Here is a 57,671-nt window from a genome sequence, read left to right on the forward strand (position 1 = left end):
ATAAAAGTTTATCAGGCTCAGATACTATTGTTATCTAAATATCTGGCTTTATGGTTTGTTTCTTGTTTTTATAAATTAACCTACTGTTTAATTTTCAAAGTTCATTTTTCATGTTTGCCCTTTTCTTGGGGACAAGTAATACTATATCACCTTAAAAATAATTCGTCAATACTTTTTTTGTTTTTTATTTTAAAAAAGGTTATAACTCTTTGTTTTTTTTAATACTTTTAACTAAAACTAACAGATATAACCCTTGATATTACAAGTAACACATGCATATACAGTTTTTCCTATTTTGCAATTTTATTTTCGTAAGAATATGAGTTGGCTCTGACTCTATCTGCCCAAACATTTATACTCTTAACTTTATTAACCTTAGTTGTACTTTCAAATATATCCATTGCATCCTTACAAAAATATACCATAACATCAAGAACTAAAAATCCAATACAAACTAAACATAAAAAATCAATTACTTGAAACATCACACATTCCCCCAATAATTTTTTATATATAGTATTCTCAAAAATTATTCCTTTTTCCTTCCCAAAAATTACTTTAAATATTTTCATAATAAATTACTTTCAATCATATTTTCTAAATATAAAGTTCCAATCAACAAAAACTAATATCAATTTGTAACGTTTGTTGGTAATTTATAAATTAAATACATGAAAACTTCTTTAGAACATATAAAAAGCATTCTACATTGACATTTTAAATAAAATAAAGCTATTTATTGATAATTTAATAGCTCTATTTTATTTAAAACTTAGTAGAATGCTTGTATTTTTTATTTTTCTTCTTCTTCTTTATTTTGATTATTATCAATAGGTTTCATAGTAGGGAATAATAATACATCTCTTATAGATGGAGAATTAGTTAATAGCATAATAACTCTATCTATACCTATTCCTAGTCCACCTGTAGGAGGTAAACCTACTTCTAATGCTTTTAAGAAATCATCATCCATCTCAAAAGCTTCATCATCACCTAATTCTCTTTTTCTCAATTGGTCCATAAATCTTCCTTTTTGGTCAATTGGGTCATTAAGCTCAGAAAATGCATTAGCTAACTCCCATTTATTAGCAAAAGCTTCAAATCTATCAGTTCTTCTTGGGTCTTCAGTATTTCTCTTAGATAATGGAGATACTTCAACTGGATGATGTGTTATAAATGTTGGTTGGATTAATTTATCTTCTCCAAACTCTTCAAAGAAAGCATTTATTACTTCCCCTCTTCTCATTCCAGGCTTTATTTCTATTCCTTTTTCTCTAGCAACTTCTAATGCTTCTTCATCTGTATTTATTGCAGAAAAATCTACGCCAGAATATTCCTTCACACAATCTTCCATAGTCATTCTCTTCCAAGGAGGTGTAAAGTTTATTTCTGTTCCTTGATAGTTGATTATCATGCTTCCTGTAGCAACTTCAGCCATATGTGCAACAACATTTTCTGTTATCTCCATCATATCAGTGTAGTCTGCATATGCTTGATATAATTCTATAGCAGTATATTCAGGATTATGTTTTAAATCCATACCTTCATTTCTAAACATTCTTCCCATTTCATAAACTTTATCAAATCCACCAACAATAAGTCTCTTTAAGTATAATTCGTTTGCTATTCTTAAATACATTGGTATATGTAAAGTGTTATGGTTAGTTATAAAAGGTCTAGCATTCGCTCCACCAGCTATAGTATTTAATATTGGAGTCTCAACTTCTAAAAATCCTCTGTCATCTAAATACGCTCTCAATGCCTTTAATGCTTTCGTTCTAATTAAAAAAGCATTTTTTACTTCTGGGTTCACTATTAAATCAACATATCTTTGTCTATATCTTAATTCTTGATCTTTTAATCCATGATATTTTTCTGGTAAAACTTGTAAAGATTTGCATAATAATACTACACATTTAGCCTTTACAGATATTTCGCCCCTTTTAGTTCTAAATATTTCCCCTTCAATACCAACTATGTCTCCAATATCATATGTTGAAAATACACTATATTCTTCTTCCCCTATAGCATCTAATCTTACATAAGATTGAATTCTTCCTTCTTGGTCTTGAATATCTATAAAACCAGCTTTACCTTGTATTCTCTTGCTCATGATACGTCCTGCTATTTTTGTAGTTTGACCTTCAAGAGTTTCAAAGTTATCTTTTATTTCCATAGAATAATGAGTTCTATCATATCTACTTTCTTTGAAAGGGTCTCTACCTGATTCTTGTAATTTTTTTAGTTTATCTCTTCTTACTTGAAGTACTTCACTAAGGTCTTCTTGAATTTGTGCTTCTTCATTGCTTTGTTGATTATTTTTCATTTTTTTCCTCCAGATTATCTTCTTATTTCTAATATTTCAAACTTAGCAACTCCATCAGGAACTTGCACCTCTACAACCTCTTTAACAGCTCTTCCTAAAAGCGCTTTTCCTACAGGAGATTCGTTTGATATTTTGCCATCATATGGGTCTGCTTCTGTTGAACCAACTATAGTATATTCAACATCTTCATCAAATTCTAAATCTTTAACTTTAACTATTGAACCTATTGTAACAACATTAAGGTCTATTTTGCTTTCATCTATGATAACAGCTTTTCTAACCATATTTTCTAATTTTAAGATTCTTTCTTCAACCTGTGCCTGTTCCTTTTTAGCTTCATCATACTCAGCATTTTCAGATAAATCACCAAAAGATATAGCAACCTTTATTCTCTCTGCAACTTCTTTTCTCTTTACAACCTTTAAATTCTCTAATTCTTCTTCTAATTTATCGTATCCCTCTTGTGTCAATAAAAACTCTTTATTCTCTTCCATTATAAATACAACTCCTTCACAAATTTCTTAGGAATTTTCCTAATTATATTTTAAAATTTTTATAATCTTTTTTTAATTTATGCGCTATATTATAAGTCACTATTATTTTTATGTCAAGGAGTCTTCCATATAGCACTCCAATTTCGACACAACTTCTTGATAGTCTTCTATTTTATTAATTTCATCTCTTAATCTTGCAGAGTTTCTAAGACCTTTTAAATACCAAGCGATGTGTTTTCTCATTTCCCTTACAGCTACATACTCTCCATGTTCTTCTACTGCAAGCTTTAAATGTTTAATGGCAGTACTTATCTTTTCGTTAAGAGTTGGCTCTGGTAAAATCTCGCCTGTATTCATATAATGGTTTATTCTTTTAAATATCCATGGGTTACCCTGAGCACCCCTACCTATCATTATAGCATCACAACCCGTTTTGTCTAACATATTTATTGAATCTTCTATTGTAAATACATCACCATTTCCTATAACAGGTATATTTAAATTTTTCTTAATATCTGCAATTATATTCCAGTCTGCTTTACCTGTATAATATTGCTCTCTCGTTCTTCCATGTATTGCTAAAGCACTTATTCCACAAGCTTCTGCTATCTTTGCTATCTCAACAGCATTTATACTATTATCATCCCATCCTTTTCTTATTTTTAAAGTAACTGGTTTCTTTGAATTCTTCACTACTGCCTTTAATACCTGCTCTGCAAGTTTAGGATTTTTCATAAGTGCTGAACCATCCCCATTTTTAACTACTTTTGGAGCTGGACATCCCATATTTATATCAAGGATTTCATTTGGATATTCGTTCATTATTTCTGCTGCTCTTCCCATAAAATCTGGCTCAGAACCAAATATCTGAACAGCTACAGGATGTTCTTCTTTTTCTATCTTAAGCATTTTTTTAGTATTTTCATCATCATAGCAAAGTGCCTTACCATTTATCATTTCTGTATATAAAAGTCCACATTCTTGTTCTTTACAAATTAATCTAAATGGAAGGTCTGTTACCCCTGCCATAGGTGACAGAAAAACTTTATTTTTTAATTCTAAATTTCCTATTTTCATCGTTTTTCTCCTATTTTTTCCTTTGTTTTTGTGATTTTATTTCTAAATCTGCATTTCCTCATTATAATATACCACATAACACTAAAAAACTATCATAAAAAGGGAACTGGATATATAATCCAATTCCCTGTATTAATTATTCTTGGTTTTTTTCATATATTATTCTTAATCCTTCTAGCGTTAAAAAACCATCTACATAATCTATACTTTTTGTTTCTGAAGCAATTAGTTTAGCTAGCCCACCTGTAGCTATAACTTTAACATCATCACAATTTAATTCTTTTTTCATCATATTTATTATTTTATCAACTAAACCTACATATCCATAAATTATGCCAGATTGCATAGCCGATACAGTACTTTTACAAATAGTCATACCTGGTTTTGCTAATTCTACTCTAGGCAATTTAGATGCACTTTGGAATAATGCCTCACTAGATATCTTTATTCCTGGTGCTATTGTACCCCCTAGATATTCACCTTTTTCAGAAATAGCACAAAATGTAGTTGCTGTTCCAAAATCTACAAGTATACTTGGTGCCCCATATTTTTCTATGCCTGCTACAGCATTAACTATCCTGTCTGCTCCAACTTGTTTTGGATTATCATATTTTATATTTAGACCTGTTTTTATGCCTGGACCTACTATCAATGGATGCTTTTTACAGTATTTTATACAAAAATTTTCAAGAGAATGCATAACGTTTGGAACTACAGATGATATTATTACATCATCAATAGCATTTATATCCACATCATCATACTTAAATAAGCTACTTATTAGAATTCCATATTCATCAGATGTTTTTTCCTTATCTGTTTTAATTCTCCAATAATTAACTAACTTGTCACCTTTATATATACCTAAAACCATATTAGTATTTCCAACATCAAATACTAGAAGCATATGTCATTAACCTTCTTTCTATTTTTTGCTTTTCTTAAGTACAGCAGCAACGGCAGCTACTACTAAAGCTCCTACTATTGCTTCTGGTACTCCATTTGCTGCGGCAAGAGCCATTATAACCTTTCCTGCTGAACCATTTTGACCCATTGCTTGAAGATACTTGTCAGCATATAAAACATATATCATTCCTAAAACACCAGCTGTATTTAACAAAGAACCTACAGCTCCTGTAATTAATCCAGATATGTATACCTTACTTGTAGCATTGATTATTAGTTGATATACATAATAAGCCAATATACCTATCATAACTCTTGGCAATATTGAAACTAATGGATTTATAAAAACAAAAGATGTTACTGTTGGGTTTACTATAGCGTTTAAAAGACTTGATACTCCAAATATAAAGCCTATTGCTGCCCCAACTATTGGTCCTTCCATAATAGCTCCAATAATAACTGGTATATGCATTATAGTTGCTTTTGTAGGTCCAACTGGAATAAATCCCAATGGAGTCATAGATAGCATAATAGAAATAGCTGATAGTACCCCTATTATAGTCATCTTTCTTACATTTACTTTTCTTACTGATGCACTTGTGTTCATCATAAAAAATACACCTCCGTTCCAGCTCACTAACGATGCCGGACTACTTAATTTTTTGATTTTTCTTACTCTTGTTTCTTATCATTATGAGTCAGGCTACTACTTTCAGGATGCCTGCTCTAACAAGAATAATTTTATCAAGATGAGTTGTCATTGTCAACAATTTGACAAGAAAAATATGCTAATTTCATCATATTTCTCATTTTTTTACTATGTCTTTATATGCTATTATATTTTCTACACTATCAGCTTTTTTTACTGCATTTATTATACTTTTTTCCACAGCCTCTACAGCCAATGAACCTAATAACGTTATATCTGCTTCTATTTCACCTTTTGACATTGTGAATATTGTATCTCCATCATGAGGTGTATGGATAGGAAAAATAGCTTTTGCATACCCATCATGACCCATTTGAGATATTTTTTTACATTCAGCTTTAGTCAGTTTAGCATTCGTAGCTATAACTCCAATTGTAGTATTATCTATACTAAATCCACCTTTACTTGCACCTTGTTTCATCAATTTATATGTATCAATTGTTTCTGTTTTTTTATCATTTAAGGCGCCTGCTATAACCTTACCATCCTCATAAACATCTCCAAGAGCATTTACAGCAATTAATGCAGATACAATCAATCCATTATCTAGTTTTATAGAATAACTTCCTATTCCACCTTTCATAGCATATTCTTGCCCTCTTATCTTTCCAACAGTAGCTCCACATCCTGCTCCATAATTACCTTGATTTAAAACAGTTGTATTTGCCACCTCACAAGCTTTATAACCCATTTGTATATCTGGTCTACACTTAAAATCTCCTACTCCTAAATCAAATAAAACTGCTCCAACAACTATAGGAACTTTTCCAACTCCAACATCAAAACCAATTCCTCTTTCTTCTAAGTATCTACTTACTCCACAAGTAGATTCAAGACCATATGCAGAACCTCCTGCTAAAACTATAGCATGAACTTTTTGAACCATATTTACAGGGTCTAATAAATCGGTTTCTCTGGTTCCTGGAGCCGACCCTCTTACATCAACACCACAAACTGCACCTTCTTCACAAATCACTACTGTACATCCAGTCAGCCCTATTCTATCCTCAACTTGCCCAACCTTTAAACCTTCTATATCTAAAATATTATCATACATATCCATTTTCTCCTCTTATAGAAACTTCACCTGAAACAATTTCTTTTACACTTCCATCACTACCCTGAACTACTAAGTTACCATCTTCATTTATATCTAAGCATTTAACTAATTCTTTATCATTTCCTTTTAGTACATATATATTCTTATCTATAATAGCAGAATAATCTCTACATATTTTTAAAGTTTCTTCTTTTGAGTTATTTGCAATATAATCTAAATATAACTTTTCAAATTCAGCCAATACATTTCTGACAATATCTACTCTAGACAATTTGTATCCTTCTTTATACAATGAGGTAGCTTTCTCAGCTATTTCTGAATCAAAGTCCATTATTTTAACATTTATTCCAATACCAAGAACAACATAATTTGTTCTTTCAATCTCAGCAGACAATTCTGTTAGTATACCACATATTTTTTTCCCATTTAAAATAACATCATTTGGCCATTTTATCAAAGTCTTTGCCCCTAGATTATTTAAAGCTTGTGTTACACTTGCTCCTGCTATTAAAGTTATAAATGGTGCTTTAAACGGTTCCATATCTGGTTTTAGAATAATACTCATCCAAATCCCTTCATTGGGTTTGGAATCCCAAGTTCTTCCTAATCGACCTTTTCCCATATCTTGATGTTCACTTAAAATCACAGTTCCATCTATACTATTCACAGCCACTCTTTTTGCGTATTCATTGGTTGAATCTATAGTATCAAGATGCTCAATATTCTTACCAATAAACTCTGTATTTAATTTATAGTAGATATTCTGTGGACTTAATAAATCAGTTGGATTTTCTGTTAATCTATAACCTTTTTTATTTACAGATTCTATATTATATCCCTCTTCTTTTAGAGCTTTCATATGTTTCCATATAGCTGCACGTGACACACCTAATTGCTTTGACAACTCTTCACCCGAAATAAACTCAGATTTATTATTTAATATAATTTCTATTATCTTCTCTCGCATACTTCACCTCTAATATGATATGATTTCATGACTTCTTTTCTTCTAATAAGTAATTATACATTATTAATATATTTTTAATACTACTAATTTTAAAATTCCTTTTTAATATATTATCATAAGTAAACTTATATACCCATACCATTAATTCCCATAGCTTAATATTTTGCCTAATCTTTGCTAAAATCACAAAAAAAACTGAAAGTATTAATTAGATTGATATATGCAAATATACTTTGTTTATCAATTTAACATTATACTTTCAGTCTTAATATTTAATCCTTAATAGATAATACTCTTAAAATAATCAATATTTTAAAATTATTTATCTTCATCAGATTTATTTTCTTGATTTTTATTTATATCAACAACATTGTTTCTTTCTTCTCTATCTTTTTCTAGATTTATAGTTAATTGCTCTTCATTTTCTTTAGGAGAATTTTCCTCTGTAATTGCATTTTCAATATCATTTAATGGTAATTCTTTATTAAATGCTTTTATAAATTGATCTGCATCTAAAGTTTCATAGATAAGTAAGGCTTGTGCTACATACTCCAGTCTATCCATGTTTTCTTGTAATATACTTCTTGTCTTATCATATGCACCATCAACTATACGTTTTGTTTCTTGGTCTATCTCAAAAGCAACCTCTTCAGAATAGTTTCTCTTACTTGAAAAACTATTACCTAAAAATACTTCATCATCACTGTCAAATGACATTGGACCAAGTTTAGAACTCATTCCATATTTTGTTACCATACTTCTTGCAGTAGCTGTAACTCTTTCTAAGTCATTTGATGCTCCTGTAGACACATCTTTTAGCACTAACTCTTCTGCTACTCTACCTCCAAGTAAAACTACTATGTTCTCTTTCATCTCATTTTTAGTAGCATAGAACTTATCTTCAACAGGAAGCTGCATTGTAAATCCTCCTGCTCTTCCTCTTGGTACTATTGTAACTTGATGAACAGGACTTACTTCCTCAAGTATATGAGCACAAACTGCATGCCCGCCTTCATGATATGCTGTAAGTCTTCTTTCTTTTTCACTTATTACTCTCGATTTCTTAGCTACACCTGCTATAACCTTTGTTATAGCTTCTTCTATAGTTTCCATCTTAATTTTCTTTTCTCTTTTTCTAGCTGTTAGTATTGCAGCTTCATTCATTAAGTTTTCTATATCAGCAGGAGTAAATCCTGGTGTTCTTCTAGCTAATACATCCATTTTAACATCATCATTTAGCGGTTTATTTCTTGAGTGAACTTTAAATATAGCTTCTCTACCTTTTACATCTGGTGTACCAACAACTACTTGTCTGTCAAATCTTCCTGGTCTAAGTAAAGCTGGGTCAAGTATATCTGGTCTATTTGTTGCTGCCATGATTATTATACCTTGGTTTACTCCAAATCCATCCATCTCAACTAGAAGTTGATTAAGAGTTTGTTCTCTTTCATCATGACCTCCACCAAGACCTGCTCCTCTCTTTCTACCAACTGCATCGATTTCATCTATAAATATTATAGCTGGAGCGCTTTTTTTAGCTTGCTCAAATAAATCTCTTACTCTTGAAGCCCCAACCCCAACAAACATCTCAACGAAATCAGAACCACTTATACTGAAAAATGGCACTCCTGCTTCTCCAGCAACTGCTCTTGATAGATATGTTTTACCAGTTCCAGGAGGTCCTACCATAAGCATTCCTTTTGGTATCCTTGCCCCTAATTCAATATATTTCTTAGGATTCTTCAAGAAGTCTACTACTTCTTGTAAATCTTCTTTTTCTTCATCCAATCCAGCTACATCTTTAAACGTAACTCTAGTTTTTTCATCATCCTTATGAACCTTAGCCTTTGACTTACCAAAGCTCATAACCTTTCCGCCTCCACCTTGAGACTGATTCATAAATACAAACCAAAGAATTACCATAAAGAATATTAACAGTAATGTAGGTAGCATCTCAACAAACCAAGGTGTAGATGGTTTAGCTTCACCACCAAATGTTAATTTTCCAGCCTTAGCTTGATCTAACACTTCATCTGCAAGTTTATCTCCCATTATTTCTGTTGGAACATATGATTTAAACTTTGTATTTGTATCTTTTATAGTACCTTCTACAGAAGTTTGATTTACAAAGTACAATCTTGATATATTCTCATCTGTTAATTCCCTATATACTTGGGAAAATTTTAAATCTTTTATTTTTTCTGTAGGCTTACCTGAGAATTGAACTATACCTACTATAATTATAAAAACAAGTAGATAAAAACCTGCCCCTTTTAGCAACTTATTCAATATAGAAGCCCTCCTTTCATACATTGCTTTGCCCTATAATTTGTTAAAATTAATTTTTAATACTTCTTTTGTGCTTTCATCAATTTTATAATTCTCACTGATTTTATAATCTCCAACACATATTATTCCTTCACTATCTGTGATTATAGGAATTTTACATCTTTCTTCTCTTGGGATTTTTAAATCTATGAATAAATCCTTCACTTTTTTACTTCCCATAGCAAGTTTTATCTTATCACCTTGCCTTCTGCTCCTTATTACTATACCCCCTTTTACCTTATTAAAATCAAACCCTTTAGATGAATTGTCTAATTTCATACTCTTATACCTATCTATACTCATTACTTGGGTCTCAATAATTTGTTTTAATTCTTTTATTTTTATAAACCCATTACTAGGTATATTGTAATAAAATTCAATTTCCTCACTAACAATTTCCTCATTGGTTAATATTATACTGTCTTTTTTTCTATAAACAAATATATTTCTCGGAAGAGTTATCATTTTATTTACTTTTGAATCACTTTCTAAAGACATTATGTCCTCTATATGTTTTTGATCAACAAAATTAGTATCTCCTAGTATATGTTTTATAGAATTTCTAAGAACCCTAACTTTGATAGCATCATGTAAGCAAATAAAATCTTCTAAATTTATCTCTACAAAGCTCTTTTCTTTTATATTTGAAACTTCTCTAAATTTAGCTTCTGCCTCTTTCTCAATATAATCGTTGTCACTTTTTAAGCTATTGCTCATCCTCACTATAGATTCTATTACATTTGAATTAAAATTATCCTTCATATATGGTAAAAGGTCTAACCTTATTTTATTTCTAGTGTATATGTTTTCTAAATTTGTTTTATCTATTCTAGGATTTAAATTATAAGCCTTACAATATTCCTCTATATCTATTCTCTCTACATCCAAGATTGGTCTAATTATACAGTTATCTCTAATATAATCAATTCCTTTTAACCCTTTAAGACCTGTTCCTCTCATAATACGCATCATGACAGTCTCAGCTTGGTCATTGAGATTATGGCCTATAGCTATTTTGTTAGCTTTAATCTTATCCTTAATTTCATAAAACATTTCATATCTTAGCTTCCTTGCTCCTTCTTCTAATGATAACCCCTCATTTTCACAATATTTTGGTACATTAATAGACTTTACAAAGAATACAATTCCCATATCCTCACAAAGCTTAGATACATATAATGCATCTTTTTGAGCTTCTATTCCTCTTATTTGATGATTTAAATGTGCTGCATATATTTCTATATTAAAATCTTTTTTTAATCTATTTAGTACATGCAATAAACAAACTGAATCAGGTCCTCCAGAAAGACCCAAAACTATTTTATCGCCTTTTTGTATTAAATTATGTTTATTTATAGTACTTAGTACCTTATCAAATATCATATTTATCCCTCTTACACTTAGTTTTATTCACTTTTAAGTATACTTTCTATAAAAAAACGCTAAACCCTTGTATCAATTTTAAGAAATTAAAGTTTAATATAAATATAATAATACCAAATAAATTAAATAAAAGGTAGTTTTTTCACTACCTTTATAAAATTTCTGGAAAATAGCTATAGTTATTATTTAATATCTATGTATATATCTATTTTGTTTCTACCTAAAAATAAATCTTGTATCTTTATATTATAGTCTATTTTCAATTTTATGTGTTCCCCTTCTTGTATATTTATATCCAATTCTCTTGTGTCAATATCAATTAATAAGGTACCTTGTGGGGTTACATATTTTGTAGTACTGCTTTCTCCACATTTAAACATCATAGTTGAATTAATAGAACCAAACTTTTTAATACTAACTTCATTTTTAAGTATTTTTATAGTATTAGTTATTTCTATATTGTCTTCTTTTTCCTTGTAAATAACATATATTCCATCATTTTTATAAAAAATTTTACCAAAAGTAGTCATCTCTATGGTGTCCATATTACCTTTTTCATCATATTGTCTAGTATTTATGCTTATTTTTACACTCAACGATTTTTCCTCCATAGACTTCTTCATATAAACTAATATTTTTGTATCTCCACTTTTTGAATTTTATCAATTTTTTTCTTTAAAAATTCTTTCGCTATATCTGAAAATTTTTCATGTATGTCTGATACATAATATTGATAAATTCCATGAGCTTCTTTGCTATTTATAATGTTTCTTTCTTCTAAAATCTTTTTTAAATCTTTAGCTGTCTCTTTAGCTGGATTAACCAATTTTATGTGTTCTCCAACCTCTTCACCTATTGTTCTCTTTAAAATAGGATAATGAGTACATCCTAATACCAAAGAGTCTATATTCTTATCTTTTAATTCTTGTAGATATATCTTTGCTGTTAACTTAGCTACTTCTGTGTTAGCCCATCCTTCTTCAACAATTGGTACAAATAAAGGACATGCTTTATTAACAATTTCTATATTTTTATCTATTTTAGATATTTCTAAATTATATGCCTTTGAACTTATAGTTCCTTCTGTTCCAATTATACCTACAGTCTTGTTTTTAGTGGAACTTACAGCTGTCCTAGCACCGGCTTCTATAACTCCTATTATTGGTATATCATATTTTTCTTGAGCCTCTTTTAAACTTCTCGCAGTAGCAGTATTACAAGCTATAACTATAGCTTTTACATCCTTAGTTTTTAGAAAATTTATAGCTTGAAAAGTATATTTAATTATAGTCTCCTTAGATCTCGAACCATATGGTATTCTAGCAGTATCTCCAAAATATATTATATCCTCATTTGGTAATATCTTCATTATTTCTTTCAAAACCGTCAATCCGCCTAATCCCGAATCAAAAACTCCTATTGGTCTATTGCTCATTTTTATACAACACCTACTTTACATTTTTGTGTTTAACAACATCTTATTTATCGCTAAAATTTATTTTTATATTCACAGTTAATATATTATTACCTAAATGATTATTATAGTTTATTTTAAACAAAAAATAAAGGAGCTATCTCAAATTAGAAAATAATTTCTAGAAAAAGACAACTCCTCTCAGTACTCAAAAATTTAAATTTATTTTGCAAACACATGATTCCCTATTCTCAGATATGGATTTAGTCTATTTATCCATTTGCAAGTGGCTATTTCTGGATTCCAGAAATATACTGCTTTATTTGTTGGGTCAGTTCCATAAAGAGCTTCTTTAGCTGCTTTACATGCTGAATCTGTTGGTGTCTTGTTTATTGAACCATCAAGCACAACTGAGAAAGCATTCTTCTGATATATAACTTCCTCTATTGAATCTGGAAATCTAGGGTCCAATACTCTGTTTATTACTACAGCTGCTACAGCAACCTGTCCCTCATAGCTTTCTCCTCTAGCTTCACCTGCAACCAATTTAGACAGTAACATTAAATCATTATCAGATAAATTTATTACTTCCTTTTTTGCTACATTTTTTTCTTGTTTATTTACTTTCTTAGCTGTCTCTGTTGGCTTATCTGCATATACCTCTTTAATAGGCATAAATATATAGGTTAAAGCTAGTAATATAGCTATCAGTTTACTCCACCTGTCCATGATTAAAACCACTCCTTATAATTTTATTTTCTTAAAATTTTTCTTCTAAATCCTTTACTACTTCAATTACTTTAAACTTGATTTTTACTCTGCTTGTTTTCTTTGGTGTGTCTTGTTTTATTAGCTTATATTCCTTGTCAGTTAAAACTTCTTTTAACTTATCATCTGTAGATTTGTCTATAACTCCATTAGACTCATCAACAAAACATAATGGAGGAAACATAACACACCACCAGTTTTTTCCTTCACCTTTTCCAATTATAATTTTTAATGCTTTATATTCACCTGCTGGAAGAACTATATTAGAATATTGTTTTGTAGGAAAGTTACTATATTGTATACCTACCTTTACACTGTAATTATATCCATTTTCAAGAATAATATTTTTACTTATTTCTTCCAGAGTACTATATTCTTTTTTTATAATAGCTTCACTTTCCTCTATACTTTTTGAGTTTTGTAGTTTTGGTTGTAAATATTTTACTACTTCATCCCTAACTTTTAATTTAAGTTCTTGATCTTCATCTGTATTACTATTTGCTATGACATGAAATCTTATTAATTTATCTTTATAGTCTTTTGATATATTATCAATTTTTTTTACTTCACCATTTATTACTATCGTCATTATTGATATGACTGATATAAGACTTAATATTAATATTCCCAACCTAACTTTAATTTTTCTCATTGAAAAATCCCCCTCAAGATAAATTTATATCATCAATTATGTCCATTTAAATTTAATTTATTCATAATATTTTCAATATCAATAAAAAAACTACTTTGAAATGTTTATAAACATTTCAAAGTAGTTTTTTTAATTTTATAAGTCTTTATTCATCATAGCCTTATCTATCATAAATTGCTCTGCTTTTTCTATATGCTCTGTAGCATATTTCTTAGACAACTCACTATCACCTTTTATTATGGCATCAAGTAAAAATCTATGTTCTTCAACAATATTAAGCGATGAGTCGTAATCAGACATATAAGTAACTCTAAACCTATACACTTGTTCCCATAAGGAGTTTATCAATTGGATTAACTTTTTATTGTTTGTTGCTTTAAATATACATTCATGAAATTCTACATCTTGTTTCAATAGTGCATCTAAATCTGATTCCAAAATGCTTTTTTTTAACGCTTCTGATATATCCTTAAGTTTTTTTATATCATCATCACCAATTCTTTCAGCAGCAAGAGACGCTGCTAGACCTTCTAAGCTTGCTCTTACCTCTAATACATCTAGAAGATCCTTTAATGACATATTTGCTACATATGCACCTTTTCTAGGCAACATAACAACTAAACCTTCTAATTCAAGCTTTCTTATTGCCTCTCTTACTGGAGTTCTACTTACTCCTAATTGTTCTGCTAGTTGTACTTCCATCAGCCTTTGACCAGGCTTTAATTTCCCTTCTAAGATTGCCTCTCTTAAATTTTCGAAGACTACATCTCTTAATGGCTTGTAATTATCCAAGTTCAGTTTAGTTAAATTCTCCACAAATTTCAACCCCTTTTTGACTGCTGTTAACAACATATACCTGTTTATATTTTTTTAATAATTCTTTTTTTCCAATTAGAGCATCTTCTCTACTTTCAAATAATCCAAAAACTGTAGGACCACTTCCACTCATCATAGAACCTAAAGCATTATTTTTCATCATAACTTGCTTTATATTATTTATCTCTTCATATTTACTTATAGTAACATTTTCAAGAACATTTACCATATTTTCTGATACAGCTTTTATGTCTTCTGAATTTAAACACTCCATCAAATATTTATTATTAGGTCTTTTTTTAATATTATTCAAATCTAACCCTTGATAAACTTCTTTTGTAGAAACAAATAATTCTGGTTTACATATTAAAATACTTATATCACATGGTAAACCTTTAATATCTGTTAGTTTTTCTCCAACACCTTGAGCTAAAGCAGGCCTTCCTGATATACAAAATGGAACATCTGCTCCCAAGTTAAATCCGATGTCTTTTAATTCATCTTCAGATAACTCAAGTTTCCATAATTCATTTAATCCTACTAATACTGCGGCGGCATTGGAACTTCCTCCAGCCATACCTGCTGCTACAGGAATATTTTTTTCTATGAATACTTCTACGCCTTTTTTTATATTAAATCTATTCTTAAGTATTTTGGCAGCTTTATAAACAATATTATCTTCATCTAAAGGGATATCTAAACTAGTGCTTTTTATCTCTATTTCATCTTTATCTAATCCCTTTATTTTTACTATATCGTATAAATCTATCGTTTGCATTATCATTTCAACAAAATGATAACCGTCTTGCCTTTTTCCTAAGACATCAATGGATAAATTTATTTTTGCCCTGCTCTTTAGTTTTATAAAATCCATTCTATCCTCCTTGTTTAAAGAATAATGCATCACTAACAATAATATTATACTACAAAAAATAAAATAATAGGGTATTATAATACCCTATTATACTTAATTACTTTAAATTTTTTAATATTAATCTACTAATACGACTTTTTTTTCTAAAATAAGACACTTGCCAGGCTTAATTGCTTCGTCAAGTTTTATATCATTGAGTTCTGCAATTTCATTTTCTGTTGTATTGTATTTTTTTGCAATATTCCAGAAAGTATCTCCTTCTTTACATATATATACAATTATGCTTGGGGCTTTAGATAAATCATACACACCTTGATCTTCACCTTTAACAATAAAGCTTTCTGCCTTTTTATCTAATGCTTCAGTAAATCTTTTGATTTTTATAACCAAATCTATTTGGTCTCTATTCAAATCAACCTCAATTTTATCAATACATGCTGTATTAAACACTGATGCTGTATCAGTTAAGTTATCCATCTCTATATCATGCTCAAATGGAATTTCTTCACTAATTTTATAAACTAATTTTAGCCCTTCAACTGGAATAAATAAAATTTCAACTTTTATAATCCCTTGTATAATACTTTTATTTCCTTCAATGTAGCTATTTTCTATAGACATAGTTGGACAAACGCTTACAATATCTTTTATTTGTATATCATCATTATCATTTCTTATTCCTTCTCTAACCATAAATGTTTCTTCACTATTTCTTAAAGTCTTATTTAATTGAATAGGTTTATGGTCAAATTTTATTATCTTTTGAGGAGAGTATGCATCTTGTAATACCTCTCTTGTTACTTCATCTGTAACTTTTACCTTGCAACAAGCCATACAATCTATTTCTAATAGACCTGTATTACTTTCACTATTTTGTTTAAAAATATGATTAAAGTCTGACATGGACAATAATACTTCCTCTGTCATACCATCACTCACTCCAGGAACTTCTACAAACTGAGTGAACTCTATACCCACTCTATCTAACTCTACAAGTTCACCCTCATATGTACAAGCCAATGGATTTATTTCTAATACTCCACCAATAATAACCTTATTATCAGTTACTCTACTTTCTTTTACTTTAACACAAGGATTTAAGCTTATTATAGATTGAATTTCTTCTGTATTTATAGTTATAGTGTCTCTTATAGAACTTTCTGCTTTTTCTATTCCCACTATATCTTGAAAACAAATTTCCTTTCTATGCTTTTGTATGCCTTCTACTTGCGCTACATCCTTTACAATATCTAATCTCTGTTTTTCAAATAAACTTCCTCTTATATTCATAAGAGCTCCTACTTTAATCTTTCTCTCATTCATTATAGTGCAGTCCATATGCTCTACCTCTGAAAATAACATGTATTCCATATCTTGCATAACATTATCTTTTTCTATTACTTCGTTTATATCTACTTTTCCATCTACATTAGAAACAGTATTTTTATCGTCTGCGATGTAAATTACGTTGTAATTAAAACTTCCTCTACAAAGTATCTTTCCATCTGCTATCTCAATTTTTTTAAGTGATATGTAACCCTCAGTCTTTACAATCTCATATACATCTAGCTTCTTGTCTGGCACTACTGCTTCCGCCTCAATAAATGTTTGAAATTTCCCAAAGTCTATTCTATTGTCAATTTTAATTACATCTTTAATTAATTCCATAGTTTACCTCCTTAAGTATTATAAAAATATCACACTATATTTATATTTAAGGAACAAAAAAAAAATTACACCTATTTTTAATAGGTATAATTTTAACTTATTTGTAATTTATCTTGATCTCTAAAAACTTGCAACTTTACATTAGATGTTAATAAATCTGAGTAACTATAAGATACCCTAGGATATCCATTACTTTCATCATCTAATTTTATAACAAACACGCTTGGATAAACTTTTTCTAGTATACCCTCTTTTGTAATAATCTGCTTTCTTCCTTTATTAGCTTTCAACAATATTTTCTTTCCTATATGTCTTTCTAAGCTTACTCTTATCTTATCTAGAGTTTGAACAGTAGCCACAATATCACCTTCTTTAACGTTTATATGTTTACATAATATCACATATAAACATTTTTGTCAAACGTTTAAACTAATTATTTTATATATTTTTTGCAAAAATGTCAATACTATTTTTGAATATATACAGTATAATTATGTTAATTTTTGTTAGTGCAATATTGTTTTTGGCATTGCCCATCTAAATTTCCCTCTTGTTTCAGAGCCACCAATACCCTTAACACCTGTGATAGTCTGCTCTATAACCTCATCAATAGGTACTACTACATCAATTCTTGAGCATGCAATTTTTTCTACTACAAAAACAGGGTCTAAAGCATGTATCATTATTCTACCAGGGGAACTTGCATAATTCGCTCCTGCATTTATTATTTTTTCATAATTCGACTGACATGCTCCTGCAAATATTACAAGATTATCCAAATTTGGTTGCCATTTACGTGCTTCTCTAACTGTTTTCATAAAATTTAAAGAGTTTCTATAGTTATTCATATCTTCTATATCCCCTCTTTTTACTGTCATTGCATCATGTCCTGTAATTACTAGTATATCCGGATTATATTTTTCTAGTAATGCTCTTACTTCTTTATGCTGGTTTTGCTCTGAAACTGCTACTCCTACTGCAGGTATTCCAAGTTGAGCATATACATCCAAACAAATTTTTAAATACTCTTTATCTCCATCTATTTGTAATACTTTTCCAGGCATTCCATATGTGTTAGAATTTAATTGAAGTTTTGGAACTGCCCTTGTCATCTTTTTCTGTCTCTCTTTAGCCTTTCTTACTGACTTATATAATAAATTTTCTACATTTTTATCTATTAATATATCTTTTATATCAGGTGCTTTTACTAATTCAAGGTCATCAATATAAGCATCTGCTATTACTCTAAATGCAATTCCTTTTAGTATAGCTATTTTTTCATTATTTTCATCTACACCAAAAGAGACTATTTTAAATACAATATCTTTGTTATGTGACTTTCTAGCTACAATGTCTCCTACCTTCATAGTTAAACCTCCAATAAATTTTTATCTTAGTTTATACTATGTTCGATATAAAACTTTGTTTCCTAATGTCAAAAAAACATTTCTTATAACACTTCTTTTATTACTCTTAAAGCGTTTTTATAGTATATTTTTTCTATTTCATCTTCACTAAATCCTTCTTTTTTTAGAGGCTCGTATAATTTACCCATTTGAGATATATCCTCAATCTCAACTTTTGAATCTATTCCATCGAAATCTGAGCCTAGAGCTACAACATCAATTCCTCCAACATTTACAATATGTTTTATATGTTTAACCATATCTTCAAGCTTACTTTCGCTTTTATCGCCTAAAAATAAGTGGAAGAAGTTAATTCCTGTAACCCCACCTTTATTAGCCAACACTTTAATCATATCATCAGTTAGGTTTCTAGTATGATTCATCATTGCTCTTGAATTTGAATGTGTAGCTATTATTGGTTTAGAGGATATTTTTGCAATTTCATAAAATCCACCATCTGAAATATGAGAAACATCAACTAGCATACCTAGCTCATTCATCTTATGTACAACTTCTCTACCAAAATCTGTAAGACCTTTTTCTCTATACTCTATATTATTATGAGGAAAGCTTAACTCATTCACATGATTCCAACTTATTGTCATCATTCTAACGCCTAAATCATAAAACTTCTTTAAGTTTTCTATTCTACCTTCAAGCACTGCTCCTTCCTCTATAGATAAAAGTGCTGTAAGCTTATTCTCTGATTGATTTTTCATAATTTCTTCATAGTTAGTAGCTAGAGCTATTACATCACTATTTTTTTTCATTTCTTTATGAAATTTATCTGCCATACTCATACAGTAATCAAAAGGATGTTTTACTTCTTCAGTATCAACAAAAAGAGCAAATGTTTGAGCCAATGAATCCCCTTTTTTCAGCCTGTCTATATCAACAGAATATTTGTTAGTTTTAAGTTCACTTGTTTCTACATTCTCCATTAATTTTGCTATAGTATCACAATGCAAATCAATAAATTTCATATTTATACCCCCTGTATATTTTATATTTATATCTAAAAATAGAAATAGTTGTCCTTATAGACAACTATTGACAACTATTTTTTAATATTCTTTTTAATGTTACTTAATTTTATTCCTCTTTTAGGTTAGGTATTACTTTCTTAACTTCTTCAATTTGATGCCATGTTTTATCTATACTATTTTCACTAATATATTTTTTTAAATCAGTTAAAGATGTAAAATCTTTAACTGATAAATTGTCATCATCATCTGCAAATCTTAAAATAAACATAAGATTACCTTACTTTCCACAACATTTCTTATATTTTTTACCACTTCCACATGGGCATGAATCATTTCTTCCTATTTTTGCTTCTTTAACTACTGTTTTAGATTTTTTGTATGCTTTTATTATTTCTTTTCTTTGGTCTGCTGGTAATATTTCTTCCCAACCTTGTAAATTATATAGCCAATGAGCCTCGACAGTTACCATATTGTTATATAATTTTTCCCAATCTATTTTTATAGAAACTTCTTTATCAGCTTCTACATCTTCTAAAACTATATCTTCTTTTAAACTTTCACTTATTCCATCTATGAATCCCATGAAAAATTCATTAGTAGTTCCAAATTTCTCAGCTAATTCACTTACTTTACCTTCAACAACATCCATTTTATTATTTAATATTTCATTGTATATTCCAGCTTCAACTTTTAAATATTCTTCCCAGAATTTTACCTCTGTTTCTTGACTTTCGTGGTTATCACTTAAATTTCTCCATTCAGTATATAAACTCATACTTTTTTCCTCCTAAGTATATCTATATTTTTTTAGTTTTTTTATAGTATAAAATCTTTTAGTTAGATTGGAAGTTTCTTCTTTTTGATTATACCATATTCTATTTAAAGTTAACTCTTACATTATATCATAATTAAACAATTCTTTTAATACTTTTATAGCATACTCTTGGTTTATAAAGTAAGGACTTGTAGCAATTGTTACAACTTTAGCCTTTTTAATTAGATTTTTTATCTTTTCTAGTTTAAAATCAAATGGTATATAGTCCATATCCTCTGAAAATATATCTAAGTCTATGTCAAGAACAAACTCTGGCTCTATATCTAAATCAAAGCCATATGAGCTATCTATTATTATTAATTCTGAAAATATATTATGTTTTAATGCTGGTTTTATAAAACTTCCTACATTTAAAACCTCATTTGTATACCTAAATACGTCCTCCAGATTATTTATATTTACATTGTAGTTTTTAGGCTCTCTAGTATCCTTATGTTGATCTACATGTACTAGTTTACATCCTCTTGTGAATTCATTTGCCATCATAGATTTTATCCAAAAATAAAATGCATGGTTATGATTATCAAAAACATATATTCTTTTATTTCCCAGGACATATTCGACCATATTTTCCAATCCTTTTGCTTTTATCTCTTTATTTTCATCAATTTCATTAAATACGACTTTGTTTCCTAATTTCACATCATCCAATGTTCCACTTATTAGTTTTGGAACATATATACTCTTATTTTTTCTCTCTTCATATGAAAATACATTATTTCCTACTGGCTTTTCTATATAAAATCCTGTATATTTATAGTTTATCATAAGAATTAATTTCCTCCATAATTATAACCTATACACCTTAAACTCACTTATCATAAATTAGGTTATCTAGTATAAAAGATACTTGTATATAACTAGCTATTATATCTTCTCTCAATATGTATTATACAATAAGTGTAAAATATATTTATATAAAATATCCTACATTCCTATAACAAAACCATCTGCTTCAATTGGCAAGTAACTTACTCTTGTATTTAATTCCACTTTTCCAAAGAATACTACCCAGTATGGTCTAAAGATACTTTTAATTTTAACTATCTCTATCTCTGGTATACCCCCCATAAACCTGTGACTTAATCTTATAGCCATTTTATTTGCCTTTGATTTTACTCTCCTTTCATCCTTATCACTATATTGTATGATGTCATTATCTACATTTTTTACAATTTCAGACACTGGTAGTTCTTGTACTATACTGCCAGCACCCGTAGAACCATTTACTAAAATATTTAATTCATTTGTATTACCAGTTTGTTTTTTTTTCATGAAAATAGATTTATTTTGATGAATTTTAAGTGTAACGACTTTAAACTCTATATAATGAAGTCTAACTTCATGAACTTCTTTATTTTTTAATATCAGTCTACTTAGTAATGAATTATTTCCACTTTTTGCTATATCTATAGCTTCATCTTTTGTAATTTTTATAGGCAATGCTCTTATATCCATAAAATCATTCCCTTTCCTCTTTTTTTCCTGTCATTTTAAATACTCTATATAGATAATCAAAAAATATTATAACTACTGCTATCATGACTCCATATGGGATTATCTTTCCAACTATAATATCATTTCTAGTTACTATACCATAAAATATAAATCCTGTTATTAAAAAGTATAATAGTACTAAAAAACCATCTATACCAAGCCATTTTATTTCCAAATCTTTTTTTACTTTAGATACCAATTTAGACATAATAACTACTCCCTTTTTATAGATTATTTTGTGTATTTAAATTTTTACCTATTCTATTTCCTATTGTCCATGCAATAAATGAAAGAGGGATGGCTATAACAAGAGGTTCTAATTCAAAACTTTGAACTGGAAACATTTTAAAATAACCAAAAGTTACTCCGCCTACAATCATTCCCAAAATACCACCCATAGATGTTCTTCTTCCATTACCAAGAAGACCTCCTACTATAGGTACAAATGCTGAACCCATCCAAATACTTCCTACAAATATACATGCATCATATACATTTTCAAATCTAAACGCCACACTAAGTCCCATAACTGCCGCTAAACATACACCTATTCTAGTAAATTTAACTAATTGCTTTTGAGATAATTCTTTTTTAGTAATTCTTCCATATATATCATTTGCTAAGGTAGCTCCTGCTGCTAGATAATAACTATCTAGTGTTGATATTATTGAACCTAAAATTCCGATTATAAATATAACTCTTATACCTTCTGGCAATGTATTTAAAACTAAAGTTATATACCCAGCTGCTGGAGCCATTTCTGGATAAGTGGCTCTAACTATAAGACCTGTCATAGTTAATACCATGTCAAAACATATCCATAGAGAAAAACAAGTCAATAAAGCTCTTCTCCCAACTTTTGGAGAATCTGCTGCTGAAAATCTTTGGTAAAACGTTGGGTCTGAATAAGCTCCAAATGAATATACTATTAACATCAATGCTTTCATTGCTGACATACCTTTTGTAGGATGCATTAACTGAGGTGCATCTTTAAGTGCTTCTGTAAGACCTTGAAAACCACCTATTTGGTCAAATTGACCTGGCATAACCATAGTTAGACCAAATACCATGCAGAAAAACAATACCATATCTGTAATGGCAACTCCCATAAGACCACCAAGAACTGTCAATATAACTACTACCACTACCATTATAAACCCTATTAGCTGTTTATCAATTCCCCAAGCTACATTACCTATAGTTCCCATAGCTGTTATTTCTCCAAGTTGTGCACAATATATAAACATTAAAACTGCTCCAATTATAGCAACTTGCTTTCCATAAAAACTTTCTAATAAATCAGGAACTGTTATATTAGTTCTTATATGAATTCTTGGTCCAACCCACAATGCTAAAGGCATTCTTCCAATATGTGCAGCTATTGACCATACTGCCCATGCAGATATCCCATATATAGCTGCATACTCTACACTGCCAACTGTACCAACTCCACCATACCAAGAGGCAACCAAAGTACCTACTATCAAAGACCATGGTAAACTTCGATTTCCTAGGTAATAACTTTCCATATCTTTTACATTTCTAGAAAAATAATAGCCTATCCCTAACAATAGAAATGCAAATATAATTATAATTCCATTTTCCCATAATGCTAACATATCTACTCTCCATATTCTTATTATTGTCTTAATTTTCTATTTTAACATTTAAATAGTTACTGTTATTTTTTAATTAAACTTACTTTATACCACATGTTATAAATTTATTTTACAATCATGAAATCTCTAAACTAAAACTATTATTATTTTAAACATGAACAACTCTACCCATTTTAAAAAAATAGGTAGAGTTATATAAATAATTATAAGTATTTAAGCGATTTTATTATTCAAGTTTTTATTTTCTTTTTTATTTATTTTATTTAAAGCATAAGTGGCAAATATACCTATAACTGCACACACTACAGATAGAATAAATATATACGTATATCCTGTTTGTCCATATTTATCTAACCAGTTACCTGCAACTGTATAGTAAAATGCATCTGGAGAAAATCCTATAAATGAAGCGAATCCAACTACTGCTCCTGTAGTTTCTAAAGATATATTAGACTCTGAAACAGATGCAAAGTATATACCTCTAAATCCAAATAAGATTACACTTAGTATTATCATATTTATTACAGCTATCCATATAAGTGCTGCACTCTTAGGGATTACTAAGTAAGCTGCTGTACTTATTGTCATTAATATAAATCCTACAAACATTACTCTTATAGATGAACCAACTTTATCTGTTATAACACCTGCAATAGGAGATGCTCCCATTTTTATAACATAAGTTCTAATTATTGATAAAGCTGAAACTAAAGTCATTGGCATTACATAAACTTCTGATAAGTATGGGCTTAAATAAGTTAAACTTGAAAATACTAAGTAAGTTGAAAATATTATAAGACCAATCAGCCAAGCTTTTGGCATTGTAACTACTTTTAGTAATGATTTAATGCTTAATCCTTCATCTGATGCTCCAGTATCTTTCTTTTCTTCTACTAAGAAGAATAAAAGTATACCACATATTATAGATGCTGCAGAATATAACCATACTACATATTTAAATCCAATAGTTATTTCAGCAAATTTTCCAAAAAAGTAAAGACCTATAAAAGAAATTAATGTACCTGATACCCCTGATAAACCTTCATAAAATCCAAATATTCTTCCTTGCTCTGATTCACTACCTTGCATTCTAACAACCTTAACAGAAGCTGAGAAGAATGTTAATATTGTTGTAAATCCCCATAATACAAATATTAAAAGAATCATGTTGTATGATGGAAATGTTGAGAAGTAAAACCCTAATGCTCCTGAAGCAATTAAAGAAAAAGTTATCAGTTTTCTAACTGAAAATCTATCAGCAAACCATCCACCTATAAAATAAGATACCATTCCTACTAATCCATATAAACTCAATAAGTTCCCTATTTGCGTATGACTCAATGCTAATGCTTGTTGCATTGGATCATAAAATGATGACTTCATATATGGTAAACTATACATAGCTGTTGTTCCAAATGCCAATATGAATATTACCAAAAATCTCTTAACATTACTTTTGTTTTCCATGATTTTGTCTCCTTAAGATTTTATAATTTTCTAGTTTTATTTATATAACTTTATTTTAATTTTTCTATAGCTTGTTTAAAGTCATTTATTATATCATTTGCAGACTCTAATCCTACTGCTATTCTTATTAGATTTTCTCCATTCATTTGAACTAATGTATGTTCTTCTCCTAAACTTGTTGCTATTGTTGCAAGTTCTAAAGAGTTCATTAATTTTCTACTAGCTTGGTCTCTTGTTAATCCATTTATTCCGTCTTTAAGTTTAAATGAAACTACTCCTCCACCTAAACCATTCATTTGAGTTTTACAAAGTTCATACTGAGGATGAGTTTTTAGTGCTGGATATTTTACCAGTTCTACATTTTCTTCTTGCTCTAAAAACTCTGCTACTGCCAATCCATTTTCACAGTGTTTTTTCATTCTCATGTCTAACGTTTTCATACCTCTTAAAATCATCCATGCACTCATTGGTGGTAAAGATGCTCCTGTAAAACAACATAAACTTGGCCATCTAACTAAATCTATTAATTCCTTTGAACCTGCTACTGCTCCCCCTAAAGTATCTCCATGTCCATTTATAAACTTAGTAAGACTATGTATTACTAAGTCTGCACCTAAGTCTATTGGTCTTTGTATAATTGGAGTACCAAAAGTGCTGTCAACAATAGCTAAACTCTTATTTTCGTGAGCAATTTCTGCTATTGTTTTTATATCTACTAAATCTAACGATGGATTTAATGGACTTTCTATATAAACTATCTTAGTATTTGATTTCATTGCATCTTTTACATTTTGTGGGTTTACTGCATCTACAAATGTAACTTCAACGCCAAATTTGGCTAACAACTCAGACATAAATAATTTAGTATGTGAGAATATTCCATCAGAACTAACTATATGGTCTCCACTTTTTACTAATGCTAATATAGTAGATGTTATTGCTCCCATACCTGATGTACTAGAAATAGCACTTTCTGCATTTTCAAGCATAGCTAATTTAGCCTCTAGCTCTGTAAGTGTCGGATTACACTCTCTTGTATATACATACCCCCATGTCATACATAACTCTTCAAAATGCTCTACTGTCTTTGCAGCAAATGTTGCTGTTTGACATATTGGAGTAGCTAATGCACCTGTTGTTGGATCTGCACTATGTCCCCAATGTATTATTTTTGTCTCCAAATCTTGATTAATATTATTACTCATTTTAATTCCTCCTATTTTGACCTATTTATACAACGTTTTCCCTGCCAAATTTCACCAATTCAGCTTTAATTAATACAAACTTTTTAAGTATACTTTTATATTTGTTATAATTTCTAAAAATCTGACACTTATTTTGCTTTTTTATAGTTTTAATTATAAACTCTATAGTAACTATAGAGTCAATATGTTTTTGATATTTTTTTTACAATGTTTAAAAAATTTAACATAAAAAGAGATATGTCTTAAAATAAGCTTGTTTTAAGACATATCTCTTTTTATATTAAATTTGATTCAATACATAAAGCATCAATTTTTTGTTCTTTGTATAAATTCTTTTATTGTCATTTTCTCATCAAAAGTCTATAGTAATTATACATTACTATAATTTAACATCTGTAAATAAAATTAATTAGAGGCATAAATATATTCAAATAATCCAATTTATTTATACCTCTAATTTTTTATAAGTAAAATCTCATTAAATTGATTTCTTCGCACGAATAAGTGTGCTTTTAGAGATACCAGTCATCTTCACAACCTCTCTATAAGGCTTAGAATTTAATAATCCCAATGCGTATTGTATCTGCTGATTACTATATTTCTTTGGTCTACCATCCTTAAAATCTTTTTTCTTTCTAGCAAATTCTTTTCCCAACTGAGTTCGTTCTATTATCATATTTCTTTCAAGTTCTGCAACTGCAAGTAATGTAGTTAAAAAGAATTTCCCCATTGAAGTATTTTCTAGGAGACCTATATTTAAAATATGGACACTAACTTCTTTAGCAAATAAACCCTCTATCAGTTGTATCCCATCTGATGTACTTCTAGCTAGCCTATCAAGTTTAGTCGCAACAAGTAAATCTCCCTTCTTTAAAGAAGATATAATTTTTTCAAATTTAGGTCTATTTGTGGTAGTCCCTGTATAAGTTTCTTTTATTATTTTAGCATTGTTATACTTGCTTAATATCTCTTGCTGTTGTTGATACAAACTATTGTTATCTGTCTGGTTCTTTGTACTGACACGGCAATATCCATATATAATAATAATCACTTCCTAACGTAAATATTTAATGCAGGAATTTGTAGATATCTGTATCTACTTGTCTTTATACATTTTACTAAAACGAATTTTTGGTGTCAATACTGTTAACTTTTGACACCATTATAATTCCTTTATAATTTGTTTGACTATGTCAAAAATTAACAATATAATGAAGTTAATGAAATTATACAAATTGGAGGAAATAATATGAATAGTCTGTTAAATGATGCAATAGATGAGTTAAAAAACATCCATTGCGGAGAAGTTTTTTTATTAAAAGAATTGTTCAAAGGCTATGAATGGAACAGGTTGGAGATGAACATCAGGTTAAAATTAGGAAAACTTTTTTTGTATGAAGTAGTAAGTAATCCCAATTTAAAGGTAGAAGTAATCAATAAAAATTCTGCTTATCAGCAAATGTATAAAAAAAAATAACAACTTAAATATATATAATAATATAATCTTCTTGTTGAGTCAAAAGTTAAAACTTTTAATACAAATTAATTGTACTATATAAATGTTTATCAGTAGGTCTGAGTCTATATAACTAACATATACAAATAGTACTGTTTAAATTATGTTTTTAAGATAGATAAATCTTAACCCTACTCCAGCATAAATCTTGATATACTAAAATAGGGCTCAGAATTATCTATATTTTTATACCATAAAATGCTTAGTTCTTCCTCTTGATTGAACATATATGTCTGGAGAGATACAATAGAAACGTTGATTTATAAAATTTCCAAAATCAGAAAATCTTATCTTGAATTTAGGGATTCCAAAGCTTTCAGGTGCTATCTCATCTACACCAAAATAGATAACAATCCCATCATCTGTAATATAAAATGCCTGATCTTCAGGTATAACTAACTCTACATTAGAGTAATACATTTCTCTGTTTTCATTAATTTCAGCTTTTATATAATCAGTTATTATGTTTATATAGTCAACTCCATCTCTAAAAATATCACCTAGTAAAAGTTCTTTTCCATTTGTTAAGTCTATATTGTAATTATTTAATGTATTGTACTTAGGTCCAGAACTACTAGCAAATCCCATAAGATTTAATATCATACTTAGTACATAGTTTTTACTGAAAGTAACTGCATAATTAGTAGAAACCCAGTAACTTTGTTTTGGAAGTGAATTTTGAGAAGCTGCATTATTATATTCTTGTTCTTCTTCTTGCAACCCAAGCTTAAAATTATTTACAGTCATCTTTACAGCAGAATTTATGTTGTTTAAAATAGGCGGATTTACATAGGTGGATTGATTTCTAATATTGTACAGAATAGGATATTTTACATCATATGAAAAGTATTTGCTTCTGCCAAAGTCTTCGTTAAACTGCACATATAATATGTTATATGTACAAGTATTTGTAGCTTGATAATTTTCCATTAAAACTCTCCTCCTCTTATTAAAAAAATCAGATACTATATAATATGTTTAAAAGAGTAATAATGTTAACAATAAATGTAAAGAATAGAAAGTATCTAAAACAGCAAAAAATGACTGATTTTGTGGTATAATACATAGGATTGAGAGTTATTTTATAGGAGGAAAGATATGTTATTATTAGCAGATAAATGGAAAGATTATGAACTTATAGATATGGGAAATGGAGAAAAATTAGAGCGTTGGGGTAAGTATGTACTTAGAAGACCAGACCCACAGGTTGTATGGCCAATGGAGTCTGAATGGGCTCTATGGAAAAACCCTCACGGACATTATCATAGAAGTAATAAAGGTGGAGGTCAGTGGGAACACAAAAAAAGATATCCAGAACAATGGACTATAAATTACAAAAACTTAAAATTTCACATTAAACCAACTGGATTTAAACATACTGGATTATTCCCAGAACAAGCAGCCAATTGGGACTGGATGATGGATAAAATCAAAAAAGCTGACAGACCTATAAAAGTATTAAATCTTTTTGCATATACAGGAGGAGCTACAGTAGCATGTGCATCCGCTGGTGCAGAAGTATGTCATGTTGATGCTGCAAAAGGTATGGTCAACTGGGCAAAAGAAAATATAGAGTTATCAGGACTTAAAAATCAAACAGTAAGATTTATAGTAGATGATGTTGTAAAGTTTGTTGAAAGGGAAATAAGAAGAGGTAAGAAATATGATGCAATAATAATGGACCCTCCTTCTTATGGGAGAGGACCTAAAGGAGAAGTATGGCAAATAGAAGAAAAATTATATAGCTTTGTGGATTTATGTATGGGTGTTTTATCTGATAATCCTTTATTCTTTCTAATTAATTCTTATACAACAGGATTTTCTCCAATAGTTCTAGAAAATGTACTGTCTACAACAATAGGTAAAAAGGCAAACAATGGCGAAATCTATGGTGGAGAATTAGGAATACCAGCTTCTAGGGATGGTAAAATACTTCCTTGTGGTATATTTGGAAGATGGGAGAAAAAATAATGATAAAAGTCATATATGAAGATAACCATTTATTAGTTGTAGATAAACCTGTAAATGTATTATCTCAAGGAGATGATACCAATGATAAGGACATGGTAAATCTTTTAAAAGACTATATCAAAACAAAGTACAATAAACCTGGAAATGTATATATTGGTTTGGTACATAGATTGGATAGACCAGTGGGTGGAGTCATGGTTTTTGCCAAAACATCAAAAGCTGCCTCAAGATTGTCTGAACAAGTAAGAAATAAGACATTCAAAAAAACCTATATGGCAGTTGTTCATGGTAAAATGAAATCCGATTCAGACATATTAAAAGATTTTTTATATAAAAATAAAAAAACAAATATGGTGAGTGTTGTGAAAAAAAACCATAAGGATGCTAAAGAAGCTGAACTTAGTTACAAAGTTTTGGGTTTTAAAGAAAATCTAAGCTTAGTTCAAGTAAACTTAAAAACTGGTCGTTCTCATCAGATAAGAGTTCAATTTGCAACTAGAAAACACCCATTATATGGAGACCAAAGATATGGCCAAGAAGTAAATAAAATTGGACAACAGATTTCTCTTTGGTCTAATAAAATAGAAATTTGCCATCCAACAACAAAAGAAAAAATGGAATTTATATGTACTCCACCTGATAAATATCCATGGAATATATTCTAAATCTCAAATGAGGTGATTATATGAGTAAAAAGTTTTCAATAGGCGAAATGTCAAAGCTTCACAAAATAAGCATACAAACGCTAAGATACTATGACCAAATAGATTTATTTAAACCTGTTCATGTTGACCAAGAAAGCAATTACAGATATTACTCAATTGACCAATTTTCACAATTGGATATTATAAAATACTTAAAGTATCTAGGTATGCCATTAAAAGAAATCAAAGAAAAATTAGATGAAAACAATGAAGAAATTCTAAAATTATTAACCAATAAGATTAATATCGTAGATGAAAAAATTAAAGAATTAGAACTTATAAAAAAAGTATTAAGTACAAAAAAAGAAACAATGGAAAAAGGTATGAGAGTAGATGAAGTAGGTAAAATAGTAAGAAAACATATTCCAAGAAGAAGTATTTTATCCATAGAATATGAAGAAGGTTTAAGTAATGAAGAAACTATGGAGCTTTCCAGAAGACAAATAGCAAATATACTAGAAGATAATATCTCTGTGTTTTATGGTGGAGTAAGTGGTCTTGTATCTATAGATAAATTCTTAAAGGAAGATAAAGTCATCTATGAAAATAGCTTTGTAAATGTTGAAAGAGATTTATTTGATGCTAAGTCTCAAAAATATATATCTGAAATTTCAGCTGGTGATTTTATTTGTATGACATATAAAGGCTCTTACAGAGAAAATTATACTGCTTTTAAAAAGTTAGTTGATTATGTTGATTATAAAAGGATACCTATTGAAAATTATATATATGAGATACCTATAATAGACCCTCTATCTACAAACAATGAAGATGAACTTCTAACCGAAATTCAGATACAGGTTAAAAAGAGAGAAATTGATTTAAGATGTCTAGTATAATCAGGTATTATAAAAAGGGCGTTTCCAAATGATTTTTAAATCATAAATGGAATGCCCTTTTTAAATAATAATTAAAATTTTATAGTTTAGACTTGGAAAATAATATGAAATGTTTTATTATATATCTATATACCTTATATTACGAGGTATATGATAAAATAAAGTAGGTGAATTTATGGACTTAAACAAAGAAGTGCTTAAAGGTCATATTGATACTTTAATATTATCAATACTAAGCAAAGGAGATTCATATGGATATGAAATAGCAAAAGTAGTTAGAGATGAAACTACATTTGAATTAAAAGAAAGTACACTCTATGTGTCTCTTAAAAGATTAGAATCTAAGGGCTTGATAAAATCTTATTGGGGAAATGACCAAGGCGTAGGAAGCAGGAGAAAGTATTACAATATAACAGATGATGGAAAGGACAACTTAGAAGTAAAAATTCAAGAGTGGTACTTTATACAAGATATTATGAACAAGTTTCTAAAGAAGGGGGATTAGATTTATGAAAATAATAGAAGAGTATTTAGAAACACTATATAAGAGTGAAAATAACAAAGAAATTCAAGATTTAAAAGAAGAGCTAAGAGAACATCTAACAACATCTGCAAATGAATTTATTGAAAATGGATATAAAATAGATGAAGCACAAAATAAGGCAATTGAAAGATTTGATGGTGATGGTGAGATGTCAGTAGAATTACGCTCAATGTTTAAACAAAAAATAGAACCTAAAAAAGTTTTATTGCGAAGATTATCAAATTCAAGGCTCTTATTTTTAAATTTATTTGGATGGCTTGTTGCAGCTGCTGCATTTACAGCCAATAGAGGTTTTGGTCACATAGTTCCACCTTGGTTGATTATAGCTTTGATAATTGTAGTAGTTATATTGATAATTTTAAGCATTATAATTAATAGATTAAAGAAAGAAATAGAAAATGACTATGTTATGTAGTCACATTAATAAATATAGTTTTGTTTTATTTATACGAGTAAGTACTACGATATTAATAGGTACTATGAAAGGAGTTTTTGTATATGGAGAAAAAAATATTATTAGAAAAAATTCTTGATACGCCAGGCGTTTCATATATTAATGAGAAAGTAAATTTATTTAAAGGTACCAAATGGATTTCATTTGGAACTTATATAATGACTGTTGAAAGCTTCTGCTATAAAGAAGATTCAAAACACTATAATCCAGTAATGGGTACATTTGATTATGAGTCAGAAATTTTTATAGTTAATGCCATATATAAAGATGAGGTCTACTCTATTAAAAATAAAAAACTCTATAGAAATGTATCTAAAGGAGATAAAATAGTTGTTACAATTAAATACTATTATGATAAATATGAAAATCTTATACATGAAGAAATTCATGACTACCACTCTTATCCTCTATCTAATGATTAAAGAAAAGACTGATAGTATCAAGATTGATATTTATTTTAGTTCACATAAGAAAATAATTATCGAGTATTAATTAAAGGCGAAAGCTCCTAGGAACTAACGCCTTTAATTAATCTAAATATTATTTTGTTTTTTATTCTGCTATATTATAAACTTTTAATTTATCTTTATTTATATGCTTTTTCTTAACCTCTACTAAGGCTTTTAATGTATCTAAAGATGTCATTATTTCAGTAGAAAATTCAATAGCTGTTCTTCTCATTTTAAATCCGTCTCTTGTTGAGTCATTACCTTTAGTAGGTGTATTTATTACTATATCAACTTGTTTATTTCTTATAGCATCTAGTATGTTTGGTCTAGGCTCTTCAACTCTATTTACTATATCAGCTTCTATTCCATTCTCTCTTAGACTCTTAGCTGTACCTTCTGTAGCAACAAAAGTGTATCCTAACTCTTTCATATCTTTTGCTATTTCTATAAACTCTTCTTTATCGTTATTATTAACAGTAGCAAGTACTACTCCTCTTTCGTCAGACATATGTCTGCCTGCGGCTAAGAATCCTTTATATAGAGCTTCTTCTAGATTTTCTCCTACACCTAAAACTTCTCCTGTAGATTTCATTTCAGGTCCAAGACTTACTTCAACTTTAGCTAATTTAGACATTGAGAATACTGGCACTTTTACTGATACTAGTTTAGGCTCTTTATAAACTCCTGTACCATATCCTAAATCCTTTAATTTAGCTCCTAACATACATTTAGTAGCTAAGTCAACTATTGGTACCCCACTCACTTTACTTATATATGGTACTGTTCTACTGGCTCTAGGATTAACCTCTATTATATATAATTCATTCTGGAATTCTATAAATTGTATATTAACCATACCAATTACATTAAGGTCTAAAGCTATTTTTTTAGTATATTCTAGAATTTTGTCTTTTATCTTATCAGATATATTTTGGCTTGGATACATTGTCGTACTATCTCCAGAGTGAACTCCAGCTCTTTCTAAATGTTCCATTATTCCAGGTATTAATATATCTTCTTTATCACATATAGCATCTACTTCTATTTCTCTACCAGTTAGATATTTATCTATAAGTACTGGATTCTTATGGTCTCTGGCAAAAGCATCATCTAAATACTGAGTTAATTTTTCCTCGTTATAAGTTATTTCCATACCTTGACCACCAAGTACATAAGATGGTCTAACTAATACTGGATAACCTAATTCATTAGCAACTTCAATACCTTCATTAGTTGTCCACACACCTTTTCCTTTTGGTCTATTTATATCTAATCTCTCTAATAAGTCGTCAAATTTTTCTCTATCTTCTGCTGCATCTATATCATCAAAATCAGTTCCCAATATAGGTATTTTTTTCTCATGTAAGAACTTAGCTAGTTTTATAGCTGTTTGTCCTCCAAATTGTAGTATTACACCTTCTGGTTTTTCTTTTTCAATTATGTTTAAAACTTCTTCTTCTGTTAATGGTTCAAAATATAGTTTATCTGATGTATCAAAATCTGTACTTACTGTTTCAGGGTTATTGTTTACAATTATAGTTTCTATACCCATTTTTCTTAAAGATTTTACACAGTGAACTGAACAATAGTCAAATTCTATACCTTGACCTATTCTTATTGGTCCAGAACCTAATACTACAACTTTTCTCTTATCACTTACAACTACTTCATCATATTGCTCATAAGTTGAGTAGTAATATGGAGATAGAGCTTCAAATTCTCCTCCACATGTATCAACCATTTTATAAACTGGTTGTATATTATATAGACTTCTTAATTCGTATAATTTTTCTGGGCTTATCTTCATTAAGTCAGATATACCTTTATCAGAGAATCCTTTTTTCTTTAATTCATGTAAGTATTCCTTATCTAAATCTTCTATTTTAAGACCTTTTAATTTTTCTTCTTGCTCAACTATCCATTTAAATTTATTTATAAACCACTTATCAACACCAGTAATTTCTTCTATCATTTCTACTTTATAGCCTCTTCTTATCATTTCAGCTAAATCAAACAATCTTTCATCATCAGGTACTACAACTCTTTTCTTTAGCTCTTCTAACGTTCTACCTTCTGATGGAGCATGAACTAATGAATATTTTCCTGTTTCTAGTGATCTTATTCCCTTAAGAATAGCAGCTTCAAAGTTGCTTCCTATACTCATTATTTCACCAGTTGCCATCATCTTAGTTCCTAATTTTCTATTTGCCTTTTTAAATTTATCAAATGGCCATTTTGGTATTTTTACTACTACATAATCTAAAGTTGGCTCAAAACAAGCATAAGTTTTTTTAGTTACTGCATTTTCTATTTCATCCAAAGTATATCCTAAGGCTATCTTAGCTGCCACTTTTGCTATTGGATATCCTGTAGCTTTTGATGCTAGCGCTGATGATCTACTAACTCTTGGATTTATTTCTATTATTGCATATTCTAAACTATGTGGATTTAAAGCTATTTGAACATTACATCCACCTTGAACTTCTATTGCATTTATTATATCTATTGATGCTTTTCTAAGTAGTTGGTATTCTTCATCACTTAAAGTTTGACTTGGAGCAACAACTATACTATCTCCTGTATGAACTCCAACTGGGTCTACATTTTCCATGTTACATACAGTTATACAGTTTCCATTCCCATCTCTCATTACTTCATATTCTATTTCTTTCCAACCTTTTATACTCTTTTCAAGAAGAACTTGACCTACTGGACTTAATTGCAATCCATGTGAAAGTATCTCTCTTAATTCTTCCTCAGTATCAGCTATACCTCCGCCAGTTCCACCTAGTGTATATGCTGGTCTTACAACCACTGGATATCCTATTTTGCTTGCAAATTCAAGACCTGCTTCTAGGTTTGTAACTATATCACTAACTATTACAGGTTGATTTATTTCTTTCATTACTTCTCTAAATAAATCTCTATCCTCACCCTTTTTTATAGACTCTATAGATGTACCTATAACTTTTACATTATATTTATCTAGTATACCAGCATCATGTAATTCTACAGCCAAGTTTAGTCCTGTTTGACCACCCATACCTGCAAGTAAGCTATCTGGTCTTTCTTTTTCTATTATTTTTTCTATAAATTCTATTGTTAATGGTTCTATATATATTTTATCTGCAATTTCTTTATCAGTCATTATCGTCGCTGGATTACTATTTACTAATACAACTTCTATTCCCTCTTCTTTTAATGCTTGGCAGGCCTGTGTTCCTGAGTAGTCAAACTCTGCTGCTTGACCTATTATTATTGGCCCTGACCCTAATACTAAAGTTTTCTTTATACTATCTAATTTAGGCATAACTCTTTCTCCTTATCTAAACAATTTTCACAGTTTCTATCTTCATAATCTATACAATCAATTTTAATTATTTTATTCCATATTAAATTTGAGATTATTTATTATATCTATATTAATTAAACCAATATTTTTTTGATTTAAGTTAGTCTTATTTTTAGTTATATATTATATATATTGATATTATTTATTTTACGAACTCTAAAAACTTATCGAAAATATAGTCATTATCTTTTGGCCCTGGACAAGCTTCAGGGTGGTATTGAACACTGTATACATCTAGCTTCTCATGTCTCATTCCCTCAACAGTATTATCATTTAAATTTATATGTGTCACTTTCATTTGTTCAGGAACTTCTGAAACATAATATCCATGATTTTGAGAAGTTATAAATACTTTTCCCTCTTCTAAATCTTTAACTGGATGATTTCCACCTCTATGTCCAAATTTAAGTTTAGCAGTTTTTCCTCCAAGAGCTAGGGCTAAAAGCTGATGCCCTAAGCATATTCCAACTATAGGCTTTTTACCAATTAGAGCTTTTATATTTTCTATAACATCTTCTAAATCCTCTGGGTCTCCAGGCCCATTTGATAAAAATATTAAATCAGGGTTTATACTTAATACATCTTCTGGAGATGTTGTAGCTGGGAATATTGTTATATCACATCCACGAGCTATAAATGATCTTAAGATATTTCTTTTAACTCCAAAATCCATAACAGCTACTTTTGGTCCATTTCCTTCTATATGCTCTACTTCTTTTCTTGTAACCGTTCTAACTGCTTCTGTATTTGAAAACTTATCTAATTTATGTTTAACATCTTCTAACTTGCTATCTTCTAATGTAATTATACCTTTCATTGTCCCATTATTTCTAAGTATCTTAGTTAAAGCTCTTGTGTCTATTCCTTCTAGTCCTATCACTTTATTTTGCTTTAAATATTGGTCTATATCAATCTCACATCTAAAATTACTTGGAGAATCACTTTTTTCTCTTACTATAAATCCTTTCACTTGCACTTTTTCAGATTCTGCTGATGATAAATTTATACCATAATTTCCTATAAGAGGATAAGTCATAGTAACTATTTGACCATAGTAAGAAGGGTCTGTTAAAACTTCACCATATCCTATCATCGAAGTGTTAAATACTACTTCTCCTACACTTTCTTCTAAATATCCAAATGCTTTTCCTATAAAAACTGTCCCATCTTCTAATATTAACCTTGCTTTCATATTACAGTACCTCCTATAATTCTCTTTAGGCAAACTAAAGAACATTAACTAAATATAATCTTTTAAATATCTATATCTATTTTTCACTTTTACATTCTAGTTTTATACTTATTTACATTTATTTTTTATCTTTTTCTATTATACTACAAATTTCTTAAAAAAAAGAAGTTATCTCAAAAGTAAAAACTCATAGAAAAAATAACTTCTTCTTTTTAATTTAATGATTAAATTCTTAAACTATACAATCAACTTAATTTCTATTCAGCTATATTGTAAACTTTTAACTTATCTTTGTTTAGGTGTTTTTTCTTAACCTCTACTAGAGCTTTTAGTGTATCTAAAGATGTCATTATTTCAGTAGAAAATTCAATAGCTGTTCTTCTCATTTTAAATCCGTCTCTTGTTGAGTCATTACCTTTAGTAGGTGTATTTATTACTATATCAACTTGTTTATTTCTTATAGCATCTAGTATGTTTGGTCTAGATTCTTCCACTCTATTTACTATATCAGCTTCTATTCCATTTTCTCTTAGACTCTTAGCTGTACCTTCTGTAGCAACAAAAGTGTATCCTAACTCTTTCATATCTTTTGCTATTGCTATAAACTCATCTTTATCGTTATTATTAACAGTAGCAAGTACTACTCCTCTTTCGTCAGACATATGTCTACCTGCAGCCAAGAATCCTTTATATAGAGCTTCTTCTAGGTTTTCTCCTACACCTAAAACTTCTCCTGTAGATTTCATTTCAGGTCCAAGACTTACTTCAACTTTAGCTAATTTAGACATTGAGAATACTGGCACTTTTACTGATACTAGTTTAGGCTCTTTATAAACTCCTGTACCATATCCTAAATCCTTTAATTTAGCTCCTAACATACATTTAGTAGCTAAATCAACTATTGGTACCCCACTCACTTTACTTATATATGGTACTGTTCTACTGGCTCTAGGATTAACCTCTATTATATATAATTCATTCTGGAATTCTATAAATTGTATATTAACCATACCAATTACATTAAGGTCTAAAGCTATTTTTTTAGTGTATTCTACTATCTTTTCTTTTATCTTATCAGATATATTTTGGCTTGGATACATTGTCGTACTATCTCCAGAGTGAACTCCAGCTCTTTCTAAGTGTTCCATTATTCCAGGTATTAATATATCTTCTTTATCACATATGGCATCTACTTCTATTTCTCTACCAGTTAAATACTTGTCTATAAGTACTGGATTCTTATGGTCTCTATCAAATGCATCCTGTAGGTATTGAGATAATTTTTCTTCATTGTAAGTTATTTCCATACCTTGACCACCAAGTACATAAGATGGTCTAACTAATACTGGATAACCTAATTCATTAGCAACTTCAATACCTTCATTAAGTGACCATACACCTTTTCCTTTTGGTCTATTTATATCTAATCTCTCTAATAAATCATCAAATTTTTCTCTATCTTCCGCTGCATCTATATCATCAAAATCAGTTCCCAATATAGGTATATTTTTCTCATGTAAGAACTTAGCTAGTTTTATAGCTGTTTGTCCTCCAAATTGTAGTATTACACCTTCTGGTTTTTCTTTTTCAATTATACTTAAAACTTCTTCTTCTGTTAATGGTTCAAAATATAGTTTATCTGATGTATCAAAATCTGTACTTACTGTTTCAGGGTTATTGTTTATGATTATAGTTTCTATATCCATCTTTCTCAAAGATTTTACACAGTGAACTGAACAATAGTCAAATTCTATACCTTGACCTATTCTTATTGGTCCAGAGCCTAACACTATTACTTTTTTCTTATCACTTACAACTACTTCATCATATTGCTCATAAGTTGAGTAATAATATGGAGATATCGCATCTATTTCTCCTGCACATGTATCAACCATTTTGTATGCTGGTTTTATGTTATATAGACTTCTTAATTCGTATAATTTTTCTGGGCTTATCTTCATTAAGTCAGATATACCTTTATCAGAGAATCCTTTTTTCTTTAACTCAAGAAGATAATCTTTAGTTAAGTCTTCAATCTTCATAACTTTTAATTTTTCTTCTTGCTCAACTATCCATTTAAATTTATTTATAAACCATTTGTCTATTCCTGTGATTTGTTCTATCATTTCTACTTTATAGCCTCTTCTTATCATTTCAGCTAAATCAAACAATCTTTCATCATCAGGTACTACAACTCTTTTCTTCAACGCTTCAATACTTCTCTCTTCTGATGGAGCATGAACTAATGAATATTTTCCTGTTTCTAGTGATCTTATTCCCTTAAGAATAGCAGCTTCAAAGTTACTTCCTATACTCATTATTTCACCAGTTGCCATCATCTTAGTTCCTAATTTTCTATTTGCCTTTTTAAATTTATCAAATGGCCATTTTGGTATCTTAGCAACTACATAGTCTATAGTTGGCTCAAAACAAGCATAAGTTTTTTTAGTTACTGCATTTTCTATTTCATCCAAAGTATATCCTAAAGCTATTTTTGATGAAACTTTTGCTATTGGATATCCTGTAGCTTTTGATGCTAATGCTGATGATCTACTAACTCTTGGATTTATCTCTATAACTGCATATTCAAAACTATGTGGGTTTAATGCAAACTGAACATTGCATCCACCTTGAACTTCTACTGCATTTAATATATCTAAAGATGCTTTTTTAAGCATCGCACATTCTTTATTGCTTAGAGTTTGTGTTGGAGCAACAACTATACTATCTCCTGTATGAACTCCAACTGGGTCTATATTTTCCATGTTACATACAACTATACAGTTTCCTTTTGAATCTCTTATTACTTCATATTCTATTTCTTTCCAACCTTTTATACTTTTTTCAATTAATACTTGTCCAACTGGGCTTAATTGCAATCCATGTGAAAGTATCTCTCTTAATTCTTCCTCAGTATCAGCGATACCTCCACCAGTTCCACCTAATGTATATGCTGGTCTTACAACTACTGGATACCCTATTGTAAGTGCATAATCAAGACCTGCTTGTAAATCTGTAACTATATCACTAACTATTACAGGTTGATTTATTTCTTTCATTACATCTCTAAATATATCTCTGTCTTCACCTTTTTTAATAGATTCTACTGAAGTACCTATTATTTTTACTCCATATTTATCTAGTATGCCTTTTTCATAAAGCTCAACTGCTAAGTTTAATCCTGTTTGTCCACCCATACCTGCAAGTAAGCTATCTGGTCTTTCTTTTTCTATTATTTTTTCTATAAATTCTATTGTTAATGGTTCTATATATATTTTATCTGCCACTTCTTTATCAGTCATTATTGTAGCTGGATTACTATTTATTAATACAACTTCAATTCCTTCTTCTTTTAAAGATTGACATGCTTGAGTTCCTGAATAGTCAAATTCTGCCGCTTGACCTATTATTATTGGTCCTGACCCTAATACTAAAGTTTTCTTTATACTATCTAATTTAGGCATAAATTTTTCTCCTTATCTAAATGGTTTTTACTATCTGTAAATAATACTAAATCTATATTAATGCTAAGAATTTATTAAATATACAATCTAAATCTTCTTTTGTTGTGTATTCTGGAATGTACTGAACACTATATATTGGTAATTCCTTATGTCTCATTCCTTCTATAGTATTGTCATTTAAATTTACATGAGTTATCTCTGTATCTTCTGGCATTTCTGAAACATTGTATCCGTGATTTTGAGAAGTTATAAATACTTTTCCTGTTTCTAAACATTTAACTGGATGATTTCCTCCTCTATGTCCAAATGCAAGTTTTGAAGTTTTTCCACCTAATGCTAATGCCAAAGTTTGATGTCCTAAACCGATTCCTGCTAGTGGTTTTTTGCCTACTAATTTCTTTATATTTTCAACTATATCATTTATATCTTCTGGATTACCTGGCCCATTAGATAATAATATCAAGTCAGGGTCTATATTTAAAATTTCTTCTGAAGTAGTCATTGCTGGTACTACCATTATGTCACAGTTACAAGCTTTCAGTGAGTCTAATATACTATTTTTAACACCAAAGTCTACAACTACGACTTTAATACCAGTCCCTTTAATATTTTCAATTTCTTTTCTTGTAACACTTTTAACAGAATCTTTATTACAACACTCTGTTAATTTAGACTGAATTTCTTGTAATGATACATTTTCTAAAGTTATAATACCTTTTTTTGTTCCATTATTTCTAATAATCTTAGTCAATGCTCTTGTATCTATTCCTTCAAGTCCAATTACTTTGTTTTGCTTTAGATATGTGTCTATATCCATTTCACATCTAAAATTATTTGGGTTGTCACTTTTTTCTCTTACTATAAGTCCTTTTACTTGTACTTTATTTGATTCAACATCTTCTAAATTTATTCCATAGTTCCCTATAAGTGGATATGTCATTGTCACTATTTGTCCATAATAAGTTGCATCTGTCAGTAGTTCACCATATCCTGCCATTGAAGTATTAAACACAACTTCACCAACAGCTTCCTTTAAATATCCAAATGCTTTTCCTTCAAATACTGTTCCATCTTCTAAAATTAATTTCCCCTTCATATAAGCTACCTCCCAAATGTTTTATCTAAGCATTTTCTATTTCTTTTACAATATTAATAGCTGATTCTCTTGGACTTTCTGCTTTTGTTATAGGTCTTCCAACAACTAAATAATGAGCTCCTCTTTTTATTGCATCTGATGGAGTAACAACTCTTTTTTGGTCTCCAACTTCTGCTGACTTAGGTCTTATCCCTGGGCAAACTGTTATAAAATCAGTTCCACATGCCTCTACTATCTTATCTACTTCTTGAGCTGAGCAAACAACTCCATCTATTCCTGATTCTTTTGCTAATTTAGCTCTCTTTATAGCCAATTCTTCTGTTGTCATATTACATCCTATATCTTGTAAGTCTTGGTTGCTTAATGAAGTTAAAACTGTTACTCCAACCACCAAAGGTTTTTCTATATTTAATCTCTCTGCTTCTTCTTTAGCAACTAGTGCACATTGTCTCATCCCTTCCATATCTGATACATGAATTGTCATTAACCAAACATTATCTCTTACTGCAGCTCTTACTGCACTTTTCATAGTATTTGGAATATCATGGAATTTAAGGTCTAGAAATATTTTTTTACCTTTTTCTTTTAAATAGTCTATTGTCTTTCCTTTTGTAGCCACATATTGTTCTAGTCCTACTTTAAATATATCTACACTATCTTCCAATTTGTCTATTAGTTCTTTAGCTTTATCAAATTCGTCAGTATCAATTGCAACTATTAGCTTCTCTTTACCATTTATCATTTTTATATCTCCTTTTTAATAAAGCCTAAATCCTCATAAAAAAATCCTTACACCAAAAGAGGCACAAGGATTTTATCTATACATAACTTTGATATTAATTAGCTATGAGATATCTTTCCCAGTCTCTCTGGACTAGTTTAAAAGACTTTATTATATTTAAATTTTTTATTTTATACTCATCAAAAACCTCTAGGTGATTTACTAGAGGTTATATATTAACACTATCTATAACCCTTTAGTCTCTCTGGACTAGTTTAAGGAATTTAGTCATAATATTTTTTCTTTATTTATATAACTTTATGTATCTTAAGGATATTTTAAAGTTTCATCTTTTTTATAATTAAACCACTAATTGCTTTTTATGTCAATAAGTCTTTGAATTATTCTTCATCTTTATCAAATAATTTTTTTTCAAAATAAGACTCTGCATTATATATAGCAGCAGCTGGATTATGCCCAGTTACTCTATCTTTGACAATTAGAGTTGTTATAGGAGCTTCCATATATTTCATGGCTAATGTATCATGACCAACACATAATCCAAGAATTATATTAAGGTCAACTTTAGCCTCATTTAAAAATAAAGCTTGCCCTATTGGATTACACATTATTTCATCTTTACATTTTGATATTGTTTGTGATGGCTTCAATCCAACTGTAGTCTTAGGAATCGCTCCATTTTTACATATAACAGAAAACACTTCAAATCCATGATGTTCAAATACCTTTTGTACTGTTTGCATTTCTCTTTTTAAACCAATACAAAATGCTATACCAATTTTTTTATAGTCACATTTTTTAGCAAACTCTATAATCTCTTTTAACCTAGTATATTGACAGTATCCCTCTGTTTCAATTAATCCAGCATTATAAGCTATTTTTCTATTTTCTTCCTCTTCATAAAGTTTTTTTGCTTTTTCTTGTAACTCAACTTCCCTAGTTGGGCATATCTTCATTAGCTTATCCATATCTCCATCTGAACAGCCTCTAAGATTACATTTCCCACACTTATACATGTCTACTATCCCCTCTCAAAATTTTATTCATTTTGTGATTCTTCTTTTTCCAAACTTAAATTTTCATCTTGAGTTTCTTCTTCTTCTGGTTTTACATGTTCAACTACAGTTATAAAATATGATTTTCCTATTTTATTCTTTATAGGAAGTTTTTCATATGAAACATCTATTTTATTTTTTATACATGCTATATCAAAATGTCTTAAACCTACACCTAAGCTAACCTTATTCATATATTCACAATGTTTCTTAGGTTTCTTTTCAAATAGATGAAGACCTCGTTCATCTTTGTGAAAATACCAAGGTTGAGAGTTTTTCACAGATGGAGCTCTTCTTGTAAATTCTAATATTTCTTTCCATTTTCTATTTCTATTTATTTTATTTATAATATCTTTTACTGGTTTTCTATCAGGTCTAGCATATCTTGTCCTAAATAAATCTTCATTTTTTGCCGGATATCCAAAAGCTATTATTATATATGGATTTTCTATTTTGTTTTCATCTTCTTCTTCTGTTTTTATTCCAGCTAAATAATCTAAATCGTCTTCTTCATCTTCTCTTGGGTCTTTGTTTCCAATATCTACAAATTCCAAGATATCTTCTCTTTTTAATGTGGACTCCAGCCAACAAGTAGCTACTCCTAATGTTGTAAGACGTAATACTATACCTTCAGTAGCAAAACCTATATTTTGTAAATAGTCTTTTCCCTTATCTGATGTGACTACTATATAATGAGGTGCTTTTACTTTACACTCTTTCCCCATTAAAAAGTGTATTATATGACCTCTATCAACAACATGTGCTTTAATATTTAAATCTTCATTTAAGTATTCTAAATTTTTACAACTTCTTTTTATTTCTTCCATTAATGGCTTTTTTAGTTTTGTACTGGAAAAATTTCTTACAGATTTTCTATAAAAAATGGCTTCATAAAGCTCCATTTATGCCCTCCTAACTGAAATCTTCTGTTCATAATATATAAACTACTATATTTAAACATATATAAGCTTTGCCAGAAAATTTTTTATTTCATTATAAATATCTATCTCATTATTATATTATAAGTTTTTTTCGGTATTCTTGTATAGCCTTTCACTAAAAAAGTATTTTTATTTCTACTTTAATACTATTATCAACAAAAAATAACGTCTTAGTTACAATTATATATCTAAACAATCTATTTTAATTAGAATACATATTTTTTATTTCTCAGTCTATTAAGTATAAATATTTTAAATATGACCCAAAATCTAAGTAATGATATAATATTTATAAGTTATTTAATGTTAAAAATACAGGAGGATAGATATGGATTTCAATAAAAATTTAGAAAAATATGCTGAGTTAGCAATTAAGGTCGGAGTTAACATACAGCCAGGTCAAACTTTACTTATAAAATCACCAATCGAATGTGCTGATTTTGCAAGAAATGCACTGAGGGAAGCATATAAATGTGGAGCTAAAAATGTATATATAGAATGGTCTGATGAAGAAAGTACTCTCATTAAATATTTATATGCTCCAAACGAAGCATTTCATGAGTTTCCAAAATGGACAGCAGATCAATATGTAGATATAGCTAAAGAAGGTGGAGCATTTTTATCAGTATATGCTCAAAACCCTGATTTATTAAAAGATGTTGACCCTGAGAAAGTTGCTAACTTTCAAAAAGCTTCTGGAAAGGCTTTAAAAGAGTGGCGTTCTTATACGCTAACAGATAAATGTAAATGGAGCATAGTTTCTGTACCAACAAAAGATTGGGCAAAAAAAGTATTTCCAAGTTTATCAGAAGATGAAGCAATAGATAAATTATGGGATGCCATATTTAAGTGTTCAAGAGTTGCTGGACAAGACCCTATAAAAGCATGGAAAGAACATAATGAAAATCTAAAGTCTAAAATGGATTTTTTAAATGAAAGTAATTTTAAAACTTTAAAGTATAAATCTTCAAAAACTGATTTAACTTTAGATTTACCAAAAGGTCATATTTGGTTAAGTGGAGCATCTAAAGACCCTAACGGAGTAAGTTTTAATCCTAACATTCCAACTGAAGAGATTTTTGGAATGCCACACAAGTTTAAAGTCAATGGAACTGTATACAGTACTAAACCCCTTGTTTATGGAGGAAATATAATTGATAATTTCTCTTTAACTTTCAAGGATGGTAAAATAGTAGATTTCTCTGCTGAAAAGGGACTAGAAACATTAAAGAAACTTATTGAAACAGATGAGGGTTCTCATTATCTAGGAGAGGTTGCTCTTGTTCCATATAACTCTCCAATATCTGATACAAATATTATTTTTTATAATACTTTATATGATGAAAATGCTTCTTGCCACTTTGCAATTGGTTCTGCATATAAGACTTGCTTAGATGGTGGAAATGATTTGAAAGATGAAGAATTAGATGAGTATGGAGTAAATGATAGTCTAACACATGTTGACTTTATGGTTGGTTCTTCAGATATGGATATTGTCGGAGAAACTCATGATGGAAAACATATACAGATTTTTAAAGATGGCAATTGGGCTTTTTAAGTGTTTTTATACTAAAAAGGGCTGACGGAAGTTATACCAGACTTCCCAGCCCTTTTTAATGTTGATGATAAATATTTTTTTATATTAATTAATCTCATTATTATAGATTAATTCCTATTATTTTGGACATAAGTTTCTAAAACTTATATTTATATTATATATAAAATATCCTATTTAGTAAAACCTTTATTTCGATTTACATGCTAAAAATTTAGCTTTGCTATCTCAACAGCAGATTTTGCATCCTTTGAATAATAGTCAGCTCCCATTTCCTCAGCATATTCTTCTGTCAAAACAGCACCACCTACAAATACTTTTGCATTTATTTCATTATCTCTTAATGCTTGAATTGTATCTTTCATACTTTGAACAGTTGTAGTCATAAGTGCACTTAACCCTACTAACTTTATATCTCTTTTTTTAGCAACCTCTACTACTTCCTCAATTGGAACATCTTTTCCTAAGTCTATAACTTCATATCCATAATTCTCTAGCATTATTTTTACTATATTTTTTCCAATATCATGAATATCTCCTTTTACTGTAGCAACTATTATTTTTCCTTTAGATACATTATCACTACTTCTACTTATTAAGGTTTCTTTTATTGTATTTAGTGCAGTTTTCACTGTTTCTGCTGATTGAATAAGTTGTGGTAAAAAGATGTCTCCACTATCATATTTCTTTCCTACTCTATCAAGAGCTGGAATTAAAATTTTATCTAATATATAATTTTCATCCTTCTCTTTTAAAAGATTCAACGTTTCATTTTTGGCTTCTTCTTTTAATCCCCTTTCAACTAAAACATCTAGTGATAAGTCTTTATTAGCTTTAATAGTGGAATCAGACTGTTTTGAATTATTCATATTACTATATTGATTTATATAATCTACGCAGCCTTTATCTGTATTATTTAAGATTCTAAAAGAATTAATAGCCTCCATCATACTATATTCGTTTGGATTTATAATTGCTAAGTCAAGCCCTGCTCCTAAAGCTAACGTTAAAAAAGAAGCATTAAGTGCTTTTCTATTTGGAAGTCCAAATGAAATATTTGAAACACCTAGTATAGTTTTTACCCCTAATGTCTTAACCATTGTTATGGCTCTTATAGTTTCTATTGCTTCCTCTTGTTGTGCTGAAACAGTTAGTGATAAACAATCTATAAATATATCTTTTGGTTTTATTCCATAAGAAACTGCTCTATCAACTATTTTTTTTGCTATTTCAAATCTTTCCTCAGCTCTTTTAGGTATACCTTTTTCATCTAATGCAAGACCAACCACACATGCACCATACTTTTTAACTATTGGTAATATGCTTTCTAAGGACTCTTCTTTGCCGTTTACAGAGTTTACAATTGTTCTACCATTATAATATCTAAGACCTTGTTCTAAAGCCTCTACATTGGAAGAATCGACTTGTAATGGTGTATCTACTACTGCTTGAATCTCTTTTATCAACTTTGGCATTAATTTCTTTTCATTTATTTCTGGCAAACCAACATTCACGCCTAATATTTGTGCACCAGCACTTACTTGTTCCAACCCCAAATTTATTGCATAATCTAAATTTTCATTTTTTAAAGCTTCTTGTAAAGATTTTCTACCAGTTGGATTTAATCTTTCTCCGACAACTGTAGGTGATTCTACTTCCACAAATTTTGAGGGCGAACAAACTACACATTTATCAATCTTTTCGGTACTTCCCTTTTTAACAGAACTTATATTTTCAGATATTTCTTTTATAAAGCTTGGATTTGTGCCACAACACCCGCCTATTATAGTTGCTCCAGCTTCAACAAATTTTTTGACTCCCTCAAAAAATTCCTTTGCATCAACATCATAGATAGCTTCTCCATCAACTATATTTGGTAAACCTGCATTTGCTTGAACCATTACAGGTATTGAAGCTCTTGACACAATTTTTTTGACTATTGGCAAAAGCTGTTTAGGACCTAATGAACAGTTTACTCCTATTGCATCAACTCCCAGACCTTCTATTGTGGCAACCATACTTTCTGGCATACATCCAGTAAAACTTCTCCCACTCTCATCAAATGTCATAGTACAGAAAACAGGTAAGTCAGAATTCTCTTTAGCCGCTAAAACGGCTGCTTTAGCTTCATATAAATCCATCATAGTCTCTATTACTATTACATCAGCTCCAGATTTAACTCCCTGTAATACTTGTCTTTTAAATATCTCATATGCTCTGTCAAAGCTTAAAGTTCCCATAGGCTCTAACATTTCTCCTATAGGACCAATATCTAGTGCTACATATCTAGGTTTAGTGTTATCTACATTTTCTATAGCTTTTCTAGCCACTAAAATAGCATTGTCGATAACTTTTTCTACTGTATATTCACTATCTAATTTTAATTCATTACACCCAAAAGTATTTGTAAGAATTACATTTGATCCTGCTTCTAAATATGATGTATGTATCTCTATAAGTTTTTCTGGATTTTGAAGACCAAATACTTCTGGATTTTCACCTATTTTTAACCCCTTTTGTTGAAGCATTGTTCCCATTGCACCATCAAATATTAATATATTATCCTTTAGATATTGTCTTATTTCCACAAGAATTCGCTCCTTTTCTATATGTACAATTTCTGTAGTTTTTACAATTTTCACACGATTTTTCTTTCTTTGATTTATCTATTTTCAAATTAGAAATGCCTATAATAGCTACTACTGATTTTCTTGGTATCATAATCCCATTTGATGTAATTGTGAGTCCTATTTGTTTTTGAGCATTTAAAACATTTAATATATCTATATTTTTCTCTATTGGTAAGTCCCCATATCCTGGGCTATATCGCATAGTTATAAATTTGTTTTGTTTTAAAAAAACCTTTTCTATATCATTTTGAACAATATCGCATACTTCTTCTATTGCTGTTGTTCCACATGAATCAATTATTAGTCCTCTTGTTAAGTCTGAGTAAGAGTATCTTTTTATTTCCTTTTCTACCTCTATTCCCAAAGTAGCTGCCATAATTACACATTCATCACAGTCTTTTAGAAGTTCATATATATCCTTACTTTTTAAGGTTAAATTTGTTCCCTCTAGTTCTACAATCTTATCTTTATTTATTTTGATAGGATAAATCCTAGATATATATCTAGGATTTATCTTGTTTTTGGCTATTTCTATACATTCATCAATAGTTTCTTTAAGTTCTTTATCTATTTCTTGTCCTTTATATTGTAAATACCTTAGAACCTCACTTTGATTTATGCTTATACGTTCTCTTTCAATTACATTATTCTCCATATATATTAAGAGAAAATCCTTTATCTAAAACATCTTTTGCATATTCTTTTGCTCCAAATAAAGATAAGTCTCTATAATTTCCACATTCTAAAGCTGTAGCAGCTGGCATTTTATCAGATTCAATTACTTTCTTTAATGCCTTTTCTAAGCCATCTTTAACTGTTTTAGCATCTATATCTCCCCATAATATTAAATAAAATCCTGTTCTGCACCCCATTGGAGATAAATCTATCACTCCATCTAATGTCTCTCTTAAATAAGTTGCTAATAAATGTTCTAAACCATGCATAGCAGCAGTTCCAAAGCTTTCTACATTTGGTTGTAAAAATCTCAAGTCAAATTTAGTTATTTTATCTCCTTTAACTCCATCAAGTACACTACACTTTCTCACAAAAGGAGCTTTAACTTTTGTATGATCTAATTTAAAACTTTCTACTTTTTCCATTTTTGAATCCTCCATCATCACTTAAAAATTTATTACTTTAAATCTATAAAAAAACTCCCCCTATCCACTATTGATAAGAAGAGTATATTATTTCCAATCATCTCATCGTTGTTAGCAGGACCACCTAATAAAAGGTTGGTATAGGATCGCTGAGCTAACTCTCTCCCCTAATTCTTGATAAGTATCTTATTAAACTGACTTAAATTATATATTACTTTTTTATTTTTGTAAACACTTTATGCTATAAATATTTGTGTATCTAAATCATACTTTTATCTTATTACACAGTTTCTTGTATTATTGGTAGTTGTACCTCAAATACAGTTTGATGTATATTACTTGAAACAGTAATTTCCCCACCATGTAAATTCACAATATTTTTTGTAATTGCAAGACCTAATCCAGAACCTCCATCATTGCTATTTCTTGATTTTTCAACTCTATAGAATCTATCAAATATATTTGGTAAATCTAATACTGGAATGGGTTCTCCATAATTTATAACTTTTGCAATAGCCATATTTCCTTTTTTTGCTGTTACTATATCCACATAAATTCCTTCTTTTCCATATTTCATAGCATTAGTTATAAGATTTTCAAAAGCTCTCACCAATTTATTTGGGTCAGCATTTATAATTAATTTTTCTTCATTGAAATTAACTCTACTAACCATAAATTCTTTTTTAAAATAAAATCCAAGTTGAGATACTATTTGGCTTAATAGCTCTACCAAGTTTATGTCTATTTTTTTTAATCTTATTGTATTATTTTGCATTTTTGTAAGTTCAAATAAATCATTTATAAGTATATTTAAACTTTTTGATTTCTCATATGCAATATTAACATAATACATCAACTGAACTTCATCTTTATACTTACCATCTTCTATCAATCCTAGATAACCCATTATTGAGGTTAAAGGAGTTCTTAGGTCATGTGAAACATTTGTTATTAAATCTGTCTTAGTTTGTTGAGCCTGTCTTTCTTCAACAGTTATATTTCTAAGTTGATAAACTATACTATTGATTTTATTTGCAAGTTCATCAATCTCATCAATTTTTTTATCACTTAATCCATTTGACTCATACTCAATATCTATACTTTTTTCTAAATCGCCTTCCTCCATTGAGTTTACAGCATCCATGATAATTTCTAGTTTTTTATTTTTGTTATCAGTATCTTTTAGAAAATTTACAAGTTTTTTATTTCTCTTGTATGACATTAATGAATAAATTGATAATGATGCTGTCAGAAATAAAACTGAATATAATGTGCTGTCTCCTATAACAGATCTAATATTTCTTAAACTAAGCATAAAGTAATTAATTGTAGATAAAGTAGTTCTTATATATAATATCTTTATTATATATGCACTTGTTAACATAATAATTAGGGTTATAATACAGCTTATTATAAAGTCTACTATAGGACGAAACATATAATTTAATACACTCTTATTTTTCAATTTTATATCCTACCCCCCATACAGTATGAATTATTTTTTCTCCATCTGTATACTTTTCAATTTTATCTCTTATCCTACTCATATGAACCATTACAGTATTGTTAGATTGGTAGTATTGTTCTTTCCATACTTTTTCAAATATCTCTTCTGTACTATATACTCTACCTTTATTATTTGCTAGTAAATACAAGATATCAAATTCTCTCGATGTCAAAAATATATCCTTTCCAGCTACTGTTACACTATGCTTTTCCTTATCTATTAATACCACTCCAACTTCTATGACATCTTTATTTTCTTTGTTAGTACCACTAAAATAATACGCTCTTCTAAGTAATGCTTTTACTCTCACAGTAAGTTCAAGTGGATTAAATGGCTTTGTTAGATAGTCATCTGCACCTGTCATTATTCCTTGTATCTTATCCATATCCTCTGATTTGGCACTCAACATAAGTATTGGTATATTTAAACTTACTCTAACTCTTCTACAAACTTCTATCCCATCCATCTTTGGCATCATTATATCCAATACCATCAGATGAATATTTTCTTTTTCTAAAATATCTAAAGCTTCTTGTCCATCTTTAGCCTTAATTACATTATATCCATCATTTAAAAGGTATATCTCTACAAGGTCTCTTATTTCCTTTTCATCATCCACAACAAGAATTGTATCTTTCACTTTTTCACATCCTAACTTACTTTAATATAGTTTTTACTCATCTAAAATTATACTATACTTAAAGTAGTCTAGTATCAAATTTATTTATATTACATTTAGTAATATCATACAATTTATGTTATGTTGTTTTATTATTTGTTTTGCAAATATTCTTCCAAGGTTAACCCTTTTGAATAAATTTCCTCAGCAACATCCTTACCCACATATCTAATATGCCATGGCTCATATGCTGTACCTGTTATATCTTCTTTACCTTTAGGATATCTTATTATAAATCCAAATTTATGAGCATTTTCTGCCAACCATATAGCTTCTTTTGTACTTCCAACAAACCATCTCTCTGGATTTGTCAAGTCAATACACAGTCCAGATTGATGTTCACTATGTCCAGGTTTTGCTACATATGCATCAGCTTTTTCCTGACCTTGAGAATTTACTCTTCTTGTATAAGTATCTTGTTGAGTCTCATAAGACCTATATGCTGAAGACCCTAAAAACTGTATTCCTTCTTCATTAGCTTGTCTAACTAAGTCTTCTACTGCTTTTGCAGGTTCTCCTGCCATTTGTTTTTCCTCTTCAGTAGCTTCTGGAACAAATTCTATATTTACCTTAGTAATGTCTTTCGGCATATAATCTTTACTAAGTTCATTTGTCTTGTTTACCAATAATATATTATCTGCTATACTATTTGAGTGATTTTTTTTCTGAGAATCTGTTTCAACATCTTGAGATGAAGCAAATTGAGCAGCTCCAGTTGGTTCTTCATCTTTCAGAATTTTATCTTTAACTATAAACATACTTATAAATACTACTACTATAATGCCTAACATCAATTTTAATTTTTTCATGGTTGAATCGTCTCCTTCGTTATGTTTATTAACGTTAATTTTAGAGTATAAGTTTTAAGTATTTTATAAGTAAACCTTAAGTTATTCTTAAGTTTATATTTTCAAATAAAGGATGGTGCTAAAAATGTCTATGCAAAAACTTCTTAGTAAAGCTCGTAAGGCTATACAAGACTTTGATATGATACAAGAAAATGATAAAATTGCAGTTGGCCTTTCTGGTGGAAAAGATAGTTTGACATTACTTCATATACTTAAAAATTATCAAAGATTTTCTCCACAAAAGTTTGAATTAATAGCTGTAACTCTAAATACTGGTGGAATTGATAACTCACCATTAAACAAATTATGTGAGGAAATAAATGTACCTTTTTATGAATTTCAAACTAATATAAAAGAAATTGTATTTGATATAAGAAAAGAAAAAAATCCTTGTGCACTATGTGCTAATTTAAGAAGAGGTGCTTTAAATGACAACGCAAAGAAACTTGGGTGCAACAAAGTAGCTCTTGGACACCATAAGGATGATGCTATTGAGACATTTTTAATGTCTATGTTTTATGAAGGAAGAGTTAATTGTTTTTCGCCAAAAACATACTTAGATAGACAAGATTTAACTGTTATAAGACCAATGATTTACATAGAAGAATATATGACTAAGAAGATTTCAAAGGAGTGTAACTATCCTATCATAGCAAACCCATGTCCTGCAAATGGCCATACTAGGAGAGAATACATAAAAAACCTTATTGCGAATTTAAATAAAGAAATGCCAGATTTTAAAAGAAATGTATTTGGAGCTTTAAATAATTCAGAAAAACTTTTTATATGGGATAAGGAAAATATAAAAAATATTTATTTAAAGTAATTTAAATATAACATTAAATCATTTTCATACATTGTATAAAAATTAATATCTTTATATAAAGAAACACAAGATTGTATTAATTATAAATACTCTCTATTTATAATTGATACAATCTTGCTATATTATAATCTTTTATATTTTTATTATTTTTTATATCTATATTTTAATAGTTATTAATATTATTATCAATTCTAATAAATGTATTAACTATAACTTAAACTTTTTATATTCTTAACTCAATTTATTCTTAAAATTTCTATCCCTCTATATTTCATAAAAACAATATTTTATACTAGATTAGAATATTAAATTCGACTATCTCTGGTACATTAAAAAATCTAAATGGCAACTTTGTACTTCCAAGACCAGAACTCACATATAGATGATTTCCCTTTATATCATAAAATCCTTTAGTGTATTTCCTTCCATATGGAGGAGTAACTAAAGCACCCTTGAAAGGCAACCTTATTTGACCACCATGACTATGTCCAGATAAAACTAAATTCATTGTATCTTTATTGAGCATATCTACCAAATCTGGTTCATGTGCTAATAATAAATTAAAACTATTATAATCAGTTTTGCTTTCCAAATCTCGTATATTTGGATTACCATTTAATATCTCATCAGCTCCAAGTATATTAATATACTTATTGTCTTCAAGTCTTATTTTCTTATTTTCATTAACTAAAAGATGAAAGTTAGAGTTTTTCATAATTTGTCTATAATACCTAGGAAGTTTATACATATAATCATGATTACCAAATACTGAAAACTTTCCTAACCTTGCATTCATACTAGATAAAATCTTTGTAATTTCATCTATATCTGGATTTTTATTAGAATAATCAATTAAATCTCCAGTAAATACTAATATATCTGGATTTAAGGCATTCACCTTATTAGCTACTTTTTTAAGTTTATTAGTCGAATAAAAACTGCCTATTTGAGTATCTGAAATCTGAACTACTTTTATAATCTCATTCTCATTTTTTACTATATCTTCTTTAATCATGTTTCCATCTTCATTTATATTATATTTTTTCACAATTAATAGACTCGGTTCTATTGCAACTGAGTATATAAAAATTAAAACAAATATCAATATAAAAAATTTTAAAAAACGCTTTATCTTTAATTTCAAAGTATCTACCTACTTATTTATTATCTTAAACTATTTGCATTACAGACTCAACTTTATCCATTTTTCTATCATGTAATTTTGGTTTATTGGCTAAGAACCATTTATATGTTGTTGTAAGGCCTTCTTTTAATAAAACATTTGGTATATAAAGACCATGTTCAATAAGCTTATTTATATCTAGATTAAAGTCTATATTTCTAAACGGGAAGTAAGTTCTCTCTCTAAACTCAACTTTTTCCATGTCTACATATTTTATAATAGGTTCCTTCCCAATAACTTCTCCACATGTATATATAAGTTCATCCCAAGATATTAACTGTGGATTTGTTACATTATACGCTTCTCTCACATGAGAATTTTTCATTACACTTTCCAACACTTTTACTAAATCCCCAATATATATAAATTGATTGCTTACTTGTTTTCCTTTAGGTACTGGTATTTTTTCGTTTTTTTCTATTTTTTCAAAGAAATAGTATTCTCTATACAAATTATTATTTTCACCATATATATAAGTTGGCCTAATAATTATATATGGTATAGAACTATTTATAACAAAATCTTCTGTTTCTTTTTTGTTAAGTCCATATTTACCCCAGTTTTCATTTTCACCTTTTTCATTATCTTCTTTTACATTTCTTCCACTATCTTTGTATACGGCTCCTGCTGACAATACTATGTATTTTTTTAAGCTATCTAAGTTCACAAAATCAATAAGATTACCAACATCCTCTTTTGTATATGCTGTCATATCATATATGTAATCGTACTGTCTTCCATTGATAATGTTTTCCATATCTTTGCGTACTTTTCTATCGCAAATTAAGTGCTCTCTAAATCCTTTATAATCTATTTCCTTTTTACCATTCGTAAGTATATCTATTTGATACCCACATTTAATTAAACGCTTAGCAAGTGCAGAACCTATGAAGTCGCTTCCACCCATGATTAAAATAGATTTCATTTCAAGTGCATCCTCCTCTTTTTTAAATGGCTTCCTTAATTATAATATCATATTTTTAAATATGCTACACCATTTTGTATTGTTTTTGTCTATAAAAGATATTTATAGCAAAATATCTTTTATAGATTTAACACTTTCGACAATATAGGTAGGATTGCTCTTACTAATTTCATCAAAAGAACCATATCCATACAATACCCCTATAGAATCTACACCTATTTTATTAGCTCCAATTATATCGTATTTTCTATCACCAATCATAATGACCTTATCTTTATCTGTTACACCACACAAATCTAACACATATTCTATAACTTCATTTTTATTTACTCTTGTACCATCAAGGTTACTACCTGCGATATATTTAAAATAACTATCTATACCAAAATATTTAAGTATGGTTTCTGCAAAAACTGTTGGTTTAGAAGTAGCTAATAATAATGTTTTCCCATTCTCATAAAGTATTTTTAAAGTCTCCTTTATGTCTTTATAGATTTTATTTTCAAATATTCCTCTGTCAGAAAAGTATTCTCTATATTTTTCAACAGCTTCTGTTGCCTTTTCATCTTCAAATTTATAATAGTCTTTGAAAGTAGAATGTAGGGGTGGCCCTATAAATTGTTCTAAGTTATCCAATTCTTCTTCTATACCAAAACTATTTAAAGAATATTGAATAGACTTTGTTATTCCTTCTTTAGGGTCTGTAAGTGTTCCATCTAGGTCAAACAGCACTATTTCATAATTTTTCTTCATATATAAGTCCTCCACTTTTTATAAAAATAATATATTATCTTTTGAGTTTATATATTTTAAAAAGCTATAGTAATAGAATCTTAATCTAATACTATAGCTTAAATAATAATCAAATCTTATATGTTGTCTTGAAACTAAATCTAAACAGTCTTATTTAACTGTTATAGCTGAAACTGGACATCCTTCTTCTGCTTCTTTACATAAATCTTGTAATTCTGCTGGTATTTCTCCTTCAATTGCAACTGAATGTCCTTCATCACTCATACTAAAAACGTCTGGACATGTTCCTATACACGCTCCACAAGCTACACATACATCTTTATCAACAAATGCTTTCATACTAAAATACCTCCCCTAAAATTATAATTATTGTTCCATTACATATTTATCCAATATATACTAATTTAAACATATTTTTCCTTTTTTTTCAATATAACTTAATTTATTACAGTGCCATCATACGAATGTCTATAAACTTCACTACTTTTCATCCATGATTTTATAGTATATTGTAAGTTCAATTTTTTATTTAGCATTAGTTCATTATTATTATAATCTGTTATAATTTCTTCACTATCATCTATTGTAAATATTGTAAAATCACCTTCTCCACCAATTTTTATCCTACCTTGACTTCCTTGCAAATTAAAAACTTTTGTTGGATATTCAGTTATTTTTTCTATACATTTTTCTAGAGGTATACCAAGTTCCATGATTTTATTTACAACATTTAAAAGAGAATAATGTATATCTTTCATATTTTTTATATGCATATCTGTACTTATTAAATCTGGCTCTAATCCTTGATTTACTGCTTTTTTAAAGACTTCAAAATCAAACTGCTCTAATCCATGGCATACATCAAATAATACACCTTTATCTTTTGCAT

At 29.1% G+C, this 57,671-nt stretch carries 57 protein-coding genes (1 of these 57 running past the window's edge); 9 read left to right on the forward strand and 48 right to left on the reverse strand.

What is annotated here, in order from left to right:
- Positions 1 to 290: 290 nt before the first annotated feature.
- The 29 genes from IC175_RS15855 to IC175_RS15995 all read right to left on the reverse strand — a co-directional run bounded on the left by IC175_RS15855 (position 291) and on the right by IC175_RS15995 (position 27,505).
- Entirely contained in the window at positions 291 to 485 is a 195-nt protein-coding gene (locus tag IC175_RS15855) for a hypothetical protein (RefSeq protein ID WP_227483267.1), read from the reverse strand.
- A gap of 308 nt (positions 486 to 793) precedes the next feature.
- Positions 794 to 2,326, reverse strand: a complete 1,533-nt coding sequence (gene lysS / locus IC175_RS15860) for a lysine--tRNA ligase (protein WP_227437517.1) — start codon at positions 2,324 to 2,326, stop codon at positions 794 to 796.
- A 14-nt stretch (positions 2,327 to 2,340) separates the two neighbouring features.
- The gene (greA, locus tag IC175_RS15865) at positions 2,341 to 2,820 is read right to left on the reverse strand and encodes a transcription elongation factor GreA (RefSeq protein WP_021386470.1); all 480 of its coding nucleotides are present in this window, start codon (positions 2,818 to 2,820) and stop codon (positions 2,341 to 2,343) included.
- A 108-nt stretch (positions 2,821 to 2,928) separates the two neighbouring features.
- Positions 2,929 to 3,897, reverse strand: coding sequence for a tRNA dihydrouridine synthase DusB (dusB, locus tag IC175_RS15870; RefSeq protein ID WP_227851718.1), 969 nt, complete (start codon positions 3,895 to 3,897; stop codon positions 2,929 to 2,931).
- A gap of 136 nt (positions 3,898 to 4,033) precedes the next feature.
- Entirely contained in the window at positions 4,034 to 4,804 is a 771-nt protein-coding gene (locus tag IC175_RS15875; RefSeq protein WP_227437521.1) for a type III pantothenate kinase, read from the reverse strand.
- An 18-nt stretch (positions 4,805 to 4,822) separates the two neighbouring features.
- The gene (locus tag IC175_RS15880) at positions 4,823 to 5,413 is read right to left on the reverse strand and encodes an ECF transporter S component (RefSeq protein WP_227483268.1); all 591 of its coding nucleotides are present in this window, start codon (positions 5,411 to 5,413) and stop codon (positions 4,823 to 4,825) included.
- 196 nt (positions 5,414 to 5,609) lie between these two features.
- Positions 5,610 to 6,569, reverse strand: a complete 960-nt coding sequence (locus IC175_RS15885; protein ID WP_227437525.1) for a P1 family peptidase — start codon at positions 6,567 to 6,569, stop codon at positions 5,610 to 5,612.
- Positions 6,562 to 7,539 carry a biotin--[acetyl-CoA-carboxylase] ligase gene (locus IC175_RS15890; RefSeq protein ID WP_227851719.1) on the reverse strand — a complete coding sequence of 326 codons (978 nt, stop codon included), beginning with the start codon at positions 7,537 to 7,539 and terminating at the stop codon, positions 6,562 to 6,564. Before IC175_RS15890 ends, IC175_RS15885 begins: the two co-directional genes overlap by 8 nt.
- Positions 7,540 to 7,857: 318 nt before the next feature.
- Positions 7,858 to 9,828 (reverse strand): ATP-dependent zinc metalloprotease FtsH, encoded by a 1,971-nt coding sequence (gene ftsH, locus IC175_RS15895; protein ID WP_227437529.1) that lies wholly within the window; start codon positions 9,826 to 9,828, stop codon positions 7,858 to 7,860.
- Between the two features lie 33 nt (positions 9,829 to 9,861).
- On the reverse strand, positions 9,862 to 11,250 hold the full coding sequence (gene tilS / locus IC175_RS15900; RefSeq protein WP_227437532.1) for a tRNA lysidine(34) synthetase TilS: 1,389 nt from the start codon (positions 11,248 to 11,250) through the stop codon (positions 9,862 to 9,864).
- 182 nt (positions 11,251 to 11,432) lie between these two features.
- The gene (locus IC175_RS15905) at positions 11,433 to 11,861 is read right to left on the reverse strand and encodes a DUF1934 domain-containing protein (protein WP_413926953.1); all 429 of its coding nucleotides are present in this window, start codon (positions 11,859 to 11,861) and stop codon (positions 11,433 to 11,435) included.
- A gap of 17 nt (positions 11,862 to 11,878) precedes the next feature.
- Positions 11,879 to 12,685: a glutamate racemase gene (gene murI / locus IC175_RS15910; RefSeq protein ID WP_227437535.1), complete on the reverse strand. Its 807-nt coding sequence runs from the start codon at positions 12,683 to 12,685 to the stop codon at positions 11,879 to 11,881.
- A gap of 201 nt (positions 12,686 to 12,886) precedes the next feature.
- Complete coding sequence (locus IC175_RS15915) at positions 12,887 to 13,393, reverse strand: cell wall hydrolase (protein ID WP_227851720.1); 507 nt, start codon at positions 13,391 to 13,393, stop codon at positions 12,887 to 12,889.
- Between the two features lie 31 nt (positions 13,394 to 13,424).
- On the reverse strand, positions 13,425 to 14,084 hold the full coding sequence (spoIIR, locus tag IC175_RS15920; protein WP_227437539.1) for a stage II sporulation protein R: 660 nt from the start codon (positions 14,082 to 14,084) through the stop codon (positions 13,425 to 13,427).
- A gap of 135 nt (positions 14,085 to 14,219) precedes the next feature.
- Positions 14,220 to 14,900 carry a GntR family transcriptional regulator gene (locus tag IC175_RS15925; RefSeq protein ID WP_227437541.1) on the reverse strand — a complete coding sequence of 227 codons (681 nt, stop codon included), beginning with the start codon at positions 14,898 to 14,900 and terminating at the stop codon, positions 14,220 to 14,222.
- A complete protein-coding gene (gene ispE, locus IC175_RS15930) occupies positions 14,884 to 15,774 on the reverse strand; it encodes a 4-(cytidine 5'-diphospho)-2-C-methyl-D-erythritol kinase (RefSeq protein WP_227851721.1) in 891 nt (296 codons plus the stop codon). The genes IC175_RS15925 and ispE overlap by 17 nt, the downstream gene beginning before the upstream one ends.
- A gap of 117 nt (positions 15,775 to 15,891) precedes the next feature.
- A complete protein-coding gene (locus IC175_RS15935; protein WP_227437546.1) occupies positions 15,892 to 17,442 on the reverse strand; it encodes a DUF3794 and LysM peptidoglycan-binding domain-containing protein in 1,551 nt (516 codons plus the stop codon).
- Between the two features lie 92 nt (positions 17,443 to 17,534).
- Complete coding sequence (locus IC175_RS15940) at positions 17,535 to 17,801, reverse strand: Veg family protein (RefSeq protein ID WP_009892135.1); 267 nt, start codon at positions 17,799 to 17,801, stop codon at positions 17,535 to 17,537.
- 147 nt (positions 17,802 to 17,948) lie between these two features.
- On the reverse strand, positions 17,949 to 18,809 hold the full coding sequence (yabG, locus tag IC175_RS15945) for a sporulation peptidase YabG (RefSeq protein ID WP_227437548.1): 861 nt from the start codon (positions 18,807 to 18,809) through the stop codon (positions 17,949 to 17,951).
- 83 nt (positions 18,810 to 18,892) lie between these two features.
- The gene (locus IC175_RS15950) at positions 18,893 to 19,831 is read right to left on the reverse strand and encodes a dipeptidase (RefSeq protein ID WP_227851722.1); all 939 of its coding nucleotides are present in this window, start codon (positions 19,829 to 19,831) and stop codon (positions 18,893 to 18,895) included.
- Positions 19,832 to 19,940: 109 nt separating this feature from the next.
- Positions 19,941 to 20,102: a hypothetical protein gene (locus tag IC175_RS15955; protein ID WP_227437552.1), complete on the reverse strand. Its 162-nt coding sequence runs from the start codon at positions 20,100 to 20,102 to the stop codon at positions 19,941 to 19,943.
- 9 nt (positions 20,103 to 20,111) lie between these two features.
- On the reverse strand, positions 20,112 to 20,609 hold the full coding sequence (locus IC175_RS15960; protein WP_227845263.1) for an SEC-C metal-binding domain-containing protein: 498 nt from the start codon (positions 20,607 to 20,609) through the stop codon (positions 20,112 to 20,114).
- Positions 20,610 to 20,726: 117 nt separating this feature from the next.
- Entirely contained in the window at positions 20,727 to 21,437 is a 711-nt protein-coding gene (locus tag IC175_RS15965) for a UPF0489 family protein (protein ID WP_227851723.1), read from the reverse strand.
- A gap of 159 nt (positions 21,438 to 21,596) precedes the next feature.
- Positions 21,597 to 22,127 carry a hypothetical protein gene (locus IC175_RS15970; RefSeq protein WP_227437558.1) on the reverse strand — a complete coding sequence of 177 codons (531 nt, stop codon included), beginning with the start codon at positions 22,125 to 22,127 and terminating at the stop codon, positions 21,597 to 21,599.
- Positions 22,128 to 22,131: 4 nt separating this feature from the next.
- Entirely contained in the window at positions 22,132 to 22,374 is a 243-nt protein-coding gene (locus IC175_RS15975; RefSeq protein WP_227437560.1) for a hypothetical protein, read from the reverse strand.
- A 16-nt stretch (positions 22,375 to 22,390) separates the two neighbouring features.
- Positions 22,391 to 23,785: a sodium:solute symporter family protein gene (locus IC175_RS15980; protein WP_227437563.1), complete on the reverse strand. Its 1,395-nt coding sequence runs from the start codon at positions 23,783 to 23,785 to the stop codon at positions 22,391 to 22,393.
- 213 nt (positions 23,786 to 23,998) lie between these two features.
- Positions 23,999 to 25,252: an MFS transporter gene (locus IC175_RS15985; RefSeq protein ID WP_227437565.1), complete on the reverse strand. Its 1,254-nt coding sequence runs from the start codon at positions 25,250 to 25,252 to the stop codon at positions 23,999 to 24,001.
- 50 nt (positions 25,253 to 25,302) lie between these two features.
- The gene (locus tag IC175_RS15990; protein WP_227437567.1) at positions 25,303 to 26,457 is read right to left on the reverse strand and encodes a trans-sulfuration enzyme family protein; all 1,155 of its coding nucleotides are present in this window, start codon (positions 26,455 to 26,457) and stop codon (positions 25,303 to 25,305) included.
- 478 nt (positions 26,458 to 26,935) lie between these two features.
- A complete protein-coding gene (locus IC175_RS15995; RefSeq protein WP_227483333.1) occupies positions 26,936 to 27,505 on the reverse strand; it encodes a recombinase family protein in 570 nt (189 codons plus the stop codon).
- 201 nt (positions 27,506 to 27,706) lie between these two features.
- On the opposite strand from IC175_RS15995, the gene IC175_RS16000 reads away from it, so the two are divergent.
- Positions 27,707 to 27,934, forward strand: a complete 228-nt coding sequence (locus tag IC175_RS16000; protein ID WP_227437569.1) for a single-stranded DNA-binding protein — start codon at positions 27,707 to 27,709, stop codon at positions 27,932 to 27,934.
- A gap of 225 nt (positions 27,935 to 28,159) precedes the next feature.
- Here the strand turns inward: IC175_RS16000 and IC175_RS16005 are convergent, their stop codons facing one another.
- Positions 28,160 to 28,903, reverse strand: coding sequence for an RsiV family protein (locus tag IC175_RS16005; protein WP_227825047.1), 744 nt, complete (start codon positions 28,901 to 28,903; stop codon positions 28,160 to 28,162).
- 168 nt (positions 28,904 to 29,071) lie between these two features.
- On the opposite strand from IC175_RS16005, the gene IC175_RS16010 reads away from it, so the two are divergent.
- The 6 genes from IC175_RS16010 (at position 29,072) to IC175_RS16035 (ending at position 32,907) form a co-directional block, all read left to right on the forward strand.
- Complete coding sequence (locus IC175_RS16010) at positions 29,072 to 29,944, forward strand: class I SAM-dependent methyltransferase (RefSeq protein ID WP_227437573.1); 873 nt, start codon at positions 29,072 to 29,074, stop codon at positions 29,942 to 29,944.
- Positions 29,944 to 30,609 carry an RluA family pseudouridine synthase gene (locus IC175_RS16015; protein WP_227437575.1) on the forward strand — a complete coding sequence of 222 codons (666 nt, stop codon included), beginning with the start codon at positions 29,944 to 29,946 and terminating at the stop codon, positions 30,607 to 30,609. The genes IC175_RS16010 and IC175_RS16015 overlap by 1 nt, the downstream gene beginning before the upstream one ends.
- Before the next feature lie 20 nt (positions 30,610 to 30,629).
- Positions 30,630 to 31,487 carry a MerR family transcriptional regulator gene (locus tag IC175_RS16020; protein ID WP_227437576.1) on the forward strand — a complete coding sequence of 286 codons (858 nt, stop codon included), beginning with the start codon at positions 30,630 to 30,632 and terminating at the stop codon, positions 31,485 to 31,487.
- 175 nt (positions 31,488 to 31,662) lie between these two features.
- A complete protein-coding gene (locus tag IC175_RS16025) occupies positions 31,663 to 31,992 on the forward strand; it encodes a PadR family transcriptional regulator (protein ID WP_227437578.1) in 330 nt (109 codons plus the stop codon).
- Positions 31,993 to 31,996: 4 nt separating this feature from the next.
- Positions 31,997 to 32,446 carry a permease prefix domain 1-containing protein gene (locus tag IC175_RS16030; protein WP_227825049.1) on the forward strand — a complete coding sequence of 150 codons (450 nt, stop codon included), beginning with the start codon at positions 31,997 to 31,999 and terminating at the stop codon, positions 32,444 to 32,446.
- A gap of 83 nt (positions 32,447 to 32,529) precedes the next feature.
- Entirely contained in the window at positions 32,530 to 32,907 is a 378-nt protein-coding gene (locus tag IC175_RS16035; RefSeq protein ID WP_227437582.1) for a DNA polymerase III subunit delta, read from the forward strand.
- A gap of 130 nt (positions 32,908 to 33,037) precedes the next feature.
- Here IC175_RS16035 and carB (IC175_RS16040) read toward each other — a convergent pair whose 3' ends face one another.
- The 7 genes from carB (IC175_RS16040) to IC175_RS16070 all read right to left on the reverse strand — a co-directional run bounded on the left by carB (IC175_RS16040) (position 33,038) and on the right by IC175_RS16070 (position 44,737).
- On the reverse strand, positions 33,038 to 36,244 hold the full coding sequence (carB, locus tag IC175_RS16040) for a carbamoyl-phosphate synthase large subunit (RefSeq protein WP_227825050.1): 3,207 nt from the start codon (positions 36,242 to 36,244) through the stop codon (positions 33,038 to 33,040).
- Positions 36,245 to 36,428: 184 nt separating this feature from the next.
- A complete protein-coding gene (carA, locus tag IC175_RS16045; protein WP_227436401.1) occupies positions 36,429 to 37,478 on the reverse strand; it encodes a glutamine-hydrolyzing carbamoyl-phosphate synthase small subunit in 1,050 nt (349 codons plus the stop codon).
- Between the two features lie 257 nt (positions 37,479 to 37,735).
- Entirely contained in the window at positions 37,736 to 40,942 is a 3,207-nt protein-coding gene (gene carB / locus IC175_RS16050; protein WP_227831468.1) for a carbamoyl-phosphate synthase large subunit, read from the reverse strand.
- Positions 40,943 to 40,994: 52 nt separating this feature from the next.
- Positions 40,995 to 42,038, reverse strand: a complete 1,044-nt coding sequence (gene carA, locus IC175_RS16055; RefSeq protein WP_227851724.1) for a glutamine-hydrolyzing carbamoyl-phosphate synthase small subunit — start codon at positions 42,036 to 42,038, stop codon at positions 40,995 to 40,997.
- Between the two features lie 25 nt (positions 42,039 to 42,063).
- Complete coding sequence (gene pyrF / locus IC175_RS16060; protein ID WP_227436407.1) at positions 42,064 to 42,780, reverse strand: orotidine-5'-phosphate decarboxylase; 717 nt, start codon at positions 42,778 to 42,780, stop codon at positions 42,064 to 42,066.
- A 380-nt stretch (positions 42,781 to 43,160) separates the two neighbouring features.
- Positions 43,161 to 43,796 carry a DUF1847 domain-containing protein gene (locus IC175_RS16065; protein ID WP_227436409.1) on the reverse strand — a complete coding sequence of 212 codons (636 nt, stop codon included), beginning with the start codon at positions 43,794 to 43,796 and terminating at the stop codon, positions 43,161 to 43,163.
- Positions 43,797 to 43,819: 23 nt separating this feature from the next.
- Entirely contained in the window at positions 43,820 to 44,737 is a 918-nt protein-coding gene (locus IC175_RS16070; protein WP_227436411.1) for a nitroreductase family protein, read from the reverse strand.
- Positions 44,738 to 45,104: 367 nt separating this feature from the next.
- Between IC175_RS16070 and IC175_RS16075 the strand changes: the two genes are divergently transcribed.
- A complete protein-coding gene (locus IC175_RS16075; RefSeq protein ID WP_227436413.1) occupies positions 45,105 to 46,334 on the forward strand; it encodes an aminopeptidase in 1,230 nt (409 codons plus the stop codon).
- Positions 46,335 to 46,537: 203 nt separating this feature from the next.
- On the opposite strand, the gene IC175_RS16080 is transcribed toward IC175_RS16075, so the two are convergent.
- The 6 genes from IC175_RS16080 to IC175_RS16105 all read right to left on the reverse strand — a co-directional run bounded on the left by IC175_RS16080 (position 46,538) and on the right by IC175_RS16105 (position 53,056).
- Positions 46,538 to 48,919 (reverse strand): homocysteine S-methyltransferase family protein, encoded by a 2,382-nt coding sequence (locus IC175_RS16080; protein WP_227436415.1) that lies wholly within the window; start codon positions 48,917 to 48,919, stop codon positions 46,538 to 46,540.
- Positions 48,891 to 49,616 (reverse strand): vitamin B12 dependent-methionine synthase activation domain-containing protein, encoded by a 726-nt coding sequence (locus IC175_RS16085; protein ID WP_227436417.1) that lies wholly within the window; start codon positions 49,614 to 49,616, stop codon positions 48,891 to 48,893. The genes IC175_RS16080 and IC175_RS16085 overlap by 29 nt, the downstream gene beginning before the upstream one ends.
- On the reverse strand, positions 49,606 to 50,061 hold the full coding sequence (locus IC175_RS16090; RefSeq protein WP_227436419.1) for an S-ribosylhomocysteine lyase: 456 nt from the start codon (positions 50,059 to 50,061) through the stop codon (positions 49,606 to 49,608). Before IC175_RS16090 ends, IC175_RS16085 begins: the two co-directional genes overlap by 11 nt.
- Positions 50,062 to 50,341: 280 nt before the next feature.
- Positions 50,342 to 51,526, reverse strand: coding sequence for an ATP-binding protein (locus tag IC175_RS16095; protein WP_227436421.1), 1,185 nt, complete (start codon positions 51,524 to 51,526; stop codon positions 50,342 to 50,344).
- Complete coding sequence (locus IC175_RS16100) at positions 51,516 to 52,208, reverse strand: response regulator transcription factor (RefSeq protein WP_227436423.1); 693 nt, start codon at positions 52,206 to 52,208, stop codon at positions 51,516 to 51,518. The genes IC175_RS16095 and IC175_RS16100 overlap by 11 nt, the downstream gene beginning before the upstream one ends.
- A gap of 131 nt (positions 52,209 to 52,339) precedes the next feature.
- Positions 52,340 to 53,056 carry a M15 family metallopeptidase gene (locus IC175_RS16105; protein WP_227834997.1) on the reverse strand — a complete coding sequence of 239 codons (717 nt, stop codon included), beginning with the start codon at positions 53,054 to 53,056 and terminating at the stop codon, positions 52,340 to 52,342.
- Between the two features lie 124 nt (positions 53,057 to 53,180).
- Here IC175_RS16105 and IC175_RS16110 point away from each other — a divergent pair, with 124 nt between their 5' ends.
- Positions 53,181 to 53,921 carry a tRNA 2-thiocytidine biosynthesis TtcA family protein gene (locus IC175_RS16110; protein WP_227483290.1) on the forward strand — a complete coding sequence of 247 codons (741 nt, stop codon included), beginning with the start codon at positions 53,181 to 53,183 and terminating at the stop codon, positions 53,919 to 53,921.
- 292 nt (positions 53,922 to 54,213) lie between these two features.
- On the opposite strand, the gene IC175_RS16115 is transcribed toward IC175_RS16110, so the two are convergent.
- From IC175_RS16115 to IC175_RS16135, 5 genes are all read right to left on the reverse strand, one after another.
- The gene (locus IC175_RS16115) at positions 54,214 to 55,065 is read right to left on the reverse strand and encodes a metallophosphoesterase (RefSeq protein ID WP_227834996.1); all 852 of its coding nucleotides are present in this window, start codon (positions 55,063 to 55,065) and stop codon (positions 54,214 to 54,216) included.
- A gap of 25 nt (positions 55,066 to 55,090) precedes the next feature.
- Complete coding sequence (locus IC175_RS16120) at positions 55,091 to 56,029, reverse strand: SDR family oxidoreductase (RefSeq protein WP_227436429.1); 939 nt, start codon at positions 56,027 to 56,029, stop codon at positions 55,091 to 55,093.
- A gap of 102 nt (positions 56,030 to 56,131) precedes the next feature.
- A complete protein-coding gene (locus tag IC175_RS16125) occupies positions 56,132 to 56,782 on the reverse strand; it encodes an HAD family hydrolase (RefSeq protein ID WP_227436430.1) in 651 nt (216 codons plus the stop codon).
- A 150-nt stretch (positions 56,783 to 56,932) separates the two neighbouring features.
- A complete protein-coding gene (locus IC175_RS16130) occupies positions 56,933 to 57,121 on the reverse strand; it encodes a ferredoxin (RefSeq protein ID WP_227436432.1) in 189 nt (62 codons plus the stop codon).
- Between the two features lie 98 nt (positions 57,122 to 57,219).
- On the reverse strand, positions 57,220 to 57,671 hold the 3' portion of the coding sequence (locus tag IC175_RS16135; RefSeq protein WP_227851725.1) for an amidohydrolase family protein. Its footprint extends 733 nt past the window's final position; only the last 452 of its 1,185 coding nucleotides appear in the window; its start codon lies beyond the right edge, outside the window; its stop codon occupies positions 57,220 to 57,222.

Origin of the sequence: Clostridioides sp. ES-S-0123-01, assembly GCF_020658415.1 — a bacterium.
In the GTDB taxonomy this organism is placed as follows: domain Bacteria; phylum Bacillota; class Clostridia; order Peptostreptococcales; family Peptostreptococcaceae; genus Clostridioides.

Coding starts and splice junctions, on each gene's coding strand:
- IC175_RS16000 (WP_227437569.1), top strand. CDS start 27,707: ATGAATAGTCTGTTAAATGATGCAATAGATGAGTTAAAAAACATCCAT.
- IC175_RS16030 (WP_227825049.1), top strand. CDS start 31,997: ATGAAAATAATAGAAGAGTATTTAGAAACACTATATAAGAGTGAAAAT.
- IC175_RS16005 (WP_227825047.1), bottom strand. CDS start 28,903: ATGGAAAATTATCAAGCTACAAATACTTGTACATATAACATATTATAT.
- IC175_RS16130 (WP_227436432.1), bottom strand. CDS start 57,121: ATGAAAGCATTTGTTGATAAAGATGTATGTGTAGCTTGTGGAGCGTGT.
- IC175_RS15855 (WP_227483267.1), bottom strand. CDS start 485: ATGTTTCAAGTAATTGATTTTTTATGTTTAGTTTGTATTGGATTTTTA.
- IC175_RS15985 (WP_227437565.1), bottom strand. CDS start 25,252: ATGGAAAACAAAAGTAATGTTAAGAGATTTTTGGTAATATTCATATTG.
- IC175_RS16110 (WP_227483290.1), top strand. CDS start 53,181: ATGTCTATGCAAAAACTTCTTAGTAAAGCTCGTAAGGCTATACAAGAC.
- IC175_RS15960 (WP_227845263.1), bottom strand. CDS start 20,609: ATGAGTTTATATACTGAATGGAGAAATTTAAGTGATAACCACGAAAGT.
- IC175_RS16120 (WP_227436429.1), bottom strand. CDS start 56,029: ATGAAATCTATTTTAATCATGGGTGGAAGCGACTTCATAGGTTCTGCA.
- IC175_RS16090 (WP_227436419.1), bottom strand. CDS start 50,061: ATGGAAAAAGTAGAAAGTTTTAAATTAGATCATACAAAAGTTAAAGCT.
- carB (WP_227831468.1), bottom strand. CDS start 40,942: ATGCCTAAATTAGATAGTATAAAGAAAACTTTAGTATTAGGGTCAGGA.
- lysS (WP_227437517.1), bottom strand. CDS start 2,326: ATGAAAAATAATCAACAAAGCAATGAAGAAGCACAAATTCAAGAAGAC.
- IC175_RS15990 (WP_227437567.1), bottom strand. CDS start 26,457: ATGAGTAATAATATTAATCAAGATTTGGAGACAAAAATAATACATTGG.
- tilS (WP_227437532.1), bottom strand. CDS start 11,250: ATGATATTTGATAAGGTACTAAGTACTATAAATAAACATAATTTAATA.
- IC175_RS16065 (WP_227436409.1), bottom strand. CDS start 43,796: ATGTATAAGTGTGGGAAATGTAATCTTAGAGGCTGTTCAGATGGAGAT.
- carA (WP_227436401.1), bottom strand. CDS start 37,478: ATGAAAGCAAGGTTAATATTAGAAGATGGGACAGTTTTTATAGGAAAA.
- IC175_RS16105 (WP_227834997.1), bottom strand. CDS start 53,056: ATGAAAAAATTAAAATTGATGTTAGGCATTATAGTAGTAGTATTTATA.
- greA (WP_021386470.1), bottom strand. CDS start 2,820: ATGGAAGAGAATAAAGAGTTTTTATTGACACAAGAGGGATACGATAAA.
- IC175_RS15915 (WP_227851720.1), bottom strand. CDS start 13,393: ATGGACAGGTGGAGTAAACTGATAGCTATATTACTAGCTTTAACCTAT.
- carA (WP_227851724.1), bottom strand. CDS start 42,038: ATGAAGGGGAAATTAATTTTAGAAGATGGAACAGTATTTGAAGGAAAA.
- IC175_RS15970 (WP_227437558.1), bottom strand. CDS start 22,127: ATGGATATAAGAGCATTGCCTATAAAAATTACAAAAGATGAAGCTATA.
- ispE (WP_227851721.1), bottom strand. CDS start 15,774: ATGGATTTTATAAAACTAAAGAGCAGGGCAAAAATAAATTTATCCATT.
- IC175_RS16015 (WP_227437575.1), top strand. CDS start 29,944: ATGATAAAAGTCATATATGAAGATAACCATTTATTAGTTGTAGATAAA.
- IC175_RS16025 (WP_227437578.1), top strand. CDS start 31,663: ATGGACTTAAACAAAGAAGTGCTTAAAGGTCATATTGATACTTTAATA.
- IC175_RS15965 (WP_227851723.1), bottom strand. CDS start 21,437: ATGATAAACTATAAATATACAGGATTTTATATAGAAAAGCCAGTAGGA.
- IC175_RS15975 (WP_227437560.1), bottom strand. CDS start 22,374: ATGTCTAAATTGGTATCTAAAGTAAAAAAAGATTTGGAAATAAAATGG.
- yabG (WP_227437548.1), bottom strand. CDS start 18,809: ATGAAGGTAGGAGACATTGTAGCTAGAAAGTCACATAACAAAGATATT.
- IC175_RS16070 (WP_227436411.1), bottom strand. CDS start 44,737: ATGGAGCTTTATGAAGCCATTTTTTATAGAAAATCTGTAAGAAATTTT.
- IC175_RS16075 (WP_227436413.1), top strand. CDS start 45,105: ATGGATTTCAATAAAAATTTAGAAAAATATGCTGAGTTAGCAATTAAG.
- IC175_RS16035 (WP_227437582.1), top strand. CDS start 32,530: ATGGAGAAAAAAATATTATTAGAAAAAATTCTTGATACGCCAGGCGTT.
- IC175_RS15955 (WP_227437552.1), bottom strand. CDS start 20,102: ATGTTTATTTTAAGATTTGCAGATGATGATGACAATTTATCAGTTAAA.
- pyrF (WP_227436407.1), bottom strand. CDS start 42,780: ATGATAAATGGTAAAGAGAAGCTAATAGTTGCAATTGATACTGACGAA.
- IC175_RS15890 (WP_227851719.1), bottom strand. CDS start 7,539: ATGCGAGAGAAGATAATAGAAATTATATTAAATAATAAATCTGAGTTT.
- IC175_RS15885 (WP_227437525.1), bottom strand. CDS start 6,569: ATGTATGATAATATTTTAGATATAGAAGGTTTAAAGGTTGGGCAAGTT.
- IC175_RS16085 (WP_227436417.1), bottom strand. CDS start 49,616: ATGGAGAATAATGTAATTGAAAGAGAACGTATAAGCATAAATCAAAGT.
- IC175_RS15950 (WP_227851722.1), bottom strand. CDS start 19,831: ATGAAATTTATTGATTTGCATTGTGATACTATAGCAAAATTAATGGAG.
- spoIIR (WP_227437539.1), bottom strand. CDS start 14,084: ATGAGAAAAATTAAAGTTAGGTTGGGAATATTAATATTAAGTCTTATA.
- carB (WP_227825050.1), bottom strand. CDS start 36,244: ATGCCTAAATTAGATAGTATAAAGAAAACTTTAGTATTAGGGTCAGGG.
- IC175_RS15935 (WP_227437546.1), bottom strand. CDS start 17,442: ATGGAATTAATTAAAGATGTAATTAAAATTGACAATAGAATAGACTTT.
- IC175_RS16020 (WP_227437576.1), top strand. CDS start 30,630: ATGAGTAAAAAGTTTTCAATAGGCGAAATGTCAAAGCTTCACAAAATA.
- IC175_RS16125 (WP_227436430.1), bottom strand. CDS start 56,782: ATGAAGAAAAATTATGAAATAGTGCTGTTTGACCTAGATGGAACACTT.
- IC175_RS15980 (WP_227437563.1), bottom strand. CDS start 23,785: ATGTTAGCATTATGGGAAAATGGAATTATAATTATATTTGCATTTCTA.
- murI (WP_227437535.1), bottom strand. CDS start 12,685: ATGAGCAATAGACCAATAGGAGTTTTTGATTCGGGATTAGGCGGATTG.
- IC175_RS16010 (WP_227437573.1), top strand. CDS start 29,072: ATGTTATTATTAGCAGATAAATGGAAAGATTATGAACTTATAGATATG.
- IC175_RS15905 (WP_413926953.1), bottom strand. CDS start 11,861: ATGGAGGAAAAATCGTTGAGTGTAAAAATAAGCATAAATACTAGACAA.
- IC175_RS15875 (WP_227437521.1), bottom strand. CDS start 4,804: ATGCTTCTAGTATTTGATGTTGGAAATACTAATATGGTTTTAGGTATA.
- dusB (WP_227851718.1), bottom strand. CDS start 3,897: ATGAAAATAGGAAATTTAGAATTAAAAAATAAAGTTTTTCTGTCACCT.
- IC175_RS15880 (WP_227483268.1), bottom strand. CDS start 5,413: ATGATGAACACAAGTGCATCAGTAAGAAAAGTAAATGTAAGAAAGATG.